This is a genomic window from Microbulbifer mixtoriginis (SeqCode), from assembly GCF_052467945.1.
The window spans coordinates 4722501-4778788 of sequence record NZ_CP174328.1 but is presented as its reverse complement, the minus strand read 5'-3'; the positions used below and the strand labels follow the sequence as shown (position 1 = coordinate 4778788).

59 protein-coding genes, 5 tRNA genes and 2 rRNA genes (2 of these 66 cut by a window edge) are annotated in these 56288 nt (G+C 51.9%); 8 read left to right on the top strand and 58 right to left on the bottom strand.

All coding sequences use genetic code 11. From position 1 onward, the window contains the following. Positions 1 to 1333 carry the 5' portion of a mannose-1-phosphate guanylyltransferase/mannose-6-phosphate isomerase gene (locus tag ACJJIJ_RS20840; protein WP_444938308.1) on the bottom strand. It extends 74 nt beyond the left edge of the window, so 1333 of the gene's 1407 nt are visible here — the first part of the coding sequence; it begins with the start codon at positions 1331 to 1333; its stop codon lies off the left edge, out of view. Between the two features lie 160 nt (positions 1334 to 1493). On the opposite strand from ACJJIJ_RS20840, the gene uvrA reads away from it, so the two are divergent. The 6 genes from uvrA to ACJJIJ_RS20810 all read left to right on the top strand — a co-directional run bounded on the left by uvrA (position 1494) and on the right by ACJJIJ_RS20810 (position 9473). Further along, a complete protein-coding gene (gene uvrA, locus ACJJIJ_RS20835; RefSeq protein WP_444883692.1) occupies positions 1494 to 4319 on the top strand; it encodes an excinuclease ABC subunit UvrA in 2826 nt (941 codons plus the stop codon). A gap of 169 nt (positions 4320 to 4488) precedes the next feature. Beyond that, positions 4489 to 5091, top strand: a complete 603-nt coding sequence (locus tag ACJJIJ_RS20830; protein WP_444887959.1) for a hypothetical protein — start codon at positions 4489 to 4491, stop codon at positions 5089 to 5091. A gap of 52 nt (positions 5092 to 5143) precedes the next feature. Further along, entirely contained in the window at positions 5144 to 5893 is a 750-nt protein-coding gene (gene pxpA / locus ACJJIJ_RS20825; protein WP_444938307.1) for a 5-oxoprolinase subunit PxpA, read from the top strand. Continuing rightward, positions 5890 to 6621: a 5-oxoprolinase subunit PxpB gene (gene pxpB / locus ACJJIJ_RS20820; protein ID WP_444903763.1), complete on the top strand. Its 732-nt coding sequence runs from the start codon at positions 5890 to 5892 to the stop codon at positions 6619 to 6621. Before pxpA ends, pxpB begins: the two co-directional genes overlap by 4 nt. Before the next feature lie 13 nt (positions 6622 to 6634). Next, positions 6635 to 7612 (top strand): 5-oxoprolinase subunit C family protein, encoded by a 978-nt coding sequence (locus ACJJIJ_RS20815; RefSeq protein WP_444903762.1) that lies wholly within the window; start codon positions 6635 to 6637, stop codon positions 7610 to 7612. Positions 7613 to 8018: 406 nt separating this feature from the next. Continuing rightward, a complete protein-coding gene (locus ACJJIJ_RS20810) occupies positions 8019 to 9473 on the top strand; it encodes a pectin acetylesterase-family hydrolase (RefSeq protein WP_444887955.1) in 1455 nt (484 codons plus the stop codon). 52 nt (positions 9474 to 9525) lie between these two features. Here the strand turns inward: ACJJIJ_RS20810 and ACJJIJ_RS20805 are convergent, their stop codons facing one another. From ACJJIJ_RS20805 to rpsJ, 30 genes are all read right to left on the bottom strand, one after another. Then, positions 9526 to 10161, bottom strand: a complete 636-nt coding sequence (locus ACJJIJ_RS20805) for a hypothetical protein (RefSeq protein ID WP_444887954.1) — start codon at positions 10159 to 10161, stop codon at positions 9526 to 9528. A gap of 158 nt (positions 10162 to 10319) precedes the next feature. Further along, on the bottom strand, positions 10320 to 10574 hold the full coding sequence (locus ACJJIJ_RS20800; protein ID WP_444887953.1) for a YeaC family protein: 255 nt from the start codon (positions 10572 to 10574) through the stop codon (positions 10320 to 10322). Positions 10575 to 10646: 72 nt separating this feature from the next. Then, positions 10647 to 11033, bottom strand: coding sequence for a 50S ribosomal protein L17 (rplQ, locus tag ACJJIJ_RS20795; RefSeq protein WP_152451171.1), 387 nt, complete (start codon positions 11031 to 11033; stop codon positions 10647 to 10649). A 123-nt stretch (positions 11034 to 11156) separates the two neighbouring features. Next, positions 11157 to 12161, bottom strand: a complete 1005-nt coding sequence (locus ACJJIJ_RS20790) for a DNA-directed RNA polymerase subunit alpha (RefSeq protein WP_252084420.1) — start codon at positions 12159 to 12161, stop codon at positions 11157 to 11159. 44 nt (positions 12162 to 12205) lie between these two features. After that, positions 12206 to 12826, bottom strand: a complete 621-nt coding sequence (gene rpsD / locus ACJJIJ_RS20785) for a 30S ribosomal protein S4 (RefSeq protein WP_108731669.1) — start codon at positions 12824 to 12826, stop codon at positions 12206 to 12208. A 15-nt stretch (positions 12827 to 12841) separates the two neighbouring features. Further along, entirely contained in the window at positions 12842 to 13231 is a 390-nt protein-coding gene (gene rpsK / locus ACJJIJ_RS20780) for a 30S ribosomal protein S11 (RefSeq protein ID WP_020411406.1), read from the bottom strand. An 87-nt stretch (positions 13232 to 13318) separates the two neighbouring features. Next, on the bottom strand, positions 13319 to 13675 hold the full coding sequence (gene rpsM / locus ACJJIJ_RS20775) for a 30S ribosomal protein S13 (RefSeq protein ID WP_152451165.1): 357 nt from the start codon (positions 13673 to 13675) through the stop codon (positions 13319 to 13321). Between the two features lie 348 nt (positions 13676 to 14023). Continuing rightward, a complete protein-coding gene (rpmJ, locus tag ACJJIJ_RS20770) occupies positions 14024 to 14140 on the bottom strand; it encodes a 50S ribosomal protein L36 (RefSeq protein WP_010133825.1) in 117 nt (38 codons plus the stop codon). A gap of 41 nt (positions 14141 to 14181) precedes the next feature. Further along, positions 14182 to 15528 carry a preprotein translocase subunit SecY gene (gene secY / locus ACJJIJ_RS20765; protein WP_252084419.1) on the bottom strand — a complete coding sequence of 449 codons (1347 nt, stop codon included), beginning with the start codon at positions 15526 to 15528 and terminating at the stop codon, positions 14182 to 14184. Positions 15529 to 15539: 11 nt separating this feature from the next. Next, a complete protein-coding gene (gene rplO / locus ACJJIJ_RS20760; RefSeq protein WP_020411403.1) occupies positions 15540 to 15974 on the bottom strand; it encodes a 50S ribosomal protein L15 in 435 nt (144 codons plus the stop codon). A gap of 1 nt (position 15975) precedes the next feature. Continuing rightward, positions 15976 to 16161: a 50S ribosomal protein L30 gene (gene rpmD, locus ACJJIJ_RS20755; RefSeq protein WP_020411402.1), complete on the bottom strand. Its 186-nt coding sequence runs from the start codon at positions 16159 to 16161 to the stop codon at positions 15976 to 15978. 38 nt (positions 16162 to 16199) lie between these two features. Next, a complete protein-coding gene (gene rpsE / locus ACJJIJ_RS20750) occupies positions 16200 to 16706 on the bottom strand; it encodes a 30S ribosomal protein S5 (RefSeq protein ID WP_252084418.1) in 507 nt (168 codons plus the stop codon). A gap of 10 nt (positions 16707 to 16716) precedes the next feature. Then, positions 16717 to 17067 (bottom strand): 50S ribosomal protein L18, encoded by a 351-nt coding sequence (rplR, locus tag ACJJIJ_RS20745; RefSeq protein WP_252084417.1) that lies wholly within the window; start codon positions 17065 to 17067, stop codon positions 16717 to 16719. A gap of 13 nt (positions 17068 to 17080) precedes the next feature. After that, on the bottom strand, positions 17081 to 17614 hold the full coding sequence (rplF, locus tag ACJJIJ_RS20740; RefSeq protein ID WP_252084416.1) for a 50S ribosomal protein L6: 534 nt from the start codon (positions 17612 to 17614) through the stop codon (positions 17081 to 17083). 12 nt (positions 17615 to 17626) lie between these two features. Further along, positions 17627 to 18019: a 30S ribosomal protein S8 gene (gene rpsH, locus ACJJIJ_RS20735; protein WP_252084415.1), complete on the bottom strand. Its 393-nt coding sequence runs from the start codon at positions 18017 to 18019 to the stop codon at positions 17627 to 17629. 40 nt (positions 18020 to 18059) lie between these two features. After that, the gene (gene rpsN, locus ACJJIJ_RS20730) at positions 18060 to 18365 is read right to left on the bottom strand and encodes a 30S ribosomal protein S14 (RefSeq protein WP_020411397.1); all 306 of its coding nucleotides are present in this window, start codon (positions 18363 to 18365) and stop codon (positions 18060 to 18062) included. A 9-nt stretch (positions 18366 to 18374) separates the two neighbouring features. Beyond that, the gene (gene rplE, locus ACJJIJ_RS20725; protein ID WP_020411396.1) at positions 18375 to 18914 is read right to left on the bottom strand and encodes a 50S ribosomal protein L5; all 540 of its coding nucleotides are present in this window, start codon (positions 18912 to 18914) and stop codon (positions 18375 to 18377) included. Between the two features lie 31 nt (positions 18915 to 18945). Then, positions 18946 to 19257 carry a 50S ribosomal protein L24 gene (rplX, locus tag ACJJIJ_RS20720; RefSeq protein ID WP_108731661.1) on the bottom strand — a complete coding sequence of 104 codons (312 nt, stop codon included), beginning with the start codon at positions 19255 to 19257 and terminating at the stop codon, positions 18946 to 18948. 20 nt (positions 19258 to 19277) lie between these two features. Beyond that, positions 19278 to 19646 carry a 50S ribosomal protein L14 gene (gene rplN / locus ACJJIJ_RS20715; RefSeq protein ID WP_067151032.1) on the bottom strand — a complete coding sequence of 123 codons (369 nt, stop codon included), beginning with the start codon at positions 19644 to 19646 and terminating at the stop codon, positions 19278 to 19280. A gap of 46 nt (positions 19647 to 19692) precedes the next feature. Next, complete coding sequence (rpsQ, locus tag ACJJIJ_RS20710) at positions 19693 to 19956, bottom strand: 30S ribosomal protein S17 (protein ID WP_108731660.1); 264 nt, start codon at positions 19954 to 19956, stop codon at positions 19693 to 19695. Positions 19957 to 19958: 2 nt separating this feature from the next. Further along, positions 19959 to 20150: a 50S ribosomal protein L29 gene (rpmC, locus tag ACJJIJ_RS20705; RefSeq protein ID WP_020411392.1), complete on the bottom strand. Its 192-nt coding sequence runs from the start codon at positions 20148 to 20150 to the stop codon at positions 19959 to 19961. Next, positions 20150 to 20563 carry a 50S ribosomal protein L16 gene (rplP, locus tag ACJJIJ_RS20700; protein WP_020411391.1) on the bottom strand — a complete coding sequence of 138 codons (414 nt, stop codon included), beginning with the start codon at positions 20561 to 20563 and terminating at the stop codon, positions 20150 to 20152. Before rplP ends, rpmC begins: the two co-directional genes overlap by 1 nt. Positions 20564 to 20574: 11 nt before the next feature. Further along, positions 20575 to 21255: a 30S ribosomal protein S3 gene (rpsC, locus tag ACJJIJ_RS20695; RefSeq protein WP_444883682.1), complete on the bottom strand. Its 681-nt coding sequence runs from the start codon at positions 21253 to 21255 to the stop codon at positions 20575 to 20577. Between the two features lie 19 nt (positions 21256 to 21274). Then, positions 21275 to 21607, bottom strand: a complete 333-nt coding sequence (gene rplV / locus ACJJIJ_RS20690; RefSeq protein ID WP_020411389.1) for a 50S ribosomal protein L22 — start codon at positions 21605 to 21607, stop codon at positions 21275 to 21277. 15 nt (positions 21608 to 21622) lie between these two features. Then, the gene (gene rpsS / locus ACJJIJ_RS20685) at positions 21623 to 21901 is read right to left on the bottom strand and encodes a 30S ribosomal protein S19 (RefSeq protein WP_020411388.1); all 279 of its coding nucleotides are present in this window, start codon (positions 21899 to 21901) and stop codon (positions 21623 to 21625) included. 37 nt (positions 21902 to 21938) lie between these two features. Continuing rightward, complete coding sequence (gene rplB, locus ACJJIJ_RS20680; protein ID WP_020411387.1) at positions 21939 to 22763, bottom strand: 50S ribosomal protein L2; 825 nt, start codon at positions 22761 to 22763, stop codon at positions 21939 to 21941. Between the two features lie 14 nt (positions 22764 to 22777). Continuing rightward, positions 22778 to 23074: a 50S ribosomal protein L23 gene (gene rplW, locus ACJJIJ_RS20675; RefSeq protein WP_152451143.1), complete on the bottom strand. Its 297-nt coding sequence runs from the start codon at positions 23072 to 23074 to the stop codon at positions 22778 to 22780. Then, entirely contained in the window at positions 23071 to 23685 is a 615-nt protein-coding gene (gene rplD, locus ACJJIJ_RS20670; protein ID WP_252084413.1) for a 50S ribosomal protein L4, read from the bottom strand. The genes rplW and rplD overlap by 4 nt, the downstream gene beginning before the upstream one ends. Positions 23686 to 23703: 18 nt before the next feature. After that, positions 23704 to 24339 carry a 50S ribosomal protein L3 gene (gene rplC, locus ACJJIJ_RS20665; RefSeq protein ID WP_444891417.1) on the bottom strand — a complete coding sequence of 212 codons (636 nt, stop codon included), beginning with the start codon at positions 24337 to 24339 and terminating at the stop codon, positions 23704 to 23706. Between the two features lie 111 nt (positions 24340 to 24450). Continuing rightward, positions 24451 to 24762, bottom strand: a complete 312-nt coding sequence (gene rpsJ / locus ACJJIJ_RS20660; RefSeq protein ID WP_010133849.1) for a 30S ribosomal protein S10 — start codon at positions 24760 to 24762, stop codon at positions 24451 to 24453. A 175-nt stretch (positions 24763 to 24937) separates the two neighbouring features. Here rpsJ and ACJJIJ_RS20655 point away from each other — a divergent pair, with 175 nt between their 5' ends. Next, on the top strand, positions 24938 to 25414 hold the full coding sequence (locus ACJJIJ_RS20655) for an aminoacyl-tRNA deacylase (RefSeq protein ID WP_444883681.1): 477 nt from the start codon (positions 24938 to 24940) through the stop codon (positions 25412 to 25414). 669 nt (positions 25415 to 26083) lie between these two features. Here the strand turns inward: ACJJIJ_RS20655 and tuf (ACJJIJ_RS20650) are convergent. The 25 genes from tuf (ACJJIJ_RS20650) to ACJJIJ_RS20530 all read right to left on the bottom strand — a co-directional run bounded on the left by tuf (ACJJIJ_RS20650) (position 26084) and on the right by ACJJIJ_RS20530 (position 52244). Continuing rightward, on the bottom strand, positions 26084 to 27277 hold the full coding sequence (tuf, locus tag ACJJIJ_RS20650) for an elongation factor Tu (RefSeq protein WP_252084404.1): 1194 nt from the start codon (positions 27275 to 27277) through the stop codon (positions 26084 to 26086). A 76-nt stretch (positions 27278 to 27353) separates the two neighbouring features. Continuing rightward, positions 27354 to 29459, bottom strand: a complete 2106-nt coding sequence (fusA, locus tag ACJJIJ_RS20645; protein ID WP_252084410.1) for an elongation factor G — start codon at positions 29457 to 29459, stop codon at positions 27354 to 27356. A gap of 90 nt (positions 29460 to 29549) precedes the next feature. Next, on the bottom strand, positions 29550 to 30020 hold the full coding sequence (gene rpsG / locus ACJJIJ_RS20640) for a 30S ribosomal protein S7 (protein WP_143729448.1): 471 nt from the start codon (positions 30018 to 30020) through the stop codon (positions 29550 to 29552). 110 nt (positions 30021 to 30130) lie between these two features. Next, positions 30131 to 30505 carry a 30S ribosomal protein S12 gene (gene rpsL / locus ACJJIJ_RS20635; protein ID WP_067150990.1) on the bottom strand — a complete coding sequence of 125 codons (375 nt, stop codon included), beginning with the start codon at positions 30503 to 30505 and terminating at the stop codon, positions 30131 to 30133. A 249-nt stretch (positions 30506 to 30754) separates the two neighbouring features. Next, a complete protein-coding gene (gene rpoC, locus ACJJIJ_RS20630) occupies positions 30755 to 34984 on the bottom strand; it encodes a DNA-directed RNA polymerase subunit beta' (RefSeq protein ID WP_444938306.1) in 4230 nt (1409 codons plus the stop codon). A gap of 131 nt (positions 34985 to 35115) precedes the next feature. Next, a complete protein-coding gene (gene rpoB, locus ACJJIJ_RS20625; RefSeq protein WP_444938305.1) occupies positions 35116 to 39189 on the bottom strand; it encodes a DNA-directed RNA polymerase subunit beta in 4074 nt (1357 codons plus the stop codon). Positions 39190 to 39483: 294 nt separating this feature from the next. Beyond that, positions 39484 to 39852: a 50S ribosomal protein L7/L12 gene (gene rplL, locus ACJJIJ_RS20620; protein WP_252084407.1), complete on the bottom strand. Its 369-nt coding sequence runs from the start codon at positions 39850 to 39852 to the stop codon at positions 39484 to 39486. Between the two features lie 78 nt (positions 39853 to 39930). Beyond that, positions 39931 to 40425 carry a 50S ribosomal protein L10 gene (rplJ, locus tag ACJJIJ_RS20615; protein ID WP_020411124.1) on the bottom strand — a complete coding sequence of 165 codons (495 nt, stop codon included), beginning with the start codon at positions 40423 to 40425 and terminating at the stop codon, positions 39931 to 39933. A gap of 279 nt (positions 40426 to 40704) precedes the next feature. Continuing rightward, on the bottom strand, positions 40705 to 41400 hold the full coding sequence (gene rplA / locus ACJJIJ_RS20610) for a 50S ribosomal protein L1 (RefSeq protein WP_152451120.1): 696 nt from the start codon (positions 41398 to 41400) through the stop codon (positions 40705 to 40707). Further along, positions 41401 to 41832 carry a 50S ribosomal protein L11 gene (rplK, locus tag ACJJIJ_RS20605; RefSeq protein ID WP_444938304.1) on the bottom strand — a complete coding sequence of 144 codons (432 nt, stop codon included), beginning with the start codon at positions 41830 to 41832 and terminating at the stop codon, positions 41401 to 41403. It lies immediately after the preceding gene. Positions 41833 to 41990: 158 nt separating this feature from the next. Next, positions 41991 to 42524, bottom strand: a complete 534-nt coding sequence (gene nusG / locus ACJJIJ_RS20600) for a transcription termination/antitermination protein NusG (protein ID WP_252084405.1) — start codon at positions 42522 to 42524, stop codon at positions 41991 to 41993. Positions 42525 to 42534: 10 nt separating this feature from the next. Then, positions 42535 to 42903 carry a preprotein translocase subunit SecE gene (gene secE / locus ACJJIJ_RS20595; protein ID WP_152451114.1) on the bottom strand — a complete coding sequence of 123 codons (369 nt, stop codon included), beginning with the start codon at positions 42901 to 42903 and terminating at the stop codon, positions 42535 to 42537. A gap of 116 nt (positions 42904 to 43019) precedes the next feature. After that, positions 43020 to 43095, bottom strand: a tRNA-Trp gene (locus ACJJIJ_RS20590). 101 nt (positions 43096 to 43196) lie between these two features. After that, a complete protein-coding gene (gene tuf / locus ACJJIJ_RS20585; RefSeq protein ID WP_444938303.1) occupies positions 43197 to 44390 on the bottom strand; it encodes an elongation factor Tu in 1194 nt (397 codons plus the stop codon). A gap of 130 nt (positions 44391 to 44520) precedes the next feature. After that, positions 44521 to 44595, bottom strand: a tRNA-Thr gene (locus ACJJIJ_RS20580). Between the two features lie 68 nt (positions 44596 to 44663). After that, positions 44664 to 44737: transfer RNA gene (locus ACJJIJ_RS20575), tRNA-Gly, on the bottom strand. 60 nt (positions 44738 to 44797) lie between these two features. Continuing rightward, positions 44798 to 44881, bottom strand: a tRNA-Tyr gene (locus ACJJIJ_RS20570). A gap of 111 nt (positions 44882 to 44992) precedes the next feature. Next, positions 44993 to 45068 (bottom strand) — tRNA-Thr (locus ACJJIJ_RS20565). 192 nt (positions 45069 to 45260) lie between these two features. After that, a complete protein-coding gene (locus tag ACJJIJ_RS20560; RefSeq protein ID WP_252084403.1) occupies positions 45261 to 45950 on the bottom strand; it encodes an SPOR domain-containing protein in 690 nt (229 codons plus the stop codon). 15 nt (positions 45951 to 45965) lie between these two features. Beyond that, positions 45966 to 46703 carry a type III pantothenate kinase gene (locus tag ACJJIJ_RS20555; protein ID WP_252084402.1) on the bottom strand — a complete coding sequence of 246 codons (738 nt, stop codon included), beginning with the start codon at positions 46701 to 46703 and terminating at the stop codon, positions 45966 to 45968. Continuing rightward, positions 46700 to 47701, bottom strand: coding sequence for a bifunctional biotin--[acetyl-CoA-carboxylase] ligase/biotin operon repressor BirA (gene birA / locus ACJJIJ_RS20550; RefSeq protein ID WP_252084401.1), 1002 nt, complete (start codon positions 47699 to 47701; stop codon positions 46700 to 46702). Before birA ends, ACJJIJ_RS20555 begins: the two co-directional genes overlap by 4 nt. Positions 47702 to 47706: 5 nt before the next feature. Beyond that, entirely contained in the window at positions 47707 to 48819 is a 1113-nt protein-coding gene (gene alr / locus ACJJIJ_RS20545) for an alanine racemase (RefSeq protein ID WP_252084400.1), read from the bottom strand. A 25-nt stretch (positions 48820 to 48844) separates the two neighbouring features. After that, positions 48845 to 50035 (bottom strand): ABC transporter permease, encoded by a 1191-nt coding sequence (locus ACJJIJ_RS20540; RefSeq protein ID WP_252084399.1) that lies wholly within the window; start codon positions 50033 to 50035, stop codon positions 48845 to 48847. Further along, entirely contained in the window at positions 50032 to 50787 is a 756-nt protein-coding gene (locus tag ACJJIJ_RS20535) for an ABC transporter ATP-binding protein (protein ID WP_252084398.1), read from the bottom strand. Before ACJJIJ_RS20535 ends, ACJJIJ_RS20540 begins: the two co-directional genes overlap by 4 nt. After that, positions 50784 to 52244, bottom strand: a complete 1461-nt coding sequence (locus ACJJIJ_RS20530) for an alpha/beta hydrolase (RefSeq protein WP_252084397.1) — start codon at positions 52242 to 52244, stop codon at positions 50784 to 50786. The genes ACJJIJ_RS20535 and ACJJIJ_RS20530 overlap by 4 nt, the downstream gene beginning before the upstream one ends. 153 nt (positions 52245 to 52397) lie before the next feature. Between ACJJIJ_RS20530 and ACJJIJ_RS20525 the strand changes: the two genes are divergently transcribed. Further along, on the top strand, positions 52398 to 53360 hold the full coding sequence (locus tag ACJJIJ_RS20525; protein ID WP_252084396.1) for a hypothetical protein: 963 nt from the start codon (positions 52398 to 52400) through the stop codon (positions 53358 to 53360). Between the two features lie 787 nt (positions 53361 to 54147). Here ACJJIJ_RS20525 and rrf read toward each other — a convergent pair. Next, positions 54148 to 54263 (bottom strand): 5S ribosomal RNA (gene rrf, locus ACJJIJ_RS20520). 204 nt (positions 54264 to 54467) lie between these two features. Further along, positions 54468 to 56288, bottom strand: a 23S ribosomal RNA gene (locus ACJJIJ_RS20515) (it continues 1061 nt past the right edge of the window).

Below are 56288 nucleotides of genomic sequence, written 5' to 3'. Positions count from 1 at the left end.
TCAGCTCCAGAGGGATGGTGCCGGGATTTTCCAACCGGTGCGTAACCCCCAGGGGGATATAGGTAGATTGATTCTCGGTAACCAGCAGCTCTTCATCACCGCGGGTCACCCTTGCGGTGCCACGCACCACAATCCAGTGCTCCGCGCGGTGGTGGTGCATCTGCAGTGAAAGCTGTTGTCCAGGCTTAACCACGATGCGTTTTACCTGAAAACGCGGACCCGCATCGATAGAGTCGTAGTAGCCCCAAGGTCTATACACCTTGCGGTGTCGCTGGGCCTCACTGCGGCCGGAGCGCTTGAGGCTCCCCACCAGTTTTTTCACCTCCTGAACCCGCTGTTTGTCAGCAATCAGCAGGGCGTCGTCGGTATCCACCACCACCAGGTCCTCTACACCGAGTAAACTGACCAAGCGACTCTCCGCACGCACAAGGCAACCGCTGCTGTCTTCCTGCAGCACATCTCCTTGCAGCAGGTTGTCGTCGTCATCCCGCTCGGCCAGCTCCCACAAACCCAGCCAGGAGCCCACATCGCTCCAGCCAGCATCCATAGGCACTACAGCCGCCGACTCCGTAGGCTCCATAACCGCATAATCCACAGATTCATCGGCACAAGCGGCGAAGGCCTCTCTATCCACCCGGGTAAAGTCGATATCTCGAGCGGCCTGCTCATAGGCTGTGCGACAGGCACCGAGAATATCCTCTCGATGCTGGCCCAGTTCCTCCAGATAACGGGAAGCGCGGAATAGGAACATACCGCTATTCCAGGAATAACCGCCATCGGCCAGATAGGACTCAGCTGTCTCGGCATCAGGCTTTTCAACAAATTCTGCGACTGCCCAGGCACCAGCAGAAAGCCCTTCTCCGCGGCGGATATAACCGTAACCGGTCTCAGCTCTTGTCGGAACAATACCAAAAGTCACCAAATGTCCCTGCTCAGCCAAGGCCCGGGCAGGCTTGAGTGCCTCCTGAAAGGCCGCCACATCGGCCACCGCGTGGTCCGCCGGCAGTATCAGTAACAGGGGGTCTTTACCAGATTCAAGCGCAGCTAGGGCCGCCAGAGCGATAGCGGGTGCCGTATTGCGCGCACAGGGCTCTAGCAAAATAGCTTGGGCACCGTGACCAATCTCGCGCAACTGCTCCGCTGCAGCAAAGCGATGCTCCTCATTGCACACTAAAATCGGAGCCTGTAGCTGTGCCACGCCTTCCAACCGCCTCGCGGTGGCCTGCAACATGGTTTCTTCACCTGTTAGCGGCAAAAATTGCTTTGGGTAGGTTTCCCGGGACAGTGGCCACAGGCGCGAGCCAGTGCCGCCACAAAGAATTACAGGGATCATCAGCGCTATCTGTTCATCGGTTGGTTTTTTGCGGTAGACGATTTTGGCACATTGGGTCGCGAGTTTATACTCGGCTGTTTTCCCGGCACCGCAGTTGTGATCGCCCCGTGCGGAGCAAGTCCGTGGCCCGGCCCAGTATTAGCAGCAATATAGGTAGAGCGTGGACACGATTTATGTGAGGGGTGCTCGCACCCACAACCTGAAAAATATCGATCTGGACATCCCCCGCGACAAGCTGATCGTGATAACCGGACTGTCTGGTTCCGGTAAATCCTCCCTGGCCTTTGACACCCTTTACGCTGAAGGCCAGCGCCGCTATGTGGAATCCCTGTCCACCTATGCACGGCAATTCCTATCGATGATGGAAAAGCCGGATGTGGATACTGTTGAGGGACTGTCGCCGGCCATCTCCATTGAGCAGAAGTCCACCTCCCACAACCCGCGCTCCACCGTGGGCACCATTACTGAGATTTACGACTACCTCAGACTGTTGTTCGCCCGTGTCGGCGAACCGCGCTGCCCGGAACACGACGAACCGCTACAGGCCCAGACCGTGAGCCAGATGGTGGATCAGGTACTGACCCTGCCGGAGAGCACTAAGCTGATGCTACTGGCACCCGTAGTACGCGACCGCAAGGGCGAGCACCAGCATGTATTTGAACAGCTGCGCCGTGACGGCTTCGTTCGAGCACGTATCGATGGCGTTATCTGTGATCTGGACGACACGCCCAAGCTGGACAAGCGACGCAAGCACACCGTAGAGGTTGTGGTAGACCGCTTTAAGGTGCGCGATGACCTGCAGTTACGCCTGGCGGAGTCCTTCGAAACTGCTTTGAATCTCACCGATGGCATCGCTTCCATCAGTTTTATGGATGGTGACCAGGAAGACCGACTTTTTTCCGCACGCCACGCCTGCCCCGTCTGTGACTATTCACTGGACGAACTGGAACCGCGCCTGTTTTCCTTCAACAACCCGGCCGGCGCCTGCCCCAGTTGCGACGGCCTGGGGGTTAAGCAGTTCTTTGACGAGGATAAGGTGATTCTCGACCCAGAGAGCAGCATCTCCGAGGGTGCTATTCGCGGTTGGGACAGACGCAACATCTACTACTATCACATGCTCGACTCCCTCGCCGAGCACTACGGCTTCGATCTGGACAAACCCTGGAAGAAACTACGCAAGGGGCACCGCAAGATCATTTTACAGGGCAGCGGCGATGAGGAAATCGACTTCAGCTATGTGAATGATCGCGGCGATGTTACCGTGCGGCAGCACACTTTCGAGGGCATTATTCCCAACTTCCAACGCCGTTATCGGGACACCGAATCCCAATCTGTACGCGAAGAACTGGCCAAATACCTGAGCACACAAAAATGCCCTGAGTGCCATGGCACCCGACTGCGTCGCGAGGCCCGTCATGTCTTTGTGGACAATCGTACCCTGGCACAGATTACCGAGCTGCCCGTCGGCGATGCTTTCAACTATTTTGATCACGAGCTGACCTTCAGAGGTGCCCAAAAAGAAATTGCCGATAAAATTCTTAAAGAGCTGCGCGATCGCTTTCGCTTCCTGGTAGATGTGGGGCTCAACTACCTAACTCTGAATCGCAGCGCAGAAACTCTATCTGGCGGTGAGGCACAGCGGATTCGCCTGGCCAGCCAGATCGGGGCCGGCCTGGTGGGCGTAATGTATATCCTCGACGAGCCTTCTATTGGCTTACACCAACGGGACAACGAACGCCTACTTAACACTCTTACCCATCTACGCGATATCGGTAACACAGTCATTGTCGTTGAGCACGATGAGGACGCTATCCGCAGTGCCGACTTTATTGTCGATATAGGCCCCGGTGCCGGTGTTCACGGTGGCGAAGTAGTCGCGGCTGGTACCGCGGATAAAATCACCAAATGTAAAAAATCTCTCACCGGACAGTACCTGTCCGGAAAAAAGAAAATTGCTGTACCGGAAGAGCGCTATATCCCCAACGAGGACTATATGCTGCGCCTCGAAGGTGCCAGCGGCAACAATTTGCAAAACGTAGACCTGGAAATCCCCGTAGGCCTCTTTACCTGTGTCACTGGTGTCTCGGGCTCTGGTAAATCTACCCTAATCAATACCACCCTCTACCCTCTTGCTGCCACAGCACTCAATAAAGCCACCACCTTGAAGGCCTCCCCATATGAGTCCGTTCATGGGTTAGAGCATTTCGATAAATGTGTGGATATCGATCAGAGCCCTATAGGTCGCACCCCAAGGTCTAATCCGGCCACCTACACAGGTATTTTTACCCCGATTCGAGAGCTATTTGCCGGTACCCAGGAAGCGCGCTCACGTGGCTACAAGCCAGGCCGTTTCAGCTTTAATGTAAAAGGCGGTCGCTGTGAGGCTTGTCAGGGCGACGGTGTGATCAAAGTCGAAATGCATTTTCTACCGGATATCTATGTGCCCTGCGACACCTGCCATGGTAAACGGTACAACCGCGAAACTCTGGAAGTACATTACAAAGGCAAAAATATCCACGAGGTATTGGAAATGACAGTGGAAGATGCGCGAGAGTTTTTTGACCCCGTGCCCGCAATTGCCAAGAAATTACAAACCTTGATGGATGTCGGTCTCTCCTATATCAAACTTGGCCAGGCGGCCACCACACTTTCCGGCGGCGAAGCGCAGCGAGTAAAACTCTCTCGTGAACTGTCCAAGCGCGACACCGGCCAAACCCTGTATATCCTTGACGAGCCCACCACTGGCCTGCATTTTGCCGACATCCAATTATTACTGGATGTCTTGCATCGCCTGCGCGATCACGGCAATACCATCGTGGTTATCGAACACAATCTAGACGTCATTAAAACTGCCGACTGGATTGTGGACTTAGGCCCGGAAGGCGGCTCCGGTGGAGGACAGATTATTGCAGCAGGGACTCCAGAGGATGTGGCAGAAATGAAAGTTTCTCATACCGGCCGTTTCCTTAAACCCATGCTTGGATAAATTGATGGCCAGAGCGCTTGGCCCCCTCGGCACTTTTCTGGCAAATCTCTATGCTGCTCTTAAAAGACTCTGAGTATTTTGTCTTGCTTCAGGGGGCTCCCCCTGAAGCAAGAGAAGTGCCTCTGTGAATTACTCGAAGACTCCCCTTACCTTTTAAAGACCTAAATAAATGAATTTTCTCAATAAAGAAAGGCTCAACTTAATAATTGCATTATGCGCAATTTTAATTTCTATAGCCTCTTTTTATGCCACTTATCTGCAAGCCAAGGCCGCAAATAAACAAGTCCGAGTTATGACTATGCCTGTGGTTAAATTTGACCAAGGAAACTTTGATGGAGCGACACAAAAACCAACTATAATTTTCTCATTACATAACGCCGGCTCGGGACCCGCAATCCTGAAGTCTCTAGAGTTCACTTATCATGATAAGACTTACTCAGACCTTGAAGCGTTTCTAACCTCTTGCTGCCACAAAGAAGAAAAAAATTTATATCAGACGATTCACGATCTAGAAAATAAAGGAGAAAGTACTCTCGCGGCAAGGAGTGGCTTAAACACAGTAATATTGGAACAAGCCATTATCGCTTCACATTTCTCCCTAAAATTCTTGACACTTCAAAGAACAGCCGCCAATGAACCACTTTGGACAAAGTTAAATGCATTAAGAAATGACATTGAAGTGAAAGCATGTTTTTGCTCACCTCTGGGCGACTGCTATGAATCAAAAGGTGTGCAAATTTCTTCAGAGGTGAAGTCTTGCCCTACAAGTTGAAAATGAAATAGTTTAGGCCTAAAGATGAGTGTAAGTCGAAGGGACTGATATTATGCGCATAGACATCAACTGTGACCTGGGTGAAGGTAGCGATCTAAAAAGCTGTATTAGGGACACGCAAATCATGCCCTTTATTTCCCGCTGCAATATCGCCTGTGGCGCTCACGCAGGAAACCGGGACATTATGCGCCTTTCCATTCTCAACGCACAAAAACATCATTTAAAAATTGGAGCGCACCCCGGCTATCCTGACCGGGAAAATTTTGGAAGAAAGTCTGTCAAACTCCCAATAAATCTATTACTTGATTCCTTATTTCAACAGCTCGATCAGCTGCAATCCCTGACTACTGAAGCAGGTATACTGCTGGATCACGTTAAACTACATGGCGCTTTATATAACGATGCCGAAGCAGATAGGTTACTCGCTAAAGAAATTATCTCACTCTTCGCCAAAGAGTATCCCTCTCTGAAAATTATCGGTTTAGCCAACGGTGCGATGGAGTCTGTGGCAATAGAGAAGCAGTGCACCTTTTATCGGGAGGGTTTTATAGATAGGCACTACTTAAACAAAGAAAAATTGGCCCCACGTAATCTACCTGGCTCAGTGCTAAATAATATTGAAAACTGCCTAGAACGAGCTGTCGCATTGGCAAAGGGTACAGACTTCACAAGCTATTATGGCACACCGCTGAAATTCTCTGTGGATACGATTTGTTTACATGGTGACAATCCTGCCGCTCTAAAAATCGCAAAAGCACTAGTCAAGCACCTACAACATCATGGCCTGAACATACAATCGTGACATCCTCCAAACAAAGAAACCACTCAACTAAGCTCCATTTTAGTGTTTACCCAAATGGAGATAGTGCGTTAGATATCCGCTTCAACTCAGAGCCAAGTGAAAACCTTAGCCGTCATATTATTGGGCTTAAAGAATATCTCCTTAACAAAAATCCTAATAACTTTATTGAATTAATTCCTGCCTATCAATGTCTGACACTAATTTTTAACCCTGCTATATCTGATAGCGAGATGCTCTCACAGAAAGTTCAACAATCAATTCAAGACTTCCTTAAAGCCCACAAAAACATCTCACGAAAACCCCGTACTATTCGCATTCCTGTGTGCTATGAATCAATTTTTGCTCCAGATATTTCAATATTGAGCAAACACACTGGCTTATCCAGCAAAGAAATTATTAAGCTGCATACAGCACCCTCTTATCTCGTACATATGTTGGGCTTTACTCCCGGATTTTTGTATCTCGGCGGTCTCAACCCTAGACTGGAATGTCCTCGCAAAAAAAATCCACGGGTGCGCATTCCTGCAGGAGCTGTTGGCATCGGCGGCAGCCAAACAGGAGTTTACCCACAGGCCACACCAGGAGGGTGGCAAATTATCGGCCAGACTCCCATTCAATTATTCCAACCCTACAGCAGCCATCCATTTATTGCAGATCCATTAGATATCATTAAGTTCTATTCGATCAATCAAGCAGAATTTGACGATATTCATCAGTCTATAATGTGAAACTGATCTAACTATGAGTATCTATTTTATTCGTCCAGGACTACAAACAAGCATTCAAGACTTTGGACGCCCAGGTCTAATGCACTGTGGAATTCCCCAAGGAGGCGCAGCCGACATCCTGTCCATGCAACTTGCCAATCTGCTATTGGGTAACTGCCTTAACAACCCTGTATTGGAATTAACGTTAACTGGTCCAGTTATTAGGTTCGAATGTGATATCTCAATAGCTATCACAGGAGCACAATTCAATGTTCTGTTAAATAAAATAACTGTAGAAAATTACAAGGTCATCAAAGTTAAGCGGGGAGATATTTTAGAATTTGGTCGACTACTAAGTGGCACCAGAGCATATATTGGCTTATCCGCCAAAATTTCTACCCCCCAGGCTTTCAACAGCGTATCAACACACTTAATCAGTCACTTTGGAGGCAACAAAGGAAAGGCTATCAGTTACGAAGAACGCTTTCATTTGAAAAATATTCGCATCGCAAAATCCGCTCACATAGATCGAAGCCTACAACCCTGCTATCAATCTCGACCACTTTTGAGAGTCATCTACGGACCAGAAAAAAAGCGATTTACAGAGTTAACATTAAATAATTTTTTTAGAAAAACCTTTCAAGTATCCGCCCAGAGCAATCGTATGGGGATTCGCCTATCCCCATCAATCATTGTAGACTCTAAAGCTATTACGGACAGTTCGGATGAAATGATTTCCTCCGGACTTTACCCAGGCAGTATTCAGATACCTAACAATGGCGAACCCATTATTTCTTTTATTGAGGGGCAAACTATCGGCGGATATCCTCGTATTGCCCATATCATTCGAGCCGACCTGCATAGATTAGGACAACTCAAGGCTCAGGATAAAATTAATTTTCAACTAGTCAATCAAGCACAGGCAAGAGAGATACTATTAAAAAAAATGAAGTATCTTGAGAACCTTAAAAATAATCTAGCACCAGAAAATAATGAGTCTTTCATCCTCTAAAGCAAGGCTTAGGTTAACGTTTTTCACTTTATGTAAGAAAAACAATTAAACTACGAAAGTCGCCCCCTTATGTAGCAGCCTGGTCACACATTGTGACTAAGCAATATTTATCCAAACCAACCAACGCGCACTCCAAAAACCATCGACACTCCAAACTTAATAAAATATTTTTCACGAAATCTGTCAGACCAATTGGTCCAGCATGACTTAGTAGTTTTAATTAGTCTTTAGCTAGACCAAAAGTCCATTATTAACTAGTCTTCTTGGGTTTTACCTAAAGCGCGATTTGGACGAGTGTCCTACTTAGCTAACTGCAAGCGTTGAAGTGACGTTATTTTCTACAACTTGTGTTCGCGATGCGGCCTGGTCCAGAGAGAAAACACCAATTACCGGAAGGGGATTAATAATGATAAAAATTCTCCGTGGTTTAACTATGGCATTTATTGCCAGCTCACTCCTTATCACCTCATATGCACAAGCAGAACCAGGTGATTACAATTTTTGGAAAACCCTCAAACACCTCTTTGACCCTCCCAACGCTGATGCACCGGTCTCTACCCAGCAAGCTCAGGGGATGTATCCTCTGACCATGCACGACCCAAGCTTTAACGATGACTTCGAGCCTAAAGATTTTAATACTTGGCAAAAAGTAGATGTTCCTGCCAGTACCGGCGCCATGTGTGGCAATGGCTCCCCCTATAAATTTTTTGTTTATCGGGTGCCCGATACCAGCAATACCATTTTTTATTTTGAAGGTGGCGGTGCCTGTTGGGACTACGAAAGCTGCTCCGGCCAGGCTGGTATTCGCGGGGCACGCAACCCTAATGGCATCCCTGATGACTATCTCAGTAATGTACACCTCCTAGATTTCACAAATTTCGATAATCTCACTACCGCAGGTGTTTCACCCCTTATTTATACTCACCATCCTTACAACCAGTATAAAACTGGCGAGTGGAACATGGTTTACGTTCCATACTGCACTGGTGATATTTATGTTGGTGATAAGACAGAGATATATAAGGATAAGACTGGACAGAATTCGGATCTAATTTGGCATCATAATGGCCTGCGCAATGTGCAGGCAGTAACCTCATGGGTAAAGAATAATTTGCAGAAACCCAAGCAAATGCTTGCCGCTGGTTGCAGTGCAGGCAGCGTAGGGGCTCTGTTAAATTACACGAAGCTTCGTGAGGATATGGATGTCGAATACGGCTATCTGATAGATGATTCCGGCCCGCTTTACAAAGCGCCTCTGGACAGTGAAAACAACACTCAATACCCATCCTTACCGTTACACAACGAAGTGCTTCATTCCTGGACTACTTATACAACTGATGGGGATCCCAATGAAGAGAACCCTATTAATGCGATAAAATCTTTTACTCCAGGATTTGACAGCAATCAGTTGGCTTCGATATACCGCGCACTGTCAGATAAATTCCCTACAGATCGCCTGGGTATCACGCACTTCCTGGCGGATGGTAACTTTTCTTCATACTCCTATGAGCGCTTCTACGAAGATATTTACAACGACCCAGATGCCAACTCTCGTTTAGATAAACTACGCCAGCGCTGGCAAAAGGACACCCATGAAAATCTAATACCACTCTTGGATCAAACCAGTAATTGGGGCTACTACTTCCCAATGTTTCGCAACCTAAATGAGAGCCACTGCACCACTATTATTGACCTCAAGTACGGTGAAATTGCTGAGCATGGATTGGAGTTAGAGGACTTCCTAAACAACATCGTGAACCACAACGGTGGTGGAATGATTCGCGCCTATGAGACAGATAAAGTATCTGACTTTGATAACAACAGTAATTGGTTCTATGACTTGATTGGCTTATTTATGTAAGAGAGCTAAGCGGAAGACAGTGCTGCTGACTAACAGCAGCACTGTTATTTGATTAGCTACCGTACACTGTTTCCCGAGCTTCCTGTAAGCGTTGTCGCAAATATTCTTGCTTATTCATTCCATTGGGAAAAGATGTCATTTGCTGAACCTCTTCAACAATAGAGCGCTCTAGATCTTTATAGGTAGAGAAGCCTGGCACTTGAGTATGTGGGTCATAGCGGCTGATCACTGACTGAGCCTTTTCTCGATAAATATTAAAAAGTTCTTCGGCGCGCTGCTTGAAATCGGCTTCGTTAAGGCTATTTTTTTCTAACCAGGCTAGTTTCATCGACAGTGCTTCATAACCCGTTACTCGTTTCTCACTCTCCACCTGCTCAATTGCGTCCCAGGCCTCAGCACTGGATAAGTTCCCAAGGTCGGCAAAGTAATCTTTTAACTCCTGCTTTAACTTCTCACGATCGAGATAGGCCTTCACCCTAGGATGGTCCAGTAGTTCCACCATCTCCGTTGTATCCAGCTCTGACCAAGGTATTTTTTCAGAGATATCCTGTGCCAACCCATTATTTTCCTTTAATGGCTGCACAAACTGTTGCACTCTCGCCACACTTTCTTTGACATTAATATCGTAATGATCAATGCCGACAACAGCTAGGCTTACTGCACCGGCAAGCAATATCAGTTTTTTCATATCCAATTACCGAGCAAATTTAAATTTATATTTCGTTATGTCGGTAACTATATAAGCAGAGAAAAGCGGGGGGATGAATGGGAAGGGCGTCCCAGCTGAAGAGATATGCGCCAATATCTATTAAACAGCTGGAAAGTAAGAGAATCAGCTAAAGCGACTTATACCCAGCTCAAAGGTTGTTCATCACCTTTTTTAGCAGAACAGGGGTCTTTGGAGGTCTTTGGTGCGACATAGCCTAGCTGCTGCTCTTTAGGCAGATTTTGGGCCTCCCAGCTGGCAACCGCCTCTGCACAGAGACTACGTTGCTCTGCAGTAATCACAACACCATTGGGCCATTTACCCAACTCAATTGCTCGCCGCAGGCTGGCAACAATTTGCGGGTTCAAATTATTTAACAACTGCTCAAAAGACATACAAAATTCTCCCGTATATACAAAAAAGGCCGGTCTATGACCGGCCTTCCGTAGCAAAATTGCTAGTGCAACTTATGCTTCAGCAGCTTCGTCTTCAACTTGTGGACGATCCACCAGTTCAACGTAAGCCATCGGTGCTTTGTCACCAGCGCGGAAACCACACTTCAGGATACGGATATATCCACCTGGACGGGCTTCGTAACGAGGACCCAGCTCATCGAACAACTTGCGCACAGCATCCTTATCACGGATACGAGCGAAAGCCAGACGACGGTTGGCAACACTGTCTTTCTTAGCCAGGGTAATCAGCGGCTCGGCGACGCGACGCAGCTCCTTGGCTTTTGGCAGTGTAGTTTTGATCAGTTCGTGCTCTACCAGAGAAGCGGTCATGTTCTTGAACATGGCCTTGCGGTGAGCGCTGGTACGGCTGAATTTACGGCCACTATAGCGATGACGCATGACTCAATTCCTTACGACCACAGTTGCTGTCTCAGCAGGTCGTTCTGGAGCGGTGTCGCGCTAAGCTGTGGCACCGCTCGGGTTCTTTCTACTAGTCGCGACATCGCCGCGACTACCAAATGCTTACAGGGGGCTTAATTTGCTATCGCCTTTAAGGCTGGCCGGTGGCCAGTTTTCCAGACGCATACCCAGTGACAAACCACGGGAAGCCAGTACATCCTTGATTTCAGTCAGAGACTTCTTGCCAAGGTTCGGAGTCTTCAGCAGCTCTACTTCAGTGCGCTGAATCAGGTCACCGATGTAGTAGATGTTTTCCGCTTTCAGACAGTTAGCCGAACGTACGGTGAGTTCCAGGTCGTCAACCGGGCGCAGCAATACTGGATCAACTTCGGGCTCTTCCGCCTTCGGTTGCGCATCTTTCTCGCCTTCCAGGTCCACAAATACTGCCAGCTGTTGCTGCAGAATAGTGGCTGCACGACGAATAGCTTCTTCTGGGTCCAGAGTACCATTGGTCTCCAGGTCCAAAACCAGCTTATCCAGATCGGTACGCTGCTCTACACGCGCGCTTTCCACGCTGTAAGATACACGGCGAACCGGGCTGTAAGATGCGTCCAGCTGCAGACGGCCAATCGCGCGGCTTTCCTCTTCCTCATCACGGCGAGCGTCGGCGGGCTGATAACCACGCCCACGCGCAACAGTGAGTCGCAGGTTGAGTTCTACATCACCTGTGATATTGGCAATCACGTGTTCAGGATTCACAATCTCGATATCGTGATCTACCTGGATATCTCCAGCGGTCACTGCACCCGGGCCCTTCTTGCTCAGGCTTAATACCGCCTGATCTTTGCCGTGCATAACAACCGCGATTTCTTTCAGGTTGAGCAAGATTTCAATAACATCTTCTTGCACACCTTCAATCGCGCTGTACTCGTGCTCGACACCGTCGATTTCTACTTCGGTGACGGCGCAGCCCGGCATGGAGGACAGCAGGATGCGACGCAGCGCATTGCCAAGAGTGTGGCCGAAACCACGCTCCAGGGGCTCCAGAACCACTTTGGCGTGATTCGGATTGTACTCGGTGACGTCAATACGACGCGGTGTCAAAAACTCGTTGACAGCAGTCTGCATAGCCATACCTGTTTACAGTTGCATTCCTTAAAGTGGACTAATTGTTACTTGGAGTACAGTTCCACAATAAGGTTTTCGTTGATCTCTGCCGGCAGATCGACACGATCCGGAGTGCGCTTAAAAGTGCCTTCCAGTTTGCTCGCGTTTACGTCTACCCACTCGACATCGCCACGCTGGGCAGCGAGGGAAACGGAATTCTGGATACGCAGCTGCTTCTTGGCTTTCTCACGTACAGCGATAACGTCGCCTTCTTTAACTTGGAAAGAAGGGATATTAACGGTAGTGCCGTTTACAAGAATTGCTTTGTGGGAAACCAGCTGACGCGCTTCAGAGCGAGTTGAGCCGAAGCCCATGCGGTAAACCACGTTGTCCAGACGCTGCTCGAGAAGTTGCAGCAGGTTTTCACCTGTAGCGCCCTTCAGACGTGCTGCTTCCTTATAGTAGTTACGGAACTGCTTTTCCAGTACGCCGTAGATACGACGAACTTTTTGCTTTTCACGCAGCTGGATGCCGTAGTCGGACAGACGGCCGCGACCAGCGCCATGCTGACCGGGCTTAGATTCTGCGCGACACTTGGAGTCGTGCGGACGTACACCACTCTTCAGCTGCAGGTCAGTCCCTTCACGACGGGACAGTTTACATTTTGGTCCAATATAACGTGCCATTCTATCAGCCCCCTCTTACACGCGACGTTTCTTGGGCGGACGACATCCGTTATGCGGGATAGGCGTCACGTCGGTGATGTTGGTGATTTTGTAGCCGCAGTTGTTCAGTGCGCGAACAGCGGATTCGCGACCGGGGCCAGGGCCCTTCACTTCTACGTCGAGGTTTTTCAGGCCGTATTCCTGAGCTGCAGTACCTGCGCGCTCAGCGGCAACCTGGGCTGCAAACGGGGTGCTCTTACGTGAGCCACGGAAGCCAGATCCACCTGCGGTGGCCCAGCTGAGGGTATTACCCTGGCGATCAGTGATCGTCACGATCGTGTTGTTGAACGATGCGTGGATGTGGGCAATACCGTCGACAACGGTCTTTTTGACCTTTTTGCGAACAGTAGTTTTTGGCTTAGCCATACCAGTATCCTAAATCCTGTATCAAATCCCCTCGGCGATTAGCCGGCCGGGGCATCTTGAACCGCGATTTCGCGCCTTAGTTAAGGCTTACTTGCGAATCGGCTTGCGCGGACCCTTACGGGTACGAGCATTGGTCTTGGTGCGCTGACCACGCAGCGGCAAGCTGCGACGGTGACGCAGACCGCGATAGCAACCCAGGTCCATCAAACGCTTGATGTTCATGGATACTTCACGGCGCAGGTCGCCTTCTACGGTAAGCTTTGCAACTTCACCGCGGATGGTTTCGATCTGCTCTTCAGACAGGTCGCGGATTTTGGTGGATTCAGCGATACCAACCGCTGCCAAAATAGACTTAGCCGTAGTAAGACCTACCCCATAAATGTGGGTCAGGGAGATCACGGCGTGCTTGTGGTCTGGTACATTGACACCAGCAATACGTGCCATAGAGGCGTACTCCACGTATTGGGAGCCACTGCTTTATATTAAGTATGTGACTCTACTTTGATTTCGGCGCTGACAGCGACTAAAAAACCGACGGCGCCACCAAAAAGGCGCGCAAGAATAGCTTTTCAGACACCAAATTGCAATAGCCCACGCCCACCACGGCCTCCCGCAGCGGATGTGGACGACAGTCAACGCCCCCTAGCGGAGGTCCAACCTTTAGGCTGACCTCCCACCATAAAGAAATTCTTTATGGTGTTGCCATTCATTACGGGGCTGTAACAAATAGCGAATTTTTCCAGCTTTTACAGAGGCGCCCAACGGACGCTCTCTGTAAGGGGCTGGCCCCTATTAGCCTTGACGCTGCTTGTGACGTGGCTCAGCGCTGCAGATTACCCGCAGAACGCCCTTGCGACGCACGATTTTGCAGTTACGGCAGATCTTTTTTACAGAAGCGCGTACTTTCATGACCTTACCTCAATTCAATCAAACTGCGAGCAGGTGACGCACTAGCGACGACCGTAGCTTTGCAGGTTCGCTTTTTTCATCAAGCCTTCGTACTGGTGTGACAACAGATGCGATTGTACCTGTGCCATAAAGTCCATCACTACTACTACAACGATCAGCAATGAGGTACCCCCCAGATAGAAGGGAACATTAAACCCAACCACCAGGAACTGCGGCAGCAGGGATACCAGTGCGATATACACAGCACCTACCAGAGTGAGTCGGGTCAACACACTATCGATATAGCGGGCTGTCTGCTCACCTGGACGAATACCAGGTACATAGGCACCAGACTTTTTCAGGTTATCTGCAACTTCATTCGGGTTGAACATCAACGCCGTATAGAAGAAACAGAAGAAACCAATCAGCAGTGCGAACAGAATAATGTTCAGCGGCTGCCCTGGCCCCAGCTGCAATGCCATCCACTGCAGAATCTGGGCACCGACACCTTCACCACCTTGTCCAAACCACTGTGCCAGCGTCGCTGGGAATAGCAGGATACTGCTGGCGAAGATCACCGGGATAACACCGGCCATATTCACCTTCAGAGGCAGGTGGCTCGCCTGCGCAGCCGGAGCTGCGGAGTAGCGACCGGCTTGTCGTCTGGCGTGGTTGATCGTAATTCGGCGCTGACCGCGCTCCATTACTACAACAAAGAACACCACAGCTAAAGCGATAACACCGATGATAAGCAGCATAAGAATATGCAACTCACCCTGTCGGGCCTGCTCAAACGCCTGTCCGATAGCGCCGGGTAACCCAGCAACGATACCGGCAAAAATCAGCATGGAAATGCCGTTGCCCACACCGCGCTCAGTGATCTGCTCACCGAGCCACATCATGAATACGGCACCGGTCACCAGTGACGTTACCGCCACAAAGTAAAAACCAAACGCAGGCTCAGGTGAGTAAGCCAGATTTTGCCCTGCCAACCCGAAGGCCATGCCGATACCCTGAATCAGGGCCAACACCACCGTCAGATAACGGGTGTACTGGTTGATCTTACGCCTTCCGGCCTCCCCTTCTTTCTTCAACGCTTCCAGAGAGGGAGTCACCGCACTCATCAATTGCATAATGATGGATGCGGAGATGTAGGGCATGATGCCCAAAGCCAGAATACTCATCCGTTCCAGGGCGCCGCCTGAAAACATGTTAAACAGACCAAGGATGGTTCCCTGGTTCTGGCTAAACATGTTTGACAGCTTTTCCGGATCAATGCCGGGCACCGGAATGTGTGTTCCCAAACGATAAACAAGTATCGCTAGAAACAGAAAACGAAGGCGAGCCCAGAGCTCACCCAATCCCTTGCTGTTGCCCAGGGGATTTCCACCGGATCCTGGTCGTGCCATTGGCGCCTCGATTAGTCTTCTATTTTACCGCCAGCAGCTTCGATAGCCGCCTTTGCACCTTTGGTCACTCCCAGCCCCTTTACGGTTACAGCTTTAGTCAGCTCGCCTGAGAGAAACACTTTGGCGCGTTTAATATGGCTGCCGATGATATCGGCATTCTTCAGCGCTGCCAAATCGATTACGTCACTTTCTACCTTGGCCAGCTCTGCCAGACGTACTTCTGCGGTGAAGCGAGAAACACGAGCGGTGAAACCGTACTTAGGCAGACGCTTCTGCAAAGGCATCTGACCGCCTTCGAAGCCCGGACGAACGCTGCCGCCGGAACGCGCTTTTTGACCTTTGTGGCCGCGGCCACCGGTCTTACCTAAACCACTACCAATACCACGGCCAACGCGCTTGGCGCTGTGCTTGTGGCCTTGTGCGGGAGACAGGTCATTCAAACGCATGTTATTCCCCCTCAACCTTAACCAGGTAGTTTACTTTGTTGATCATGCCGCGTACGGAAGGAGTATCTTCCACTTCCACTGTGTGGCCGATGCGGCGCAGGCCCAGACCCGCAACGCACGCCTGATGACTTTTCAGGCGTCCGTTGATGCTTTTGGTCTGGGTGACTTTAATGGTCTTCTTAGCCATGGTCTTAACCCACCAATAACCTTAAATCTGGGCTGTGATTAGCCCAGAATCTCTTCGACTGATTTACCGCGCTTGGCAGCTACATCTTCCGGGCTCTGCATTTGATCCAGAGCTTTGAAAGTTGCACGTACTACGTTCACCGGGTTGGTGGAGCCGTAGCACTTAGCCAGTACGTTGTGTACACCAGCCATTTCCAGTACGGAGCGCATGGCACCGCCGGCAATTACACCGGTACCCTGGGAGGCGGGCTGCATGTAAACCTTGGAACCGCCGTGGCGACCATTGGTAGCGTACTGGATGGTGTCACCATTCAGCTCTACCTGGATCATGTTGCGGCGTGCAGCTTCCATCGCTTTCTGGATCGCAACAGGCACTTCACGCGCCTTGCCACGCCCGAAACCGACACGGCCATTGCCGTCACCAACTACGGTCAGTGCGGTAAAGGCGAAGATACGACCACCTTTAACAGTCTTGGCAACGCGATTGACCTGGACCAGCTTCTCCTGCAGGCCTTCGTCGTTGCTTTTGTCTTTCTCTCTAGCCATAACTCAACCCTTAGAATTTCAGACCGGCTTCGCGGGCAGCGTCAGCCAGAGCCTTTACACGGCCATGGAACTTGAAGCCACTGCGATCGAAGGCAACTTCTTCAACACCAGCGGCTTTCGCGCGCTCAGCGATCAGTTTGCCAACCGCGGAAGCGGCGTCGACGTTACCGGTTTTACCTTCGCGCAGGTCCTTGTCCAGGGTAGAGGCGGAAGCCAATACCGCATTGCCTTCGGCAGACAGGATCTGTGCGTAAATGTGACGCGGTGTGCGGTTCACGGTGAGGCGAACGGCGCCCAGCTCACGGATCTTGGCGCGGGCACGACGTGCACGACGCAAGCGAGATGCTTTCTTAACGTTCATATCTATGCCCTATTTACTTCTTCTTGGCCTCTTTGCGATACACGCGTTCATCGGCATAACGGACACCCTTACCTTTGTAGGGCTCCGGCGGACGGAACGCACGGATCTCAGCGGCCACTTGGCCCAGCAGCTGTTTATTGCTGCTCTTAAGTACGATTTCAGTCTGGGATGGCGTTTCCGCAGTCACACCTTCCGGCAACTGATAATCGATCGGATGGGAGAAGCCCAGGGTAAGGTTAACCGCTTTACCGGCGGCTTTCGCACGATAACCAACACCCAGCAACTGCAGCTTCTTCTCGAAGCCCTTGCTTACGCCTATCACCATGTTATTGACCAGAGCACGGGTAGTACCCGCCAGCGCTTTGGCCTGTTTGGAGTTATTGCGCGCGGCAAAAGTCAGCTGGCTTTCAGCCTGGCTTACTTCTACATCACCGTGAATAACCATATCCAGGTTACCGATACCGCCTTTAACAGCGATGTTCTGACCTTTCAGGTCTACGGTAACACCTGCGGGGAGAACTACCGGACTATTTGCTACTCGAGACATTGCAACCCCCGCTTAGAATACGGTGCAAAGCACTTCGCCACCGACACCAGCCTGGCGTGCAGCGCGATCAGTCATCACACCATTAGAGGTGGAAACGATCGCGATACCCAGGCCACCGCGTACGGTAGGCAGAGCTTTTTTACCAGTGTAAGCGCGCAGGCCCGGACGGGAAACGCGATTCAGCTCGGCAATAACCGGCTTGCCCTGGAAGTATTTCAGAGCAATGGTCAGTTCCGGCTTTGCGCCTTCGCTTACATTTAAATCAGTAACGTAACCTTCGTCTTTTAGGACTTTGGCCACTGCTACTTTCAGTTTGGATGATGGCAGGGTGACTTCCGCCTTTCCGCGTGCCAGGGCATTGCGGATGCGAGTCAGCATATCTGCCAACGGATCTTGCATACTCATCTTATGAGACTCCTCAAATCTGCCTTAAACCAGCTGGTAATTACCAGCTGGACTTCACGAGGCCAGGAACATCACCACGCATCGCAGCTTCGCGAAGCTTGTTACGGCACAGGCCGAACTTGCGGTATACAGCGTGGGGGCGACCAGTAATACGACAGCGGCGTTGCTGACGTACCGGGCTTGCATCGCGCGGCATTTTCTGCAGCTTGAGTTGAGCCTCCCACTGCTCCTCTTCGGAAGCAGTGGAACTGGCGATGATCGCCTTCAGCTCTTGACGCTTTTCGGCGTACTTAGCTGCGGTTCGAGCGCGCTTATTTTCGCGCGCAATCATGGATTTCTTCGCCATGGAATCCTCTTAACCCTTGAAAGGGAAGTTGAACGCTTTCAGCAGCGCACGACCTTGATCGTCGTTTGCAGCTGTAGTGGTAATACAAATATCCAGACCGCGGAGCTTGTCTACTTTGTCGTAGTCAATTTCCGGGAAGATGATTTGCTCAGTCACGCCCATAGAGAAGTTACCGCGGCCGTCGAACTGCTTCGGGCTAATGCCACGGAAGTCGCGGATACGAGGAATCGCGATATCAACCAAACGCTCCAGGAACTCATACATGCGCTCACCGCGCAGAGTTACCTTGCAGCCGATCGGCCAACCGTCGCGAATCTTAAAGCCCGCAATAGATTTGCGCGCTTTAGTAACGATGGGCTTTTGACCAGTAATTGCTGTCATATCGTTGACAGCGTGCTCCAGCACCTTCTTATCACCAATCGCTTCACCAACACCCATGTTGATGGTGATCTTGGTGATGCGCGGCACTGCCATCACATTCTCGAGACCAAGCTCTTCTTTTAGCTTGGCCACGAGGTCCTTAGTGTAGAGCTCTTTAAGCTTTGCCATGATCTACCAACCTGCTTTTGCGTCAAGAGCCTTAGATGGCTTCGCCGCTGGATTTGAAGACGCGAATCTTAGTGCCGTCTTCCAGTACTTTAAAGCCCACCCGGTCAGCCTTCTGGGTGTTAGGGTTGAAGATGGCTACGTTGGAAGCTTGGATAGCAGCTTCTTTCTCAACGATGCCACCCGCAATACCCATCTGTGGGTTTGGCTTTTGGTGCTTTTTGATCATCTGTATGCCGGAGACAATCAGACGGCCGTCGTTCAGTACTTTACGTACTGAACCACGTTTGCCCTTGTCACGACCGGCGATAACGATCACTTCGTCGTCACGCTTGATCTTGCGCATAACTCTTCTCCGCTCGAGGCCTAGATAACTTCGGGAGCGAGGGAGATGATCTTCATGAACTTCTCACCGCGCAATTCGCGAGTTACCGGACCAAAAATACGGGTGCCAACCGGCGCCAGTTGCTGGTTCAGCAGCACCGCTGCGTTATCGTCAAATTTAATCAGGGAACCGTCCGCGCGACGCACACCTTTTTTGGTGCGAACCACAACGGCGTTCATTACCTGACCTTTCTTCACTTTACCGCGGGGAATGGCTTCCTTAACGGTTACCTTAATAATGTCGCCCACGCCGGCATAACGACGATGGGAGCCGCCCAGCACCTTGATGCACATGACGCGGCGAGCCCCACTGTTGTCAGCTACTTCTAAGTAGGATTCCGCTTGAATCATTGTCTCTCTCCGAAACCTTTCAATTCGGCAGTCAATGCGCTAGGGGTTATACCTTCGCCGCACGCTCTACAATTTTCTGCAAAGCCCAAGATTTGCTCTTGGACAGCGGACGAGATTCCTCGATGGTTACAACATCGCCGATGCTGCAATCATTGTTCTCGTCATGTGCCTTAAGCTTTGTGGACTTGTTTACAATTTTGCCGTAGATCGGGTGCTTAACACGGCGCTCGATCAAAACGGTGATGGTTTTATCCATCTTGTCACTCACGACCTTACCGGTCAGAGTACGCTTCAGTTTTGCTTCAGCCATGATTAGTTACCTGCCTTCTCGGTCAACACAGTCTTTATGCGAGCAATGTCGCGACGAGTCTGCTTCAGCAGATGAGTCTGAGCCAGCTGACCGGTGGACTTTTGCATACGAAGCTTGAATTGAGCTTCGAGCTGGTTCAGCAGTTCCTGGTTCAGCTCTTCAACTGACTTTTCGCGTAGATCTGCAGTCTTCATTACATCACCGAACGCTTAACGAAAGTTGTTTTTACAGGCAGCTTGGCCGCAGCAAGTGCGAAAGCCTCACGAGCCAGCTCTTCGGACACACCCTCCATTTCATAGAGGACTTTGCCCGGCTGGATCTGAGCTACCCAGTATTCAACGCCACCTTTACCTTTACCCATACGGACTTCGAGGGGCTTATTGGTAATTGGCTTGTCCGGAAACACGCGAATCCAGATTTTACCGCCACGTTTAACGTGACGAGTCATAGCGCGACGAGCCGCTTCGATCTGGCGCGCAGTAATGCGACCGCGACCGATGGCCTTGAGGCCAAACTCGCCAAAGCTCACTTTAGAGCCGCGCTGAGAAAGACCGCGGTTGCGACCCTTCTGTACCTTGCGGAATTTTGTACGCTTTGGTTGCAACATTTGCGTACCCCTTATTTAGCAGCTTTCTTGCGGCTCTTTACCGGCTTTTCATCGGGCATTTCGTCACCGATGACTTCACCTTTAAAGATCCACACCTTGATACCGATGATGCCGTAGGTAGTCATCGCTTCAGCAGTGGCGTAGTCGATATTGGCACGCAGGGTATGCAGGGGCACACGACCTTCGCGGTACCATTCGGTACGTGCGATTTCCGCACCGCCGAGACGACCACTTACCTGAATTTTGATACCTTCGGCGCCCTGACGCATAGCGTTCTGTACGGCGCGCTTCATCGCGCGACGGAACATAACGCGGCGTTCCAGCTGCTGGGCAACGTTCTGGCCAACCAGAGCGGCGTCCATATCAGGCTTGCGCACTTCTTCGATATCGATGTGCACAGGTACGCCCATCTGCGCACTAACAGCGTTGCGCAGACGTTCTACGTCTTCACCTTTTTTACCGATCACGATGCCTGGACGCGCAGTGTGAATAGTCACACGAGCGGTGTTCGCCGGACGTTCGATCTCGATACGGCTCACGGAAGCGTGGGCCAGTTTTTTGCGAATAAATTCGCGAACTTTCAGATCCGTGTACAGCTTGTCTGCGTACTCGTCGCTGCCGGCATACCAAACAGAGGTATGCTTTTTAACGATACCCAGACGAATGCCGGTAGGATGTACTTTTTGTCCCATGGTTTTCTCGCCTGCTCTCTTATTTCTCGGCCACTTTCACAGTGATGTGACAAGTACGCTTAAGAATGCGATCTGCACGACCTTTCGCACGCGGTTTAATGCGTTTCATGGTCATACCTTCGTCCACAAAAATTGTGGAAACCTTCAGCTCGTCAACGTCAGCACCTTCGTTGTGCTCGGCGTTGGCAATGGCCGATTCCAGTACTTTCTTGACGATCGCCGCACCCTTTTTATTGCTAAATGCAAGAATATCCAGGGCTTCTTCAACGCCTTTGCCGCGAACCTGATCAGCTACCAGTCGCGCCTTTTGCGCCGATAGACGTGCGCCGCGTAATTTTGCTGCTACTTCCATCTTTTTAACCTCGGCTTAGCGCTTCTTCGCTTTCTTGTCCGCAGCGTGACCGCGGTAAGTGCGGGTAGCAGCGAACTCGCCCAGTTTATGGCCAACCATTTCTTCGTTAACCAAAACGGGCACGTGTTGACGACCGTTGTGAACGGCAATCGTCAGTCCAACCATTTCCGGCATAATCATGGAACGGCGGGACCAGGTTTTAATCGGTCGACGATCGTTTGCTTCAATCGCCGCCTCCACCTTCTTGATCAAGTGCAGATCAATAAAGGGACCTTTTTTTAATGAGCGTGGCACTGTCGATTCCTCTCTAGCTGCTCAGACATCGCGCGGCTTACTTGCCGCGACGACGTACAATCATCTTATCGGTGCGCTTGTTCTTGCGCGTTTTCTTACCCTTGGTCGGAACGCCCCACGGGGTAACAGGGTGACGGCCACCAGAGGTACGACCTTCACCACCACCGTGCGGGTGATCTACCGGGTTCATCGCCACACCGCGAACGGTAGGACGAACACCACGCCAGCGTGCAGCACCAGCTTTACCCAGCTTGCGCAGGCTGTGCTCGGAGTTGCTCACTTCACCCAGGGTTGCGCGGCACTCAGCGAGAACCTTGCGCATTTCGCCGGAACGCAGACGAATAGTCGCGTACTGGCCTTCACGGGCTACCAGCTGTACAGAAGCACCCGCAGAGCGGGCCAACTGAGCGCCTTTACCAGGCTTCAGCTCGATACCGTGAATTACAGAACCCACCGGAACGTTGCGCAGAGGCAGGGTGTTGCCCACAGCAATCGGTGCGGCATCGCCGGACTGAATGGTGGCGCCAGCCTTAAGGCCTTTCGGTGCGATAATGTAACGACGCTCACCATCCGCGTAACAAACCAGAGCGATATGTGCGCTGCGGTTGGGATCGTACTCCAGACGCTCAACTTTAGCGGGGATACCGTCTTTGTTGCGCTTGAAGTCGATTACGCGGTAGTGCTGCTTGTGACCACCGCCGATATGACGAGTGGTGATACGACCGTTGTTGTTACGGCCACCGCTTTTGCTCTTGCTCTCTAAAAGAGGAGCGTAAGGAGCACCCTTGTGCAGGTCGGGGTTAACAACCTTAACCAGGTGTCGACGGCCGGCGGAGGTCGGTTTTGTTTTTACAATTGCCATTGTAACAGTCCCCTTTACTCAGCAGCTTCAAAGTTGATGTCGCTGCCTTCGGCCAGGCGAACGTAGGCTTTTTTCCAATCGCTGCGACGGCCCATGCCGTAGCGGGTACGCTTGGTTTTACCTTTAACGTTCACGGTGCGAACCTGTTCAACAGAAACGTTAAACAGCTTTTCAACCGCGGCCTTGATCTCAGCTTTTTCGGCATCGGTGGAAACCTTGAAAACTACTTGGTTGGCGCTATCGGCCAGCACAGCAGCTTTTTCGGAAATTACCGGGCCCAGCAGTACTTTGTAGAGTCGCTCTTGGTTCATCCCAGCACCTCTTCAATTTTCTTGAGCGCAGAAACGGTAACCACGACCTTATCAAAGCGAATCAGGCTTACTGGATCGATCGCCTGCACATCACGAACATCGATTTTGTGCAAGTTGCGAGCGGCCAGGTACAGGTTTTCGCTAACCTCTTCAGTCACGATCAGCGCATCGGACAGGTCAAACTGAGCCAGTTTGCTAACCAGTTGCTTGGTCTTGGGCGCGTCCACATCGAAGGACTCAACCACTATCAAGCGCTCCTGACGAGCCAGCTCAGACAGGATGCAGCGCAGTGCAGCGCGGTACATCTTTTTGTTCAGCTTAACGCTGTGATCACGCGGGTCAGCGGCGAAAGTTACACCACCGGAGCGCCACAGCGGGCTGCGGATAGTACCGGCACGTGCGCGGCCAGTACCTTTTTGGCGCCAGGGCTTTTTACCACCACCGGAAACATCAGAACGGTTCTTCTGCGCCTTGGTACCCTGACGAGCGCCAGCCATGTAGGCGACAACTGCCTGGTGTACCAGATCTTGGTTGAACTCACGTCCGAAAGTCACTTCAGAGACAGCTACTGTGCCTTTAGCGCCTTCGGGAGTAGCGATATTCAGTTCCATATCTAATTCCCCTCAGACTTAGGCTTTTACTGCCGGACGAACGATAACGTTGCCACCGGGAGCACCGGGAACAGCGCCTTTAACCAGCAGCAGGTTGCGTTCGGCATCGACACGAACTACTTCCAGGTTCTGCACGGTTACACGCTCAGCACCCATGTGTCCGGCCATTTTCTTGCCTTTCCATACGCGGCCAGGAGTCTGGCACTGACCGATAGAACCGGGAGCGCGGTGAGACAGGGAGTTACCGTGGGTTGCGTCCTGAGTACGGAAGTTCCAGCGCTTAACGCCACCCTGGAAGCCTTTACCTTTGGAAGTGCCGGTTACGTCGATCTTCTGGCCAGCTTCAAAGCTGCTTACAGTGATTTCAGAACCGATTTCGAAAGTCTCTTCGGAAGCGTCAGTACGCAGCTCGAAAAGATTAGTGCCAGCCTCTACATTGGCTTTGGCGAAGTGGCCCGCTTCGGGCTTGGAGACACGGGAAGCCTTACGGTTACCCACTGCTACTTGAACAGCGGTATAGCCATCGGTTTCCACAGTTTTCACCTGGGTGACGCGATTCGGAGCAACCTCAACAACGGTTACCGGAATGGATACGCCATCTTCAGTGAAGACGCGAGTCATGCCGCTCTTGCGGCCGACAATACCTATAGTCATCTTATTAACCTCTCAGTGCACGGGGCTTTAACCCACTGCGGCCGCCCAATTTCAGAGCGTTACACTACCCAGACCTTTTTCGCCCGGGATTCGGTAGTTAGTTAAAAGTGTTTAGCCGAGACTAATTTGGACCTCAACACCGGCCGCCAGATCGAGCTTCATCAGCGCGTCGACGGTTTTCTCGGTAGGCTCAACGATGTCCAGCAAACGCTTGTGAGTACGGATCTCATACTGGTCGCGAGCGTCTTTATTAACGTGCGGGGAAATCAGTACGGTGTACTTCTCTTTGCGAGTCGGCAGCGGGATAGGACCGCGAACTTGTGCGCCAGTGCGCTTAGCCGTCTCTACGATCTCCTGAGTAGACGCGTCGATCAGCTTGTGATCGAAGGCCTTCAGGCGAATTCGGATACGTTGACCCTGCATGGAATCAAACTCCAACTTATGAACTAAAGAACGTCCTTTCTCGCAACCCCGAGGGCGGGCGAAAAGGAGCGCGAATTCTACGGGGCGCACAAGAGGCTGTCAACTGTACAGCATGATCAAATTTCAATCGGCTCAAACTACAATGGAGTACCTTAGGTAAATCGAGGGTAACGACATGACTATTGCTGCGAGATTAAGTCAATACTTGAATGACCAGTCAGTTGACTACCACCTAATACAGCATCCCCACACACGCACCAGTCGAGAGAGTGCGCACGCTGCTCATGTGCGCGAAGACCAGGTAGCCAAGGCAATCCTGTTGCGCGATAAGGAGGGGTTCGTGATGGCGGTAATACCCGCCAGCAGCAGCCTGGATCTACGCGCAGTGCACACTGAAACTGGCCGCAACGACCTGGAGATGGTCGCAGAAAATGAGCTTGGATCGGTCTTCCCAGACTGCGAGCTGGGCGCCCTACCCCCTGTCGGCCAGGCTTATGGCATTACTACTCTGATAGACAGTGGGCTCAGCCGCTGTGAGACGATCTTTTTTGAGGCGGGTGACCACGAAGAACTGGTAGAAATGAATGGACCACAATTCAATAAACTGTTTGCCGGGTGTCGAAGCGCTGATCTTAGTAAGGACTGGCCATAAGCAACCCTAGAAGCAGAAGGATTTGAAATATCAGCCTGAATAAGGCGCCACAAAGAAATGTAATCCTGTGGTGCTGCTCAAGCCAGAGCCACAGGATTCTGACCAGCAAACACTGCCTTCCACTAACCTATCCAATTAGATAAGCACCCCACCAGCTACCAGGCTAGACCAGCAAATCGCTGGGCACAGGGATATTTGTTTTAACTACACCAAACATCTCTGCAAAACACAAAACAAATACATACCCTGAAGAGGTTTTAGCTTGTAAAGCAGGACACCTACGCTACTTAAAGCCCTGCAGAGCCACAATGAGAACACAGCAAATCCTAACGCTCAAAAAGCTATACACAAGATAAAACAACCCCCAATTTAACTCTCTCCAATACGCTATCGCGAATAAATATCTCTCAAATAAAGCCTTTATAAATCTTTATCAAATTGCACAACTACAGCTACGCTCATCATAAATTACGAGGCTAAACTTGAACCTCTCCGACAACCTTTTTTACGGTTTTTCTTTGCAAACACCTGCCCACAAAACCCTCCCAAGCAGCCAATTCAAATAAACACTTAACAGGCTGTATTGGCGAGAAAAAACAAAAAAATATCAGGCAAAAAAAAACCGCAGCGCGTCCGCTGCGGTTTTTTTATTTAGATCAAAAGTAACTATTACTCAATGATCTTAGCAACAACGCCCGCACCTACGGTACGACCACCTTCGCGGATAGCGAAGCGCAGGCCGTCTTCCATGGCGATCGGAGCGATCAGGGTAACAACCATTTGAATATTGTCGCCCGGCATTACCATTTCAGTGCCTTCCGGCAGCTCAACCGCACCAGTTACGTCGGTAGTACGGAAGTAGAACTGAGGACGGTAGCCTTTAAAGAACGGGGTGTGACGACCACCTTCGTCCTTGGACAGGATGTACACTTCCGCTTCGAACTTGGTGTGCGGAGTGATGGAGCCCGGCTTAGCCAGCACCTGACCGCGCTCTACTTCGTCACGCTTGGTACCACGCAGCAGCGCACCGATGTTCTCACCAGCACGACCTTCGTCGAGCAGCTTGCGGAACATTTCAACACCAGTACAGGTAGTGGTGGTGGTTTCTTTAATACCAACGATCTCAACTTCGTCGCCAGTGTTGATTACACCACGCTCTACACGACCAGTTACTACGGTACCACGGCCAGAGATGGAGAATACGTCTTCGATCGGCATCAGGAACGGCTGATCTACTGCACGCTCCGGCTCAGGAATGTACTCGTCCAGAGTTTCTACCAGCTTCTTAACAGCGGTAGTACCCATTTCGTTGTCGTCTTCACCGTTCAGGGCCATCAGAGCGGAACCAACGATGATCGGAGTGTCGTCACCCGGGAACTCGTACTGGTCGAGAAGTTCGCGAACTTCCATTTCTACCAGCTCGAGCAGCTCTTCGTCGTCTACCATGTCCGCTTTGTTCAGGAATACAACGATGTAAGGTACACCTACCTGACGGGACAGCAGGATGTGCTCACGAGTCTGCGGCATGGGGCCATCAGCTGCGGAACATACCAGGATAGCGCCGTCCATCTGAGCAGCACCGGTGATCATGTTCTTAACGTAGTCGGCGTGTCCCGGGCAATCTACGTGAGCGTAGTGGCGAGTCGGGGACTCGTACTCAACGTGAGAAGTAGCGATGGTGATACCGCGCTCACGCTCTTCCGGTGCATTGTCAATACCGTCGAAAGCAACAGCGTCACCGCCCCATACTTCCGCACATACGCGGGTCAGAGCAGCGGTCAGGGTGGTTTTACCGTGGTCAACGTGACCGATGGTGCCCACGTTCACGTGGGGCTTGGAACGTTCAAATTTTTCTTTTGCCATCTTTAGATGTCCTCTAGCTAAAAGTTTGCCAAAGGGGCCCCAGCTGTTGGCCCAGCCCCCTTTAAGCAGAAGTTAATTAGGCTTTGTTCTTGGCGATGATCTCATCGGCAACGTTTTTCGGCGCTTCAGAGTACTTCAGGAATTCCATGGTGTAGGTAGCACGGCCCTGAGTAGCAGAGCGCAGGTCGGTTGCGTAACCGAACATCTCTGCCAGAGGCACTTCTGCGTTTACCACCTTACCAGCGGGATTGTCTTCCATACCCTGGATCAGGCCGCGACGACGGTTGAGGTCGCCAACTACGTCACCCATGTTCTCTTCTGGAGTTACTACTTCCACCTTCATCATCGGCTCAAGCAGTACCGCGCCGCCCACAGAGGAGAGCTTCTTGGTCGCCATAGAACCGGCGATTTTAAACGCCATTTCACTGGAGTCCACATCGTGGTAGGAACCATCATACAGAGTCGCTTTCAGGCCTAGCAGCGGGTAGCCAGCCAGAACACCGTTTTGCATCTGCTCTTCGATACCTTTTGATACCGCAGGGATATATTCCTTAGGTACTGCACCACCCACGATTTCGTTAACGAATTCCAGGCCTTCTGCGGACTCATCCTCAGCGGGCTCGAATTTCACCCAAACGTGACCGAACTGACCGCGACCACCGGACTGACGAACGAACTTACCTTCGATCTCAGAGGTGTTACGGATCGCTTCGCGGTAGGCCACCTGAGGCTTACCGATGTTCGCTTCTACATTGAACTCGCGACGCATACGGTCGACGATGATGTCCAGGTGCAGCTCACCCATACCAGAGATAATGGTCTGACCAGTTTCTTCGTCGGTCTTCACGCGGAAAGACGGGTCTTCCTGGGCCAGCTTGCCGAGGGCAATACCCATTTTTTCCTGGTCCGGCTTGGACTTGGGCTCAACCGCTACGGAGATTACCGGCTCTGGGAATTCCATGCGTTCCAGAACAATTTTGTTGCTCTCGGCACACAAGGTGTCACCAGTGGTCACGTCTTTCAGACCAATCGCAGCTGCGATGTCACCCGCCAGTACTTCTTTAATCTCTTTACGATCGTTGGAGTGCATCTGCACCATACGACCAACGCGCTCTTTCTTCATTTTTACGGAGTTGTATACCGCAGTACCGCTCTCCAGCTTACCGGAGTAAACGCGGAAGAAAGTTAGAGTACCAACGAAGGGGTCGGTAGCAATTTTGAACGCCAGAGCGGCGAACGGAGCGTCATCGTCGGCTTCGCGAGTCTCAACGGTTTCGCCGTCTTCCAGAGTACCTTCGATCGCCTTTACTTCAGTCGGCGCCGGCAGGTATTCGATAACCGCGTCCAGCATGGCCTGCACGCCCTTATTCTTGAACGCAGAGCCGCCCAGAACCGGTACGATTTCATTGGCCAGGGTACGCTGACGGATAGCTGCCTTGATCTCTTCTTCGGTCAGCTCACCCTCTTCCAGGTACTTTTCCATCAGCTCTTCGCTGGCTTCAGCGGCCGCTTCTACCAGGTACTCGCGCATTTCGTCGCACTCGTCCTGCAGCTCAGCGGGGATGTCAGCGTAGTCGAAGGTCATGCCCTGATCGGCTTCATTCCACAGAATGGCCTTCATTTTCACCAGGTCAACAACACCCTTAAACTCGTCCTCAGCACCGATGGTCATTTGCAGCGGTACAGCGTTCGCGTTCAAACGATCTTTCAGCTGGTCCACAACGTTGCGGAAGTTCGCACCGGCGCGGTCCATTTTGTTCACGAATACCATACGCGGCACATGGTATTTGTTGGCCTGGCGCCAAACGGTTTCAGTTTGCGGCTGAACACCAGAGGAACCACACAGTACAACAACCGCGCCGTCGAGTACGCGTAAGGAGCGCTCTACTTCAATGGTAAAGTCAACGTGTCCTGGGGTGTCGATGATGTTTACGCGGTGCTGATCGAACTGCTGCTGCATGCCAGCCCAGAAACAGGTGGTTGCAGCGGAGGTGATGGTAATACCACGCTCCTGCTCCTGCTCCATCCAGTCCATGGTTGCAGCGCCTTCGTGCACCTCACCAATTTTATGGGACAGACCAGTGTAGAAAAGTACGCGCTCAGTAGTGGTGGTTTTACCGGCGTCTACGTGGGCACAGATACCGATGTTACGGTAGCGTGCGATAGGCGTTTTACGTGCCACAGTTGTATCCTCGATATAACGGCAAAAGGCAGCCTGGAAATTTCCGTGCTGCCTTTCGGTATTAATTTCCGATGTTGGTAATCATCAGACTTAGAAGCGGTAGTGAGAGAACGCCTTGTTGGCTTCCGCCATGCGGTGTACATCTTCACGCTTCTTGACCGCGCCGCCCTTGTTCTGAGCTGCATCGATCATTTCATTGGCCAGGCGCTGAGCCATAGACTTCTCGCCGCGTTTGCGGGAGAACTCTACCAGCCAACGCATTGCCAGAGCCGTACGGCGCGAGGGGCGCACTTCTACAGGCACCTGATAGGTCGCACCACCAACACGGCGGGATTTAACTTCCACCATAGGCGCGATGTTTTCCAAAGACTCTTCAAACACTTCGATCGGGTCTTTGTTCAATTTTTCAGAAATAGTATCAAGGGCACCGTATACAATGCGCTCTGCTACTGATTTCTTGCCGCTGATCATGACGTGGTTCATGAACTTGGCTAGGGTGACGTTCCCGAACTTGGGGTCGGGCAGTACTTCGCGCTTAGCGACTACTCGTCTTCTCGGCATGGGAATTGCCTCTCTTCAGGGTTATTCTGAGACGCCGCCGTAAAACCTTACAATCCGGCGAGCTCAGCCTTACTCCGGTTGGAAACCGAAACGCAAATCGTTAAAGGCGATTAACCTTTAGGACGCTTGGCGCCGTATTTAGAACGGCCCTGCTTGCGATCGTTTACGCCGGCACAGTCAAGTGCACCGCGTACAGTGTGGTAGCGCACACCCGGCAGGTCTTTTACACGACCGCCGCGAATCAGTACCACGCTGTGCTCCTGCAGGTTGTGGCCTTCACCACCGATGTACGAAGTTACTTCGTAACCGTTGGTCAGACGCACACGGCAAACTTTGCGCAGTGCGGAGTTCGGCTTTTTCGGTGTAGTGGTGTACACGCGAGTGCAAACTCCACGACGCTGCGGGCTAGCCTGCAGAGCGGGAACGTCGCTTTTTTCGACTTTGCGTTTTCTCGGCTTACGAACCAACTGGTTGATCGTTGCCATTAAAAATCACTCCAAAAATAAAATGCCCCCACCTCTAAAAGTGAGGGCCTGTCGTCTGTGTGTAGCGCCGACCCAGAGGTCGAACGAAACACCCCACATCAGCGGGGGCCGCATTCTATAAGCGACAACCCGCCTAGTCAATCGGCGACAGAAGTAAGTGCTTACATCACAGACAGTCGCCAATATCAGATCGAGCACCGAAGTGCCCCGACCTACCCCACTCCATCATCGGATGGAGTGGAATACGCCTTATTCGCCAGAGGACTTGAGGGCCTCGGTCAGTGCCGCTTCTACCTCTGCTGCAGAAGGACCTTCGCCGAAGGTTTCCTCCAGCTGCAGGTTGCGCTTGCGCTTGCGTTCTGCGTGGTAGGCCAGACCGGTACCGGCCGGAATCAAGCGGCCCACAACCACGTTCTCTTTCAAACCGCGCAGGCTATCTTCTTTACCGGTTACCGCCGCCTCGGTCAGAACGCGGGTAGTCTCCTGGAACGAAGCCGCAGACAGGAAGGACTCAGTGGCCAGAGACGCTTTGGTAATACCCAGCAACAGGCGCTCGAACTGAGCGGGCTGTTTGCCTTCGGCGCGCAACTGCTCGTTCTCTTCGATCACGCGCTGGTATTCCACCTGGTCGCCCTTAATTAAGCTGGAATCGCCCATCTCGAGGATTTCCACCTTGCGCAGCATCTGACGCACAATAGTCTCGATGTGCTTATCGTTAATACCTACACCCTGGAGACGGTAAACTTCCTGGATCTCGTTAGTGATGTAGCGCGCTAGTTCTTCAACGCCTTTCAGACGCAGAATGTCGTGCGGGTTGGACGGGCCATCAGAGATAACCTCACCCTTTTCTACAGTTTCACCCTCGAACACAGTCAGCTGACGGTGCTTCGGAATCAGAACCTCGTAGTGGTCCTTACCGTTGGCCAGCGGCTTGCCATCACGCGGGGTGATCTGCAGACGCACCTTGCCTTTGGTCTCTTTACCGAAGGAAACGGTACCGGAGATCTCCGCCAGGATGGACGGTTCTTTCGGTTTACGCGCTTCAAACAAGTCGGCAACACGTGGCAGACCACCGGTGATGTCCTTGGTACCGCCAGATTCCTGCGGGATACGTGCGATTACGTCACCCACGTTCACCTTGTCACCATTCTTCAGGCTGAGAATTGCACGTGCCGGCAGTGCGTAGTGCGCGGGGGCATTACTGTTGGCCAGAGTCAGTTCTTCACCGCTCTCATCCAACAGAGTTACCGCCGGACGCAGGTCTTTACCTGCCGCCGGACGCTCGGCTGGATCGATAATTTCGATCGAGGACAGACCGGTAATTTCATCGGTCTGCTTGCGGATGGAGAGGCCCTCTTCCATACCGGACAGTTTCACCCAACCGGCAACTTCGGTGATGATCGGGTGGGTATGCGGATCCCACTTGGCCACAATCTGGCCACCATCAACCTCAGCACCTTCATAAACGCTGATTACAGCACCATAAGGCAGTTTGTAACGCTCGCGCTCGCGGCCGGCGCTATCGGCAATCGCCAATTCACCGGAACGGGAAACCGCTACCAGGTTGCCAGCTTCGGTCTTAACGGTCTTCACATTGTGCAGACGAACAGTACCGCCCAGCTTCACCTGGATGCTGTCTGCAGCAGAGGCGCGGCTCGCAGCACCACCGATGTGGAAGGTACGCATGGTCAGCTGGGTGCCCGGCTCACCGATGGACTGTGCCGCAACAACGCCCACAGATTCACCCGGGTTGGCGCGGTGGCCTCGGGCCAGGTCGCGGCCGTAACACTGGGCACAGATACCGTGTGCAGTAGTACAGGTGATCGGGGAGCGAACCAGAACCTCATCGATACCCATGGCTTCGATGCGCTCTACCCACTTCTCGTCGATCATGGTGCCGGCGGAAACGGCGATTTCATCGCTGCCGGGCTTCAATACATCGCGAGCCACAACACGACCGAGGATACGGTCACCGAGAGATTCGATAACATCACCACCCTCGATTACCGGCGCCATGGTCAGGCCGTCGTCAGTGCCACAATCCAGTTCGGTAATTACCACGTCCTGAGCAACGTCCACCAGGCGACGGGTCAGATAACCGGAGTTCGCGGTTTTCAGTGCGGTATCCGCCAGACCTTTACGAGCACCGTGGGTCGAGATGAAGTACTGCTGTACGGTCAGACCTTCACGGAAGTTCGCGGTAATGGCGTTCTCGATAATGGAGCCGTCTGGACGGGCCATCAGACCACGCATACCAGCGAGCTGACGAATCTGTGCTTCGGAGCCCCGTGCACCGGAGTCTGCATACATGAAAACAGAGTTGAAAGAGTCCTGCTGGGTCTCTTTGCCCTCTCGGTCAATCACCCTCTCTTTCTTAATGCCCGCCATCATCGCCTGGGTCACCTTATCGTTGGTACGGGACCAAACATCGATGACCTTGTTGTATTTTTCACCCTGGGTTACCAGACCGGAGGCAAACTGGCTTTCAATTTCCTTCACTTCCGCTTCCGCGGATTCGATCAACTGAGCTTTCTCGGCCGGGATTTCGAAGTCGTTCACACCAATGGAGGAACCGGACTTGGTAGAGAAATCAAAACCGGTGTACATCAGCTGGTCGGCGAAGATAACCGTCGCCTTCAGGCCCACCTTACGGTAGCACTCGTTCAGTACACGGGAAATAGACTTCTTCTTCATCGGCTGGTTAACCAGCTCGAAGGGCAGGCCTTCCGGGACAATATTCCACAGCAGCGCGCGGCCTACAGTGGTGTCCTGTACAGAGATGGTTTCGTGTTTCTCACCATCTTCACCCACAATATTTTCGCGGATACGCACTTTAACCTTCGCCTGTAAGCCAACCTGCTTGGCATAAAAGGCACGGCTCACCTCTTTGATATCGGAGAAGGACATACCCTCGCCTTTATCGTTGACGCGCTCGCGGGTCATCCAGTACAGGCCCAGTACCACGTCCTGGGACGGTACGATGATCGGCTCACCATTGGCGGGCGACAGGATGTTGTTGGTGGACATCATCAGCGCGCGGGATTCCAGCTGCGCTTCGATGGTCAAAGGTACGTGTACCGCCATCTGGTCGCCGTCGAAGTCGGCGTTATAGGCAGCACAAACCAGCGGATGTAGCTGGATCGCTTTACCTTCAATCAGTACCGGCTCGAACGCCTGAATACCCAGACGGTGCAGGGTCGGTGCTCGGTTGAGCAGTACCGGGTGCTCGCGGATCACCTCGTCGAGGATATCCCAAACGATGGCCTCTTCGCGCTCCACCATTTTCTTGGCGGCTTTGATGGTAGTGGCCAGACCGCGAGTTTCGAGCTTGCCGAAAATAAACGGTTTGAACAGCTCCAGAGCCATTTTCTTGGGCAGACCACACTGGTGCAGGCGCAGGGTCGGGCCAACCACGATCACGGAACGGCCGGAGTAGTCCACACGCTTACCCAGCAGGTTCTGACGGAAGCGACCCTGCTTACCTTTAATCATGTCAGCCAGGGACTTCAGCGGGCGCTTGTTGGATCCGGTGATAGCGCGGCCGCGACGGCCGTTATCCAACAGTGCATCGACAGATTCCTGCAGCATGCGCTTTTCGTTGCGCACGATAATATCCGGCGCATTCAACTCAAGCAGGCGCTTCAGGCGGTTGTTACGGTTGATCACACGACGGTAGAGGTCGTTTAGATCGGAGGTCGCAAAGCGGCCACCATCCAGCGGTACCAGCGGACGCAGATCCGGTGGCAGAACCGGCAAAGCCTTCATTACCATCCACTCCGGGTTGTTACCGGATTTGTAGAAGGCTTCCAGCAGCTTCAGGCGCTTGGACAGTTTCTTGATCTTGGTTTCGGAATTGGTCGCCGGGATCTCTTCACGCAGGCGCTGGATCTCAACTGGCAGCTCAATATCTGCCATCAATTCCTGGATTGCCTCGGCACCCATTTTCGCTTCGAACTCATCGGCGAACTCTTCCATCGCCTCAAAGTACTGCTCATCGTTCAGCAGCTGGCCGCGCTCCAGGGTGGTCATGCCGGGCTCGGTTACCACGTAGGATTCGAAGTACAGCACGCGCTCAATATCGCGCAGGGTCATATCCAGCAACAGGCCGATACGGGATGGCAGGGATTTCAGGAACCAGATATGCGCAACCGGGCTGGCCAGTTCAATGTGGCCCATACGCTCACGGCGCACCTTGGCTTTGGTGACCTCAACGCCGCACTTCTCACAGATAATACCGCGGTGCTTCATGCGCTTGTACTTACCGCACAAGCACTCGTAGTCTTTAACCGGGCCGAAGATCTTGGCGCAGAACAAGCCTTCACGCTCAGGCTTGAAGGTACGGTAGTTGATGGTCTCCGGCTTCTTCACTTCGCCGTAGGACCAGGAGCGGATCATGTCCGGCGAGGCCAGACCGATACGAATCGCATCAAACTCTTCCAGGTGCTCCTGGGACTTCACCAGATTTAATAAATCTTTCAAGGCCTTTCCTCCACTAGGGGGTAGTCAACCCGGCCGTTACGCCGGGCCGGGCGGGCCGGCAACCCCACTGCTTCCAGGGTGCCGGCGCTTGTCTCAATTCACCTGCGAACAGGCTTTTGCACCAATCGGTCTTACTCGTGCTCGAGCTCGAAGTTCATACCGAGAGAGCGGATTTCCTTAACCAGTACATTGAAGGACTCCGGCATGCCAGGCTCCATACGGTGGTCGGAATCCACGATGTTTTTGTACATCTTGGTCCGCCCTTCCACGTCGTCGGATTTGACCGTGAGCATTTCCTGCAGGGTGTATGCGGCGCCGTAGGCTTCCAGCGCCCACACTTCCATCTCCCCGAAACGCTGACCACCGAACTGTGCCTTACCACCCAGCGGCTGCTGGGTAACCAGGCTGTAGGAGCCAGTGGAACGCGCGTGCATCTTGTCGTCCACCAGGTGGTTCAATTTCAGCATGTACATGTAGCCCACGGTAACCGGGCGCTCGAAAGCATCACCGGTACGACCGTCGTGCAGAGTGATCTGGCCGGAATCGGGGATATCGGCAAGGCGCAGCAATTGCTTGATCTCGCTCTCATCGGCACCGTCGAATACCGGGGTCGCCATGGGTACACCGCGACGCAGGTTTTGCGCCATGGTCATGACTTCCTGATCGGAGAACTGATCCAGTTCTTCCTTGCGACCGCCTGTGGAGTTGTAGACCTCTTCCAGGAATCCGCGCACCTTGGCGACTTCCTGCTGCTCCTTGATCATCTTGTCGATTTTGACGCCAAGACCTTTAGCAGCCATACCCAGGTGCATTTCCAGAACCTGACCAACGTTCATCCGCGAGGGAACACCCAGTGGGTTCAGAACGATGTCTACCGGCTCACCGTTTTGGTCGTAAGGCATGTCTTCAACGGGCTTGATTACAGAGATCACACCCTTGTTACCGTGGCGACCGGCCATCTTGTCGCCCGGCTGGATGCGGCGTTTGATCGCTAGGTAGACCTTGACGATTTTCAATACGCCCGGAGCCAGGTCATCGCCGGACTCCAGTTTTTTCTTCTTGTCTTCAAAGGCTTCGTCGAGCAGCTTGCGACGCTCTTTCAGCTGTACTTCTGCCTTCTCCAGCTGCTCGTTGAGACCCTCGTCTTCCATGCGCAGCTTGAACCAGTCTTCACGTGGCAGAGTGGCGAGTACTTCAGTGGTGAGCTCCTGGCCCTTGCTGATACCTTTACCACCGGCAGCCTTCTGACCCTGCAGCGCTTGCTGCAGACGCTCAAAGGTAGCGCCTTCAACAATGCGGTACTCTTCATTCAGGTCCTTGCGAACCTCATCCAGCTGCGCCTTCTCGATATCGATGGAACGCTGATCTTTCTGCAGGCCGTCACGGGTGAATACCTGAACGTCGATCACCGTACCGCGGGTGCCACTGGGCGCGCGCAGGGAAGTGTCTTTAACGTCGGAAGCTTTTTCACCGAAGATTGCACGCAGCAGCTTCTCTTCTGGGGTCAGCTGTGCTTCGCCTTTAGGAGTAACCTTACCGACCAGGATATCGCCGGCACCTACTTCCGCACCGATATATACAATGCCGGACTCGTCCAACTTATTCAGCGCAGACTCACCCACATTGGGGATATCCGCAGTGATCTCCTCACTACCCAGTTTGGTATCTCGGGCAATACAGGTCAGTTCCTGGATGTGAATAGTGGTGAAGCGATCTTCCTGTACAACGCGCTCACTAATAAGGATGGAATCCTCAAAGTTGTAACCATTCCAGGGCATAAAGGCGATACGCATATTCTGGCCAAGAGCCAGCTCACCCAGATCTACAGAAGGACCATCGGCGAGGATATCGCCGCGGGTTACGCGATCACCAGTGTTAACAATCGGGCGCTGATTGATACAGGTATTCTGGTTGGAGCGGATGTATTTGGTCAGGTTATAAATATCTACACCTGCATCACCGGCTTCCACCTCAGCGTCCGCCACGCGGACTACCACACGGCTTGAATCAACACGCTCAATCACACCGCCACGCTTGGCTACCACACATACCCCGGAGTCGCGCGCTACGGTGCGCTCCATACCGGTGCCTACTAGCGGCTTTTCAGCACGCAGGGTCGGTACCGCCTGACGCTGCATGTTCGAGCCCATCAATGCACGGTTGGCGTCATCGTGCTCAAGGAACGGGATCATCGCCGCAGCGACAGAAACCACCTGCTTGGCGGAAACATCCATATACTGGATTTCACCCGGTGCCTTCAGGGTAAATTCGCCATGGTGACGCACGCTGATCAGGTCATCAATGAAGTTGCCGTTGTCATCTACTTCCGCAGACGCCTGGGCAATAATGTAATTTGCTTCATTGATCGCTGACAGGTAAGCGATTTCGTCGGTTACCTTGCCATCAACCACTTTGCGATAAGCACTTTCGAGGAAACCGTAGTGGTTAGCGCGAGCGTAAGTGGCCAGGGAGTTGATCAGACCAATGTTCGGTCCTTCCGGCGTCTCAATCGGACATACGCGGCCGTAGTGAGTCGGGTGCACGTCGCGCACCTCAAAGCCAGCGCGCTCACGGGTCAAACCACCTGGGCCCAGTGCGGAAACACGACGCTTGTGAGTCACTTCCGACAGCGGGTTGTTCTGGTCCATAAACTGGGACAGCTGCGAGGAACCGAAGAATTCCTTCACTGCAGCGGCAACCGGCTTGGCATTGATCAGGTCCTGCGGCATCAGGCCTTCGGACTCCGCCATGGACAGGCGCTCTTTGACCGCGCGCTCCACACGTACCAGACCAACGCGGAACTGGTTCTCGGCCATCTCACCAACGGAGCGCACGCGGCGGTTCCCCAGGTGATCGATATCGTCCACCATGCCCTGGCCGTTACGGATATCGATCAAGGTCTTCAGTACATCGACGATATCTTCTTTGCTCAGGGTGCCTTCGCCGGTCTCGTCTTCACGGCCCAGGCGACGATTGAACTTCATGCGACCAACGGCGGACAGATCGTAGCGCTCGTCGGTGAAGAACAGGTTTTCAAACAGGGATTCCGCAGATTCCTTGGTGGGCGGCTCGCCTGGGCGCATCATGCGGTAGATCTCTACCAGCGCTTCCAGCTGAGTGCGGGAAGGCTCTGCACGCAGGGTATCGGAGATAAACGGTCCACGGTCTAGATCATTGGTGTACAGCGTTTCGAAAGTCTTAATATTGAGTGTGCGTAACTGGGCGATTACTTCAGCGGTAATCTCAGCATTACACTCAACTGCAATTTCACCAGTAGACTCATCGACAATATCGTGAGCCAGAATACGGCCAAACAGGTATTCCAGTGGCGCGTCCAGCTTTTCTACGCCGGCTTTCTCCAGCTGGCGAATATGACGCGGGGTGATACGACGCCCCTCTTCCACAATCACCTTGCCCTGGCCATCTTTAATATCAAAAGAGGCCACGTCACCGCGCAAGCGGGAGGGAATCAGTTCCAGGCTAGCGCGGTCTTCCTGCAGCTCAAACTTGCTGGTCTCGAAGAACATCTCCAGCATTTCCTGGGAGCTATATCCCAGTGCACGCAACAGAATTGTCGCAGGCAGTTTGCGGCGACGGTCGATACGAACGAATACCAAGTCCTTTGGATCGAATTCGAAGTCCAGCCAGGAGCCACGATAAGGAATTACACGCGCGGCGTACAGCAGCTTACCGGAGGAATGGGTCTTGCCTTTGTCGTGATCGAAAAATACACCCGGGGAACGGTGTAGCTGGGATACGATAACACGCTCAGTACCATTAATTACAAAGGTGCCGTTGTCCGTCATGAGCGGGATTTCGCCCATGTAAACTTCCTGCTCTTTGATGTCCTTAATGGACTTATTCGCAGACTCTTTATCGTAAATAATCAGGCGCACACGTACACGCAGCGGACAGGCGTAGGTCACGCCGCGTAGAGTACATTCCTTAACATCGAAAGCGGGCTTACCCAGTGTGTAGCTCACGTACTCCAGAGCGGCATTGCCTGAATAGCTGACAATCGGAAATACGGATTTAAACGCCGCCTGCAGGCCGACATCTAAGCGATCGTCGGGGCGCTTGTCGGCCTGTGTAAAATTGCGATATGAATCCAGCTGTATCGCAAGCAGGAAGGGCACATCCATGACCTTAGGCAGTTTGCCAAAATCCTTGCGGATACGTTTTTTCTCAGTATATGAGTAAGCCATTCAAATTCCCCAGCTTGATCAGTGACAAGACTTCGTGGGACTCCATTCGGGAGCCCCTCCGGGCGAGAAGCCTCTGAACAACACAGATTGCCTGTGCTGTTCAGAAACCTCTCCGCTTGCTTTCGGGCAGCGCAACTGCGCTATGGTTAAATGAGGTTTGCCACGGTTTTATACCGCCGGCACCGCTAAAACCTCAGTACCGCAAACGGCAAAAAGGCCGGCGGACAAAAGTCCACCAGCCTTACCGCTATGTGTCGTTTTAGGCGACCAATAGCGGGAATCGCAACAACCGAATTACTTCAGTTCTACAGTTGCGCCAGCTTCTTCCAGCTCTTTCTTAGCGGCTTCAGCTTCGTCTTTGGTTGCGCCTTCTTTCAGCGGGCTTGGAGCGCCGTCAACCAATGCCTTGGCTTCTTTCAAGCCCAGGCCGGTGATGCCGCGAACAACCTTGATCACGTTCACTTTCTTGTCGCCTGCAGAAGTCAGAACTACGTCGAAAGAGTCTTTCTCTTCAGCGGCAGCTTCGCCACCAGCCGGGCCGGCTACAACTGCTGCTGCAGCAGTTACACCGAACTTCTCTTCCATTGCTTCGATCAGCTCAACAACGTCTTTAACAGACATTTCGGCAACAGCGTTGATGATATCTTCTTTAGTCAGAGACATGAGTCATTACCTGAATTGGTTTGAGCAGTAGCTGCTCGTATTTCGTTTTGAAACCGCGATTCGCTAAAGCGAATTCAATTACGCAGCTTCCTGCTCTTTTTGGTCGCGAACGGCCGCAATAGTGCGGACCAGCTTGCCAGCAGATGCTTCTTTCAACACGCTCATCAGCTTGGCGATCGCCTCGTCGTAAGTCGGCAGGCTTGCCAACAATGCGACGTCGGTGATCGCGCCTTCGAAGGCAGCACCTTTCAGTTCCAGCTTGTCATTGCCCTTGGCGAACTGGCTCAGGATGCGCGCGCCGGCACCTGGGTGTTCGTTAGAGAATGCAATGATGCTAGGACCTACGAATTTGTCAGTCAGACATTCGTAATCGGTTCCTGCCAGAGCGCGACGCGCCAGAGTATTGCGGACGACTTTTAACCAAACGCCGTTCTCGCGAGCCTCTTTGCGCAGGGCAGTCATGTCATTTACGGTAACGCCGCGGGAATCCGCAACTACCGCAGACAGAGCACCCTCAGCAGCTTGCTGGACATCTGCGACAATCGCTTTCTTGTCTTCGAGTCCAATAGCCATAGTGTCACTCCTGGATTTGAAAAAAACCGGGCTCAAAGCCCGATCCGTTCCGGTGCATAAAGCTCAAATCCAGTAAAAATACTGGTTTGGGCGACACCGTCTGCGTAGGCTCAAACCTCTCAACGGCCAACCTGGCCGAGATTTGGATTAAGCCAGACACGTTAAACCTCAACGCATCTGGCACCTACGGTCTTTGACGGCCCACATTTCTGCCTAAGCATCAAGTGGACCCCAAAGTTCGATTTACTATGCGCCAACAGTGTCAGCGCACAGCTTCAATTAGATGTTCAGGGAAGACTGGTCGATAACCAGACCTGGGCCCATAGTGGTGCTCAGGGTGATCTTCTTCAGGTACACACCTTTTGCAGAAGCCGGCTTGGCCTTCTTCAGGTCTGCTACCAGAGCTTCCAAGTTCTCTTTCAGCAAGTTCGCATCGAAAGCAACTTTGCCGATACCACCGTGGATGATGCCGCCTTTGTCAGCGCGGAAACGCACCTGACCAGCTTTGGCATTTTTAACTGCGGTAGCAACGTCTGGAGTTACAGTGCCAGTCTTCGGGTTCGGCATCAGGCCGCGCGGGCCGAGGATTTGACCCAGCTGACCTACAACGCGCATCGCATCGGGAGAAGCGATTACTACGTCGAAGTCCATCTTGCCCGCTTTAACGTCGGCAGCCAGCTCGTCCATACCGATCAGGTCAGCGCCCGCTTCTTTAGCGGCATCAGCGTTTGCACCCTGGGTGAAAACAGCTACGCGAACTTCTTTACCAGTACCGTGCGGCAGAGTGGTCGCACCGCGAACAGCCTGGTCGGATTTACGCGGATCGATACCCAGGTTTACAGAAGCGTCTACAGTCTCTGCAAACTTAACGTTGGACAGCTCTTTCAGCAGAGCTACGGCTTCTTCGATGCCGTATGCTTTACCAGCTTCAACTTTCTCAGCGATTACGCGCTGACGCTTGCTCAATTTAGCCACTTAGAGACCCTCCACTTCGATACCGGCACTGCGTGCGGAACCGGCGATTGTGCGCACGGCCGCGTCCATATCGGATGCAGTCAGGTCAGCCTTTTTCATTTCTACGATCTCTTCGATCTGAGCGCGGGTAACCTTACCGACCTTGTCGGTATTCGGGCGACCGGAACCACTCTTGATCTTGGCGGCCTTGCGCAGCAGTACTGCGGCGGGCGGGGACTTCATGATGAAGGTGAAGGAACGATCGTTGTATACAGAGATCACAACCGGCACCGGCAGACCCGGCTCAAGGCCTTGAGTCTGGGCGTTGAACGCCTTACAGAATTCCATGATGTTCACGCCGTGCTGACCCAGTGCAGGACCAACGGGCGGACTTGGGTTGGCCTGACCGGCCTTAACTTGCAGCTTGATATAAGCTTCTACTTTCTTAGCCATTACAGCTCTCCTCTAGATGGGTGGTAACGCCCGCTACACCTAACCGTTAATGGTTACTGCAACTGGCTCCCCGCCCCGACCAATAAAATCTATTTTCCGGGGACGCGAAAACCCCCTTCCACCTTGCGGCGAAAGAGGGCAAAAAATTTATACTGGAATCAGGTTTTCTCTACCTGACTGAACTCCAGTTCAACTGGGGTGGAGCGTCCAAAGATCAACACAGCCACTCGCAAGCGACTCTTCTCGTAGTTGACCTCTTCGACCACACCGTTGAAATCGTTAAACGGACCATCGATAACCCGAACCATTTCACCTGGCTCAAATAGGGTCTTGGGCTTGGGCTTATCGGCGGAATCGTCGATTCGATTCAGGATAGCCTGCGCTTCGCGATCAGTGATCGGGGCCGGCCTATCCGCCTTGCCTCCGATAAAACCGAGCACTCGAGGAGTTTCTTTTACCAAGTGCCAAGTATCGTCATTCAGTTCCATTTCCACCAGGACATAACCGGGGAAGAACTTGCGCTCACTCTTGCGCTTTTGCCCTGCTCGCATCTCCACCACTTCTTCGGTGGGAACCAGCACTTCACCAAACAGGTGATCCATTTCGTGCAGCTCAATTCGCTCCTTGAGAGAGCTAGCTACACGCTTCTCATAGCCCGAGTAAGCCTGGACCACATACCAATGCTTTGACATGTATCAACCTTTAGCCGATGAGTTTGGATGCCGCCCAACCTAAAGCGGAGTCCAGCGCCCAGAGAATTAGCGCCATAATCAACACAAAAACCACCACAATCACAGTCGTCTGGGTGGCCTCTTGACGAGTCGGCCAAACCACGCGCCTGACTTCCGTTTGCGCTTCGCGCAACAGTTGCCAGAGTGCATTACCCTTCGCAGTATTCACCGCGACAACCAGGGCAGCCAGGCAGATTGCAGTCACTGCCAGCACGCGGTAAATCAGGGGGAATTCGGCATAATAAGAATTGCCCGCTACAGCACCACCAACCAGCAGCACTATTAGCAGCCATTTCAGGCCGTCAAGACGAAAGGTTTTCGCTTCTGCTTTAGCATTCATATATGAAGCCCTTAGCGCACTACAGATAAGCCCTTAGTGCTCAAAAACACAAAAGCCCCACTGACAAGTAGGGTCTTGCGACACCCCTAAACTTATTTCAAGTGGAGTGTTTAAAATGGCAGGCCAGGAGGGACTCGAACCCCCAACACCCGGTTTTGGAGACCGGTGCTCTACCAATTGAACTACTGGCCTGTACAGCTTGGATGCCTTAGCACCCGAAGATAAAGAGGGCTACAGACCACCCTCTTATCTACTGCGCCACCAGGGAACCCTGGCGACACGAAGATCAAAGATTACTCAATGATCTTAGCAACAACGCCCGCACCTACGGTACGACCACCTTCGCGGATAGCGAAGCGCAGGCCGTCTTCCATGGCGATCGGAGCGATCAGGGTAACAACCATTTGAATATTGTCGCCCGGCATTACCATTTCAGTGCCTTCCGGCAGCTCAACCGCACCAGTTACGTCGGTAGTACGGAAGTAGAACTGAGGACGGTAGCCTTTAAAGAACGGGGTGTGACGACCACCTTCGTCCTTGGACAGGATGTACACTTCCGCTTCGAACTTGGTGTGCGGAGTGATGGAGCCCGGCTTAGCCAGCACCTGACCGCGCTCTACTTCGTCACGCTTGGTACCACGCAGCAGCGCACCGATGTTCTCACCAGCACGACCTTCGTCGAGCAGCTTGCGGAACATTTCAACACCAGTACAGGTAGTGGTGGCGGTTTCTTTAATACCAACGATCTCAACTTCGTCGCCAGTGTTGATTACACCACGCTCTACACGACCAGTTACTACGGTACCACGGCCAGAGATGGAGAATACGTCTTCGATCGGCATCAGGAACGGCTGATCTACTGCACGCTCCGGCTCAGGGATGTACTCGTCCAGAGTTTCTACCAGCTTCTTAACAGCGGTAGTACCCATTTCGTTGTCGTCTTCGCCGTTCAGGGCCATCAGAGCGGAACCAACGATGATCGGAGTGTCGTCACCCGGGAACTCGTACTGGTCCAGAAGTTCGCGAACTTCCATTTCTACCAGCTCGAGCAGCTCTTCGTCGTCTACCATGTCCGCCTTGTTCAGGAATACAACGATGTAAGGTACACCTACCTGACGGGACAGCAGGATGTGCTCACGAGTCTGCGGCATGGGGCCGTCAGCAGCGGAACATACCAGGATAGCGCCGTCCATCTGAGCAGCACCGGTGATCATGTTCTTAACGTAGTCGGCGTGTCCCGGGCAGTCTACGTGGGCGTAGTGGCGAGTCGGGGACTCGTACTCAACGTGAGAAGTAGCGATGGTGATACCGCGCTCACGCTCTTCCGGAGCATTGTCGATACCGTCAAAAGCAACAGCGTCACCGCCCCAAACTTCCGCACATACGCGGGTCAGAGCAGCGGTCAGGGTGGTTTTACCGTGGTCAACGTGACCGATGGTGCCCACGTTCACGTGGGGCTTGGAACGTTCAAACTTTTCTTTTGCCATTGCAGCCTCCTAATATAGATGAGCCGCTAACGGCACCACCCACGTACAGAACATGCGCATCCGACCCGGAAAAGCCCGACCCCGGACACAAACAACCGCAAGAGCTCTCACTCTTGCGGCTATTGAAAAATGGAGCTCATGGGCGGATTTGAACCGCCGACCTCACCCTTACCAAGGGTGTGCTCTACCCCTGAGCTACATGAGCAAATCAACGCCTTCCTAGGCGACCACAAGGCTTGCCATTTTGGAGAGCATTCCAGCCGAACCCATAGTTGGAGCGGGCAGCGGGAATCGAACCCGCATCATCAGCTTGGAAGGCTGAGGTTCTACCATTGAACTATGCCCGCTTGCGGGAGCCTCCAGACAAAACTACCTGTCTTGCCGGCAACACCTTACGGTGTAAAAAATGGTGCAGGGGGGTGGATTCGAACCACCGAAGCTTTCGCGTCAGATTTACAGTCTGATCCCTTTGGCCACTCGGGAACCCCTGCCTCAATACGGGGTGCATTTTCTACACCTTCCGCCGCACTGTCAACATTTTTTTCTTTAAATTTCACAGACTTAGCTGAAAAATCTAATGTCGAGCAGCGCCGGGATAAAAATGGAGCTGGCGAGAGGAGTCGAACCCCCGACCGGCTGATTACAAGTCAGCTGCTCTACCAACTGAGCTACGCCAGCCCTATCCCGTCCATTGCCGAAGTTGAATAGTCACCCTCGTCAATGGAGGCGGGATTCTATGGGAAGTTATCCCGACACGCAACACCCTTTTTGCAGAAAAATCAGAATTTTTATGTCGCCTGTTGCCACGTATAGAAAAATACGGTGAACCTTGTTTCACGGCTGGGGACCTAGACCTCTAGCCCAACCCCATCAACCGGATACTTCTGCACAAAGATTACGGCGACGATCCAGCTCGGGATGCTCTTGCTGCAACTGCAACCAAAAATCCGGGGCTAAACTATCTGAGGCACCTGGCGCCAATACGATCCAGCGTTCGGCGTGGGTCTGAGGCTCCTCGCGGAATTGAGCCCGTATGCCTTTCTCAATCAACTCACCTGTCAGAGATTCAGCACGCGAACGCTCGCTGAAAATGCCAAAGGAAATACCATCAGCCAACGCACCCTTGGGGATCACATAACTATCTATTCCCTGTGCCTGCAATTCTCGTAAACGGTTGTAGGCTTCTCGCCTGGAATTCAATGGTGGCAGAAAAACCCAGTAACGCATCTGCCCTTGCATCTCCACATCTCGCAATACGGCAGAAACCTGCAGGGACTTTAAGCGCTGTACTATCGCCTCTCCAAATAACTCCTCCGCAAATGGGCCAAGCAAAGTGCAGAGCTGCTCAGTAGAGCTTGCCTTTGCTGGCGACATGGGAGCCACCGGCACAGGAGACAGCTTCTGCGGAGATATTTCATTGACCAGGGCAATACTCTGGACCTGTACCTCCGCCCTTTTATCGGCAACCCTTATTCTCTCTTTATCAGAGGTTGAAGTACCAACAAACCAAGCAAAGACGCCGAAATTCAACAGTATTAAGAAAAAAGCTATCCAGCGCATAGGGTGTTATTTATTTCAAGGATTACTTAACGCCAAGCCATCCATTACCAGCTCAGGAACCAAATGGTGCTCCCGCTGATAAAGAGCTGACAGCACTGGGGCATCGCCGCCTGTCAACCACAACAGCGGTTCTTCAGCACAGTATCCACGCAACTCTTCCAGTGCACGATCGATGGCACCAAGTACCATAAGCAGGAGGCCTCGGTTTATGGCTTCATCGGTACTGCGGCCTGCACCGAGGGACTCAGTTAGAGCAATATCCTGCGCACTTTTAGCCGCATGAGTATCCAGATACAAAGAACGTTGCATAAGGCCGACACCAGGGACAATGTAGCCCCCCAAGTGACGCCCGCTATTGTCGACCAAATCCAGAGTGACCGCACTGCCACAGTCGACAATTAGGGCCGCCCGCCGCTCTCGATCATAGGCAGCCAGCATAGCCAGCCAGCGATCAGTGCCGAGCAGGCGGTGATTATCATAGCCACAAGCTACTCCAGCGCATTCCAGCAGAACCTGCGAAAACTCCACCTCAAGTGAAAACAACTCCTGAATATGCCCGATCAGCGTCTCCGCAACTTGCGGTCCCGCCACATTGACCACGCGTACTCTCCGCGGGTCCAACAGATCCCACCCATCGGGCAAATGCCCATCGCGCAGATCAGCAGTCATAAAGCTACCCCTGGCGCTCACCTGTAATTCATCTAACAGGCGCCACTTGCCCCGGGTATTACCGATATCCAGTTCGAGAATCAAACCTGCCCCCGTAAAGAAATCTCACCACCATGGAAGTGTTGCACTTGCCCGTCCATATTTAACTTCAAAGCACCCTTTTCACTAACGCCAACTGCAACTCCGCTCCAGGTTTGACTCCCTGCCTGCAGAGTAACCTTTTGCCCAGCAAACTGATCCAGCTTCATCCAGGCTTCACGGTAAGCAACAAAACCTTGTTCGGTATAGCTGTATAAAAGCGGTAGCAGCTCAGTCAGAATCGCTGCAACCAATCGATTGCGAGATATTCCGGGCTTCACTTGTTGCAAGTCTGCCCATGGCTGATCTATTGCCGTGGCAATCTCACTTCGCAGGCCACTATTTAAACCAATACCAATCACCACAGCACAGCGATCTGTAAGATCGCCTTTAAGCTCCAGTAAAACACCAGATAACTTTCGACCGCGACACCAAACATCATTTGGCCATTTGAGGCGAACATCCGGTACCGAAAAGCGCTCCAATGCCCGGGCAATAGCCACCCCAACGGCGAGGCTCAATCCTTCGAGGCATTGAACCCCCCCATTGAACTCCCACCCAATGGATAGGCTGATGCCCGCCCCATAGGGGCTAACCCATTGCCGACCACGACGACCGCGCCCGGCACTCTGCCGCTCGGAGAGCAGTGCAACCCCGTGTCCTCTTCCCTCCTCCATGAGTGATAGCAACTCGGTATTGGTGGAGTCGACCTCATCAAATAACATCAACTCTCGCAATAGCACCCCGGCTTGCTCACCCAATGTGCTGTAAATTTTTTCTGAGGACAGGAGCTCCAAACCACCAGGCAAGCGATAGCCTTGCCCCTTAATGGACTCCAAAGCCAATCCGTACTGCTCTAGCTTCTGTAACTGCTTCCAAACCGCAGCCCGGCTTACTCCTAGAGCCAATCCGAGCGCCTCACCAGAGTGCGTCTCGCCATCAGCCAATAATTCCAAAACTGGGCGCAATGGTTCCAGTGGACTTTTCTTAATAGTGTCTAGCAAGGTAATTAACTTTTTATATAGCGACGGAAATAACGGTGCCCTAAGCTGGTCAGCACTTCATAACCTATGGTGCCAGCGTATTCAGCCACCTCATCTACCGTCAGGTCTTTATTCAGTATCTCAATCGATTGGAGGGATTCCCGCTCCTCTTGAGAGAGAGCAGAAATATCAAACGTTGTGGAATCCATGGAAATCCGGCCAATTATCGGCAGTTGGCGGCCATAGGCCCAGCCACAACCACGCCCTCCCTGAGCCCGGATTATCCCATCGGCATATCCACCACGGGCTACCGCCAACCAGCTGCCCGCTGCTATTTGTTGGGTAGCTCCATAGCCTACCCACTGTTCACGGCTGACAAATCGCTTTTGCACGATAGGCAGACTGAGTGCCACAGCTGAGCGCATAGGGTTTGTGGCCCCGGGTATTGGATTGACGCCATAAAGCGCAGAGCCCGGCCGCGCAATATCAAAGTGATACTCTTCACCTAGGAAAATACCCGATGAATTGGCGAGACTCAGCTGAACCTCAGGGCACAGGGCCCTCAATCTTTCCCCAGCCGCTTTAAAGCTACGCAACTGAATATTGTTTTGTGGATGCTGGGGTTCATCCGCACAGGCAAGGTGGCTCAGCAAAATACGAATATCCGCCGAGCGCAACAACTGACTATCTCTTAGCAGTAGGTCAAACTCTTCGGGAGACATACCCAGGCGAGTCATACCCGAATCTATCTTTAGCGCACAAGGCGCCTTAATCCCCTCACTAACGGAAATATCCACCCAGTTGCGCAACTGCTCTAGTGTGAAAAGTGTCGGCATTAATCCTGCGCGTACACATTCCAGCTCTGCTCCGGTGCGCACCCCAGTCAAGATAACAATGCGAACGCTATCACCCAGCTCTTTACGCAGGCGCTCCCCTTCCGTTTGCGTTGCCACAAAAAAGTCTCGGCAACCCTGTCTATACAGAGCCGGCACTACCTGATTCATACCAAGGCCATAGGCATCCGCTTTGACTACTGCGCCACAGCGAGTACCCGCTGCCAGTCGCTTAGTCAGATCCAGGTAGTTGTCAGCAATGGACTGCAAATTGATACTCAGCAGACCCTCGCGAAAATCGTTCATGCCATTACAACTCTCAGTTCACCAGCTAGGTTGCCCCAAGTAAGCTTTCACGCCGTAAAGCACGGGCACCTACTAATATACACAGCCCGACCAAAGAAAGGGTGACCAGGGAACCAGCTATCGCCAGGGAGACAGAAACGGACTCACCAGCCATTAATGCACTCAACCACTGCTGCTGCCCGATAAGTGGAGTCAACTGCCACAAGGGCGAGTCCAGTTCAATATTGGACAATTTCAATACAATTAACAGTGTGACAGGTAGAGCCTGTAAAATACTCAGCTGAATCTGAGCATCTTTAAAAGAACGGGAACGCAGAGATAACAGAATCTGCAATACAGCAACCAGAAGTGCTAAGGGCAGTAAAATAAGACTTATCGCCATCAGTTCATTGATGCCAGCTGAAAAGCGGACACCAATCTCAGCCAAGGGAAGCAAGCCAAGTGATAAAGTTAAAACTGCCAGAGAAAGAAGTGCACCAAACCAACCAATACTGGTAACGGCTACAGCTTTCGCCACCACAAGTTGCCAGCTGCTTATAGGCTGCTGTAATAATACCTCGATGGTCATGCGCTCACGCTCCCCAGCAGAAGTATCAATAGAAGCGGCCGCACTACACACTAGCAGTGCCATTATCAGTAACAAGGGAACCATCAGCCCCCAAATTGCCAATCCTCGACTAGACGGCGTACTGACATCCCGCACCTCAAGCTGCCACGGTGCTAAAACCTGAGTTGCTAAACCTCTGGCCGCTAAACGCTGTCGCACAATCACCTGCTGAAATAGCGCCAACTGCTGCTGCACCAGCTGTGCAGCACGCCCCGCAGACTGATCGGCACTATTTACATACAGATAAATCTTGGGAGACAACAGGCTTCGATAATCTTCAGTAAAGTTTTGCTCTATTCGCAGAACCACATCATATGTATCTGCTAAAAGCGCTTGAGGAGCCCCATCTTGCAAGCGCTCAATTCGCAAGTCCCCTGTCTGTAACTGCTCCTCCAACAGCGGCGCATACTCAGCCCCAATAATAGCTACATCAAAGGAGGTATCAGACATTACCTTCAAAGATAAAGCGCCACTACTAATGATCAGCACAGGGAACAATAAGGTGAAACCTAGTGTGATCATTAGGGCGCGTCGATCACGCCAAACTTCGCGTAACTCTTTAAGAAGTAATGCTCGCATCTGCAAAGAAAATAGATTTTTAAAACTCATCCTACCGGCTCACCGCATTTGTCTTTTTCTAACAAATTCCCATAGGCAAGCTCCACAAAGCTATCCTCAAGGCTTGCGGAGCCAGTCTGTTGCATAAGTTCATCCGGGGTCCCGCTCCCCACTATCGAACCTCCCGCCATAACTAGAACTCTGTCGGATAGCTCGAGCACTTCAGCCATAATATGGCTGGAAAATAAAACAGCAGTTCCCTCTGCCCTCAAGCGCAAAAGCGTCTTACGTAACAGGCGAGCAGCAAGTATATCCAACCCCCGGGTTGGCTCATCGAGCACCAAGTGACTCGGACGATGCACCAATGCTCTAGCGAGAGAAACTTTCATCCGCTCTCCCTGAGAAAACCCCTTGGTTCGGCGATTCCACAGGTTCGATAGTTCTAATTCTTCCTTAACCGATTGCAGTGCAAATTCTAATTCTGACCCAGTCAGCCCTTGAGCACAGGCAAAAAAGGATAAATATTCTGCAACAGTGAGCCGCTCATAAAGCCCCTCCCTATCACCTACAATACCAAGCTGCCTACGAGCACCTTTTGGATTTTTACAAGGGTCTATATCACCAACAAAAACTTTGCCGCTATCTGCATTCAAAAGACCGGCAATTATTCTCAGGCACGTGGTCTTTCCAGCACCGTTAGCACCAAGCAAGGCCGTTATCTCACCATCTGGCACAGAAAAGCTAAGATTGCGCAGTATAGAAACCCCAGAAAATTGCTTATTTACCCCCTCAACCTTAATCACAGTGCATTCTCCCCAAGCTTTCCACTTGTAGTGGTAGGCGCTACGCGCTGCATTATCTCTGGCCCATAAATTCCACTCACAAACGGTGGCCTGTGAATTTCATCAACACAAGTCGTTGCCAATTCTTTCCCTGAAGAGTCCAGGAACTCTTCGATTAACTGCGGTACACAACCTCTCATGGAATTAATATGACCACCGCTAGCAATGATTAAATGCTGTTTATTGGTCAAGTAGCCAAGTTGTTTTTCGGCATATCTTGGAGGCGTTATTGGATCGGCTTCCCCGGAAATTAGTAAAACCGGGTGCTCTCGATGTTGTGGTTTAGCATAGGAGCGATCGGCAACAGGCCAAACTTCACAACCACGTTCAAATATCTCAAGAAAAGCATTTCCCGCAAAAGACCCATTAGTATCAGCTAAAATCTCCTCCTCACTGATACGGGATAATTCTTCCGCACAAGCAATAGAAAGCGTTAAGCCAAGGAACATACCTAAAGCTGACTCGGGAAATAAACCAGTAATACCCGCAAGCGGATAATAATTCCCCAAGCCAGCCTGCTGAATAGCAAAGGGTAATTGCGCAGCAGCTTCTGGAGAGTAAAGGGCGGCACGTATGGTATTTTGTAGCACCCAACGAGACATTGAATGCTTCATTGGCTTTCCTGTCACAGGATCAGGGAAATCCATAGATTTAGACTCATCCCATTGACTTAATAATTTATCCAATACCTCCCTCCAGTTTCCAAACTTAGAGCAGCTCAGCTCTAAGCTGCAATCACGCATCAGTATTTGAATAGCGTCTTCCGCAGCTGCCGCACTTAGAAAGACTTTAGTATCGATAGGTGCAACCGCATCGAGCACCAATGTTTTCAAACTGTTCGGATGCCACTGTTGATAAAGAAGTGCTGTTCGGGTCCCCCAAGATCCCCCCCAAAGAGATATTTGCTTGTGATTAAAATACTTTCGTACCTTTTCCAGGTCCTCAACCGCTTGTCGACTACTCAATGAATTAGCAAAAGTAGCCTGCTGTAGATAACACTGCTTCAATTCTTTGGAAATCAGTGATAAATCCATTGGTGTATGCCGATCTATACCACAATCAAATGACCGAGAGTGCCCGGTTCCCCTCCGGTCAACCATGACTATTGCCCGGTTCTGATTAATTTTTCGGAATGTGTGCAATAGCGGAATCAAACCACTCGCGGCCTGACCTGGACCACCAGCAAGAAGATATAAAGGCTCTCGCTGCGTCTCATCTAGAGCCGGTGAAACAAATACTGCTAAATTTACCTTGCTATCTCCGTGCCCGACTGAAATTCGCTCGCACCTTAATGGGTGCCGCCAACCATCCAAATAGCATTCCTGCGTATTAGACAATTCCTTTGCAGTTATTACCGGCGCTAATAACAAGACGCTTAATATGGCGATAGCAGTTCGAAGACTGTTTACCCCTAACACGTTATTATTCTCCTTAACCTATGGTGCCAAGCTTCGCAGTGTATCCAACTTCCAACATCTCTGTCCCCAGCCACTCAACCTCGAAGAATTGCATTAGCACCCATCTGCTCTGAGTGGTAAGGTTTCAGTTTTAGCTTGCCCATGACTGCACCCATGAGCTTTTCAGACCGTGAAAAACACTTAATTCGAGCCGCTTTTGCCTGGGGCCAGATCACCCAGCAGGAGGGCTATACACTTTCTGACCTTGAAATTGAGAAGTCTGTACTTTTCCGTCGCTTACTTGGTGGCCGACCAGCACTGGCTTTTCCTCCCCCCCTGCGCCACGGTTTTCCTTGGTATGAAGTTATTGAGGGGCGTGCTGAGCATATCGTCAGTGCTTCTGAAGCATCTCCCGAGTGCAGTATCATCGCGCCAGGATGTAAAATTGGTGAAACTTGCATACTGATTGATGGCGCTTTTTGGCGAGTGGTTGAAACCATTTCTGAGCGGGAAGAATATATCGTTGAGTGGGGACAATACCCCATGCAATGGCGATTAAAAAAACACTGGGAAGTCAATTATGAGATGACCCAACAACTACACAGCTTCCGCAGAGACAACCCCACCGCCAAAGTCTCCTTTGACAATTACCTTAGCCAAAGAGACTATCGAGAATTTCGTATTGATGACGATCAAACTGTCTGGTTGTGTGAGTGGCAGCTTAGCCGTATAAGCCTCCCTGGCTGGGTTTGGGTAGGTACCTTACTATCCCCAACCGACACAGATTTTGCTCCTGTCGACGAAGACTCTCTCGGCCCTATAGTCTTTGGAGAACCTGGAAAGGAAGCCGGTATTGCCTGGCTCCGTATAGAAGAAGCTGGCGCCGAAGCTCGTTTTGTCAGGCTCAATGGCACACATGATTACCAATCCCTCTCCAATGCCAGTGCAACCCACCTAAAGGGCTTGTTACATAGTCTGCAGGAGACACAGGAGGATATTGAGATAATAGACTGCCAGGCAGGTACAGTTATTCGGCACTTTACTCTTCCCTCAGCTCTTGTTCCCCTTGATGAATTACGCTTGAAAGAAATGCAGTATGATCTAGTTCCGGACAATGCCTATGAGCAGGTAAATTAATTCAAGTTGTAAGTACTTTCTGAAGCCCCTCTCTAGGGGCTTTTTATTACTCCCCTTTTACACACACCCGAACATCCTTCCAAGTTACCCACAACACCAAGGCATATTTCTGTTTCCTGCTGATGACCATTCCATTAACAGGCTGTTACTAACAGAATCCATGGATAGAGCTGTGTATAACTCAGGGATATCCACGCTCAGGCCCCTGTTTCCGCGGGGCCCTTTTCAACGGGTAAAAAAACACCAGCCATTTATCCACTTTCCAGCGCTTGGCGTTATTAACAGAAAGTCTGGATAGACTTGTGCATAACTGCGGTATATCCGCGCCAGGCCCCGTGGTTGCACAGGTTCATTAAAACGTGCAAAAAATCACCGGTATTTTTATTGGTATTTTTGCGCCGTTTTTTTCAACGCAATGATTTTTCTAGGCTAAAGAGCACTTTTTAATTTCAGGTGTTTTTTTGGTGGTGCTTGAGGTGCAGATTAAATAAAGCGCGCTATTTTTTTGTATTTTCATTTTTTCCTTACAGAAAAAATTTAAGAAAGTGCTTTATTTATAGGAGGGAAGGCTCTTCGGAGCTTTTTAGAGCCTGCGCTTTTTTCATTGGCTTTTACCGAGTTGGATTTTTCGGCGGGAGTGTTGCGAGTAAAAATTCGATTGAGCTTTTATTTTTTCTGTATTTTGAATTTATTTTTTTATTCTCTGTTTTTATTTTTTGATGCATTCAATATTTTTTTGCACATAAAAAAAGGGCCACCCTATTGGGTGGCCCTTTTCGGATTAGAAGCCTGACGATGACCTACTCTCACATGGGGAAGCCCCACACTACCATCGGCGATGTTGCGTTTCACTTCTGAGTTCGGCAAGGGATCAGGTGGTTCCACAACTCTATTGTCGTCAGGCAAACTGGCTTGGGTTGGCGTTGGTCTTATAAGCAATTTTGCTTGGCCTGCCGTGTTATCGCTGTTTGCCTCGGTCTGTTGACCGGCGATAACCCCAAATAAGTCGGTAAAACAATCTGTAGTAATACACCGCAAGCGATCATTGTGTGTCTTTCATTCCACAATCCGCTAGCTTAGCTAGTCGTTAGTAACCATCTCTGTTGTATGGTCAAGCCGCACGGGCAATTAGTACTGGTTAGCTCAACGCCTCACAACGCTTCCACACCCAGCCTATCAACGTGGTAGTCTTCCACGGCCCTTTAGGACTCTCAAGGAGTCAGGGAAATCTAATCTTGAAGGAGGCTTCCCGCTTAGATGCTTTCAGCGGTTATCCCGTCCGAACATAGCTACCGGGCAATGCCACTGGCGTGACAACCCGAACACCAGAGGTTCGTTCACTCCGGTCCTCTCGTACTAGGAGCAACTCTTCTCAAATTTCCAACGCCCACGGCAGATAGGGACCGAACTGTCTCACGACGTTCTAAACCCAGCTCGCGTACCACTTTAAATGGCGAACAGCCATACCCTTGGGACCGGCTTCAGCCCCAGGATGTGATGAGCCGACATCGAGGTGCCAAACACCGCCGTCGATGTGAACTCTTGGGCGGTATCAGCCTGTTATCCCCGGAGTACCTTTTATCCGTTGAGCGATGGCCCTTCCATACAGAACCACCGGATCACTATGACCTACTTTCGTACCTGCTCGACATGTCTGTCTCGCAGTCAAGCGCACTTATACCATTATGCTCATTGCATGATTTCCGACCATGCTGAGTGCACCTTCGTACTCCTCCGTTACTCTTTGGGAGGAGACCGCCCCAGTCAAACTACCCACCATACACTGTCCTCGATCCGGATAACGGACCAGAGTTAGAACCTCAAACATACCAGGGTGGTATTTCAAGGACGGCTCCACAATAACTAGCGTTACTGCTTCAAAGCCTCCCACCTATCCTACACAAGTAGGCTCAAAGTTCAGTGCAAAGCTGTAGTAAAGGTTCACGGGGTCTTTCCGTCTAGCCGCGGGTACACTGCATCTTAACAGCGATTTCAATTTCACTGAGTCTCTGGTGGAGACAGCGTGGCCATCGTTACGCCATTCGTGCAGGTCGGAACTTACCCGACAAGGAATTTCGCTACCTTAGGACCGTTATAGTTACGGCCGCCGTTTACCGGGGCTTCGATCAAGAGCTTCGCCGAAGCTAACCCCATCAATTAACCTTCCGGCACCGGGCAGGCGTCACACCCTATACGTCCTCTTACGAGTTTGCAGAGTGCTATGTTTTTAATAAACAGTCGCAGCCACCTGGTCACTTCGACCGGCCTCAGCTTAGGGAGCAAGTCCCATCACCAAAACCGGCGTACCTTCTCCCGAAGTTACGGTACCATTTTGCCTAGTTCCTTCACCAGAGTTCTCTCAAGCGCCTTGGTATTCTCTACCTGACCACCTGTGTCGGTTTAGAGTACGATTCACTATTGCCTGAAGCTTAGAAGTTTTTCCTGGAAGCAGGGCATCAACCACTTCACCCACTAAGTGGGCTTCGTCATCAGTTCTCAGCCTTAGGGACCCGGATTTGCCTAAGTCCCCAGCCTACAACCTTAAACATGGACAACCAATCGCCATGCTGGCCTAGCCTTCTCCGTCACTCCGTCGCAGCAATAGCGAGTACAGGAATATTAACCTGTTTCCCATCGACTACGGCTTTCGCCCTCGCCTTAGGGGTCGACTAACCCTGTCCCGATTAGCGTTGGACAGGAACCCTTGGTCTTCCGGCGGGGAGGTTTTTCACCTCCCTTGTCGTTACTCATGTCAGCATTCGCACTTGTGATACCTCCAGCAGACCTCCCGATCCACCTTCAACGGCTTACACAACGCTCCTCTACCATGCTCCTAAGAGCATCCGCAGCTTCGGTTACCAGTTTTAGCCCCGGTATATCTTCCGCGCAGGCCGACTCGACTAGTGAGCTATTACGCTTTCTTTAAAG

What these genes read in the sequence shown, in the direction of transcription:
- ACJJIJ_RS20830 (WP_444887959.1), top strand. Translation starts at nt 4,489, where the DNA reads ATGAATTTTCTCAATAAAGAAAGGCTCAACTTAATAATTGCATTATGC.
- pxpA (WP_444938307.1), top strand. Translation starts at nt 5,144, where the DNA reads ATGCGCATAGACATCAACTGTGACCTGGGTGAAGGTAGCGATCTAAAA.
- ACJJIJ_RS20815 (WP_444903762.1), top strand. Translation starts at nt 6,635, where the DNA reads ATGAGTATCTATTTTATTCGTCCAGGACTACAAACAAGCATTCAAGAC.
- ACJJIJ_RS20810 (WP_444887955.1), top strand. Translation starts at nt 8,019, where the DNA reads ATGATAAAAATTCTCCGTGGTTTAACTATGGCATTTATTGCCAGCTCA.
- ACJJIJ_RS20805 (WP_444887954.1), bottom strand. Translation starts at nt 10,161, where the DNA reads ATGAAAAAACTGATATTGCTTGCCGGTGCAGTAAGCCTAGCTGTTGTC.
- ACJJIJ_RS20800 (WP_444887953.1), bottom strand. Translation starts at nt 10,574, where the DNA reads ATGTCTTTTGAGCAGTTGTTAAATAATTTGAACCCGCAAATTGTTGCC.
- rplQ (WP_152451171.1), bottom strand. Translation starts at nt 11,033, where the DNA reads ATGCGTCATCGCTATAGTGGCCGTAAATTCAGCCGTACCAGCGCTCAC.
- ACJJIJ_RS20790 (WP_252084420.1), bottom strand. Translation starts at nt 12,161, where the DNA reads ATGCAGACTGCTGTCAACGAGTTTTTGACACCGCGTCGTATTGACGTC.
- rpsD (WP_108731669.1), bottom strand. Translation starts at nt 12,826, where the DNA reads ATGGCACGTTATATTGGACCAAAATGTAAACTGTCCCGTCGTGAAGGG.
- rpsK (WP_020411406.1), bottom strand. Translation starts at nt 13,231, where the DNA reads ATGGCTAAGCCAAAAACTACTGTTCGCAAAAAGGTCAAAAAGACCGTT.
- rpsM (WP_152451165.1), bottom strand. Translation starts at nt 13,675, where the DNA reads ATGGCACGTATTGCTGGTGTCAATGTACCAGACCACAAGCACGCCGTG.
- rpmJ (WP_010133825.1), bottom strand. Translation starts at nt 14,140, where the DNA reads ATGAAAGTACGCGCTTCTGTAAAAAAGATCTGCCGTAACTGCAAAATC.
- secY (WP_252084419.1), bottom strand. Translation starts at nt 15,528, where the DNA reads ATGGCACGACCAGGATCCGGTGGAAATCCCCTGGGCAACAGCAAGGGA.
- rplO (WP_020411403.1), bottom strand. Translation starts at nt 15,974, where the DNA reads ATGCGTTTGAATGACCTGTCTCCCGCACAAGGCCACAAGCACAGCGCC.
- rpmD (WP_020411402.1), bottom strand. Translation starts at nt 16,161, where the DNA reads ATGGCTAAGAAGACCATTAAAGTCACCCAGACCAAAAGCATCAACGGA.
- rpsE (WP_252084418.1), bottom strand. Translation starts at nt 16,706, where the DNA reads ATGGCTAGAGAGAAAGACAAAAGCAACGACGAAGGCCTGCAGGAGAAG.
- rplR (WP_252084417.1), bottom strand. Translation starts at nt 17,067, where the DNA reads ATGAACGTTAAGAAAGCATCTCGCTTGCGTCGTGCACGTCGTGCCCGC.
- rplF (WP_252084416.1), bottom strand. Translation starts at nt 17,614, where the DNA reads ATGTCTCGAGTAGCAAATAGTCCGGTAGTTCTCCCCGCAGGTGTTACC.
- rpsH (WP_252084415.1), bottom strand. Translation starts at nt 18,019, where the DNA reads ATGAGTATGCAAGATCCGTTGGCAGATATGCTGACTCGCATCCGCAAT.
- rpsN (WP_020411397.1), bottom strand. Translation starts at nt 18,365, where the DNA reads ATGGCGAAGAAATCCATGATTGCGCGCGAAAATAAGCGCGCTCGAACC.
- rplE (WP_020411396.1), bottom strand. Translation starts at nt 18,914, where the DNA reads ATGGCAAAGCTTAAAGAGCTCTACACTAAGGACCTCGTGGCCAAGCTA.
- rplX (WP_108731661.1), bottom strand. Translation starts at nt 19,257, where the DNA reads ATGCGCAAGATCAAGCGTGACGACGAAGTGATCGTTATCGCCGGTCGT.
- rplN (WP_067151032.1), bottom strand. Translation starts at nt 19,646, where the DNA reads ATGATTCAAGCGGAATCCTACTTAGAAGTAGCTGACAACAGTGGGGCT.
- rpsQ (WP_108731660.1), bottom strand. Translation starts at nt 19,956, where the DNA reads ATGGCTGAAGCAAAACTGAAGCGTACTCTGACCGGTAAGGTCGTGAGT.
- rpmC (WP_020411392.1), bottom strand. Translation starts at nt 20,150, where the DNA reads ATGAAGACTGCAGATCTACGCGAAAAGTCAGTTGAAGAGCTGAACCAG.
- rplP (WP_020411391.1), bottom strand. Translation starts at nt 20,563, where the DNA reads ATGTTGCAACCAAAGCGTACAAAATTCCGCAAGGTACAGAAGGGTCGC.
- rpsC (WP_444883682.1), bottom strand. Translation starts at nt 21,255, where the DNA reads ATGGGACAAAAAGTACATCCTACCGGCATTCGTCTGGGTATCGTTAAA.
- rplV (WP_020411389.1), bottom strand. Translation starts at nt 21,607, where the DNA reads ATGGAAGTAGCAGCAAAATTACGCGGCGCACGTCTATCGGCGCAAAAG.
- rplB (WP_020411387.1), bottom strand. Translation starts at nt 22,763, where the DNA reads ATGGCAATTGTAAAAACAAAACCGACCTCCGCCGGCCGTCGACACCTG.
- rplW (WP_152451143.1), bottom strand. Translation starts at nt 23,074, where the DNA reads ATGAACCAAGAGCGACTCTACAAAGTACTGCTGGGCCCGGTAATTTCC.
- rplD (WP_252084413.1), bottom strand. Translation starts at nt 23,685, where the DNA reads ATGGAACTGAATATCGCTACTCCCGAAGGCGCTAAAGGCACAGTAGCT.
- rplC (WP_444891417.1), bottom strand. Translation starts at nt 24,339, where the DNA reads ATGACTATAGGTATTGTCGGCCGCAAGAGCGGCATGACTCGCGTCTTC.
- rpsJ (WP_010133849.1), bottom strand. Translation starts at nt 24,762, where the DNA reads ATGCAGGGTCAACGTATCCGAATTCGCCTGAAGGCCTTCGATCACAAG.
- ACJJIJ_RS20655 (WP_444883681.1), top strand. Translation starts at nt 24,938, where the DNA reads ATGACTATTGCTGCGAGATTAAGTCAATACTTGAATGACCAGTCAGTT.
- tuf (WP_252084404.1), bottom strand. Translation starts at nt 27,277, where the DNA reads ATGGCAAAAGAAAAATTTGAACGTTCCAAGCCCCACGTGAACGTGGGC.
- rpsG (WP_143729448.1), bottom strand. Translation starts at nt 30,020, where the DNA reads ATGCCGAGAAGACGAGTAGTCGCTAAGCGCGAAGTACTGCCCGACCCC.
- rpsL (WP_067150990.1), bottom strand. Translation starts at nt 30,505, where the DNA reads ATGGCAACGATCAACCAGTTGGTTCGTAAGCCGAGAAAACGCAAAGTC.
- rpoB (WP_444938305.1), bottom strand. Translation starts at nt 39,189, where the DNA reads ATGGCTTACTCATATACTGAGAAAAAACGTATCCGCAAGGATTTTGGC.
- rplL (WP_252084407.1), bottom strand. Translation starts at nt 39,852, where the DNA reads ATGTCTCTGACTAAAGAAGATATCATCAACGCTGTTGCCGAAATGTCT.
- rplJ (WP_020411124.1), bottom strand. Translation starts at nt 40,425, where the DNA reads ATGGCTATTGGACTCGAAGACAAGAAAGCGATTGTCGCAGATGTCCAG.
- rplK (WP_444938304.1), bottom strand. Translation starts at nt 41,832, where the DNA reads ATGGCTAAGAAAGTAGAAGCTTATATCAAGCTGCAAGTTAAGGCCGGT.
- nusG (WP_252084405.1), bottom strand. Translation starts at nt 42,524, where the DNA reads ATGTCAAAGCATTGGTATGTGGTCCAGGCTTACTCGGGCTATGAGAAG.
- secE (WP_152451114.1), bottom strand. Translation starts at nt 42,903, where the DNA reads ATGAATGCTAAAGCAGAAGCGAAAACCTTTCGTCTTGACGGCCTGAAA.
- tuf (WP_444938303.1), bottom strand. Translation starts at nt 44,390, where the DNA reads ATGGCAAAAGAAAAGTTTGAACGTTCCAAGCCCCACGTGAACGTGGGC.
- ACJJIJ_RS20560 (WP_252084403.1), bottom strand. Translation starts at nt 45,950, where the DNA reads ATGCGCTGGATAGCTTTTTTCTTAATACTGTTGAATTTCGGCGTCTTT.
- alr (WP_252084400.1), bottom strand. Translation starts at nt 48,819, where the DNA reads ATGAACGATTTTCGCGAGGGTCTGCTGAGTATCAATTTGCAGTCCATT.
- ACJJIJ_RS20540 (WP_252084399.1), bottom strand. Translation starts at nt 50,035, where the DNA reads ATGAGTTTTAAAAATCTATTTTCTTTGCAGATGCGAGCATTACTTCTT.
- ACJJIJ_RS20525 (WP_252084396.1), top strand. Translation starts at nt 52,398, where the DNA reads ATGAGCTTTTCAGACCGTGAAAAACACTTAATTCGAGCCGCTTTTGCC.